The sequence below is a fragment of the Allobosea sp. LjRoot237 genome, from assembly GCF_964253285.1.
Taxonomy (GTDB): Bacteria; Pseudomonadota; Alphaproteobacteria; order Rhizobiales; family Beijerinckiaceae; genus Allobosea.
This window is the reverse complement of sequence record NZ_CAXUQP020000001.1, coordinates 4900001-4955341: the sequence shown is the minus strand read 5'-3', so window position 1 is coordinate 4955341 and position 55341 is coordinate 4900001. Positions and strand designations below refer to the sequence as shown.

At 67.5% G+C, this 55341-nt stretch carries 54 protein-coding genes (2 of these 54 only partly in view); 22 read left to right on the top strand and 32 right to left on the bottom strand.

The genetic code is table 11. The annotated features are described in order from the left end of the window. Together ACSQ24_RS24110 and ACSQ24_RS24105 are read right to left on the bottom strand one after the other, a co-directional pair. Window positions 1-394, bottom strand: the 5' portion of a protein-coding gene (locus ACSQ24_RS24110) for a hypothetical protein (protein WP_436097132.1). The gene continues 3146 nt to the left of window position 1, outside the view; only the first 394 of its 3540 coding nucleotides appear in the window; it begins with the start codon at window positions 392-394; the stop codon falls past the left edge of the window. Beyond that, window positions 391-2766 (bottom strand): hypothetical protein, encoded by a 2376-nt coding sequence (locus ACSQ24_RS24105; protein WP_436097131.1) that lies wholly within the window; start codon window positions 2764-2766, stop codon window positions 391-393. The genes ACSQ24_RS24110 and ACSQ24_RS24105 overlap by 4 nt, the downstream gene beginning before the upstream one ends. Window positions 2767-2969: 203 nt before the next feature. Here ACSQ24_RS24105 and ACSQ24_RS24100 point away from each other — a divergent pair, with 203 nt between their 5' ends. Beyond that, entirely contained in the window at window positions 2970-3545 is a 576-nt protein-coding gene (locus ACSQ24_RS24100) for a hypothetical protein (RefSeq protein WP_436097130.1), read from the top strand. Between the two features lie 16 nt (window positions 3546-3561). Here ACSQ24_RS24100 and ACSQ24_RS24095 read toward each other — a convergent pair whose 3' ends face one another. The 3 genes from ACSQ24_RS24095 to ACSQ24_RS24085 form a co-directional block, all read right to left on the bottom strand. Next, window positions 3562-5298 carry a hypothetical protein gene (locus ACSQ24_RS24095; protein ID WP_436097129.1) on the bottom strand — a complete coding sequence of 579 codons (1737 nt, stop codon included), beginning with the start codon at window positions 5296-5298 and terminating at the stop codon, window positions 3562-3564. A 163-nt stretch (window positions 5299-5461) separates the two neighbouring features. Further along, window positions 5462-5917 carry a glycine zipper domain-containing protein gene (locus ACSQ24_RS24090; protein WP_436097128.1) on the bottom strand — a complete coding sequence of 152 codons (456 nt, stop codon included), beginning with the start codon at window positions 5915-5917 and terminating at the stop codon, window positions 5462-5464. 368 nt (window positions 5918-6285) lie between these two features. Next, window positions 6286-7713: a cytochrome P450 gene (locus ACSQ24_RS24085; RefSeq protein WP_436097127.1), complete on the bottom strand. Its 1428-nt coding sequence runs from the start codon at window positions 7711-7713 to the stop codon at window positions 6286-6288. Window positions 7714-7921: 208 nt separating this feature from the next. Here ACSQ24_RS24085 and ACSQ24_RS24080 point away from each other — a divergent pair, with 208 nt between their 5' ends. Next, on the top strand, window positions 7922-8203 hold the full coding sequence (locus ACSQ24_RS24080; protein ID WP_091834565.1) for a hypothetical protein: 282 nt from the start codon (window positions 7922-7924) through the stop codon (window positions 8201-8203). A gap of 106 nt (window positions 8204-8309) precedes the next feature. Here the strand turns inward: ACSQ24_RS24080 and cueR are convergent, their stop codons facing one another. Next, window positions 8310-8702: a Cu(I)-responsive transcriptional regulator gene (gene cueR / locus ACSQ24_RS24075; protein ID WP_436097126.1), complete on the bottom strand. Its 393-nt coding sequence runs from the start codon at window positions 8700-8702 to the stop codon at window positions 8310-8312. Further along, on the bottom strand, window positions 8699-11242 hold the full coding sequence (locus ACSQ24_RS24070) for a heavy metal translocating P-type ATPase (protein WP_436097125.1): 2544 nt from the start codon (window positions 11240-11242) through the stop codon (window positions 8699-8701). Before ACSQ24_RS24070 ends, cueR begins: the two co-directional genes overlap by 4 nt. Window positions 11243-11427: 185 nt before the next feature. Here ACSQ24_RS24070 and ACSQ24_RS24065 point away from each other — a divergent pair, with 185 nt between their 5' ends. Next, window positions 11428-12168: a 2OG-Fe(II) oxygenase gene (locus ACSQ24_RS24065; protein WP_436097124.1), complete on the top strand. Its 741-nt coding sequence runs from the start codon at window positions 11428-11430 to the stop codon at window positions 12166-12168. Window positions 12169-12177: 9 nt separating this feature from the next. Here the strand turns inward: ACSQ24_RS24065 and ACSQ24_RS24060 are convergent, their stop codons facing one another. The 4 genes from ACSQ24_RS24060 to ACSQ24_RS24045 all read right to left on the bottom strand — a co-directional run bounded on the left by ACSQ24_RS24060 (window position 12178) and on the right by ACSQ24_RS24045 (window position 15097). Beyond that, complete coding sequence (locus ACSQ24_RS24060) at window positions 12178-12642, bottom strand: NUDIX hydrolase (protein WP_436097123.1); 465 nt, start codon at window positions 12640-12642, stop codon at window positions 12178-12180. Window positions 12643-12838: 196 nt separating this feature from the next. Then, window positions 12839-13240 (bottom strand): c-type cytochrome, encoded by a 402-nt coding sequence (locus ACSQ24_RS24055; protein ID WP_181430528.1) that lies wholly within the window; start codon window positions 13238-13240, stop codon window positions 12839-12841. Window positions 13241-13318: 78 nt separating this feature from the next. Continuing rightward, window positions 13319-14191, bottom strand: a complete 873-nt coding sequence (locus ACSQ24_RS24050; RefSeq protein ID WP_436097122.1) for an alpha/beta fold hydrolase — start codon at window positions 14189-14191, stop codon at window positions 13319-13321. A gap of 318 nt (window positions 14192-14509) precedes the next feature. Beyond that, on the bottom strand, window positions 14510-15097 hold the full coding sequence (locus tag ACSQ24_RS24045) for a helix-turn-helix domain-containing protein (protein WP_436097121.1): 588 nt from the start codon (window positions 15095-15097) through the stop codon (window positions 14510-14512). Window positions 15098-15232: 135 nt separating this feature from the next. Between ACSQ24_RS24045 and ACSQ24_RS24040 the strand changes: the two genes are divergently transcribed. From ACSQ24_RS24040 to ACSQ24_RS23985, 12 genes are all read left to right on the top strand, one after another. Then, window positions 15233-15988 carry a substrate-binding periplasmic protein gene (locus ACSQ24_RS24040; protein ID WP_436097120.1) on the top strand — a complete coding sequence of 252 codons (756 nt, stop codon included), beginning with the start codon at window positions 15233-15235 and terminating at the stop codon, window positions 15986-15988. Window positions 15989-16095: 107 nt separating this feature from the next. Continuing rightward, complete coding sequence (locus ACSQ24_RS24035; RefSeq protein ID WP_436097119.1) at window positions 16096-16758, top strand: amino acid ABC transporter permease; 663 nt, start codon at window positions 16096-16098, stop codon at window positions 16756-16758. Further along, entirely contained in the window at window positions 16755-17486 is a 732-nt protein-coding gene (locus ACSQ24_RS24030) for an amino acid ABC transporter ATP-binding protein (RefSeq protein ID WP_436097118.1), read from the top strand. Before ACSQ24_RS24035 ends, ACSQ24_RS24030 begins: the two co-directional genes overlap by 4 nt. A 17-nt stretch (window positions 17487-17503) precedes the next feature. Then, window positions 17504-18805 (top strand): NAD(P)/FAD-dependent oxidoreductase, encoded by a 1302-nt coding sequence (locus tag ACSQ24_RS24025; RefSeq protein WP_436097117.1) that lies wholly within the window; start codon window positions 17504-17506, stop codon window positions 18803-18805. Between the two features lie 31 nt (window positions 18806-18836). Next, the gene (locus ACSQ24_RS24020) at window positions 18837-20381 is read left to right on the top strand and encodes a xylulokinase (RefSeq protein WP_436097116.1); all 1545 of its coding nucleotides are present in this window, start codon (window positions 18837-18839) and stop codon (window positions 20379-20381) included. Window positions 20382-20502: 121 nt separating this feature from the next. After that, window positions 20503-21282, top strand: coding sequence for an SDR family NAD(P)-dependent oxidoreductase (locus ACSQ24_RS24015; protein WP_436097115.1), 780 nt, complete (start codon window positions 20503-20505; stop codon window positions 21280-21282). Window positions 21283-21284: 2 nt separating this feature from the next. Continuing rightward, a complete protein-coding gene (locus ACSQ24_RS24010) occupies window positions 21285-22226 on the top strand; it encodes an ABC transporter permease (RefSeq protein ID WP_436097114.1) in 942 nt (313 codons plus the stop codon). Between the two features lie 33 nt (window positions 22227-22259). Beyond that, a complete protein-coding gene (locus ACSQ24_RS24005; protein ID WP_436097113.1) occupies window positions 22260-23201 on the top strand; it encodes a sugar ABC transporter substrate-binding protein in 942 nt (313 codons plus the stop codon). Between the two features lie 184 nt (window positions 23202-23385). Next, complete coding sequence (locus ACSQ24_RS24000) at window positions 23386-24153, top strand: ATP-binding cassette domain-containing protein (RefSeq protein ID WP_436097112.1); 768 nt, start codon at window positions 23386-23388, stop codon at window positions 24151-24153. Beyond that, complete coding sequence (locus ACSQ24_RS23995; protein WP_436097111.1) at window positions 24137-25087, top strand: nucleoside hydrolase; 951 nt, start codon at window positions 24137-24139, stop codon at window positions 25085-25087. Before ACSQ24_RS24000 ends, ACSQ24_RS23995 begins: the two co-directional genes overlap by 17 nt. A 70-nt stretch (window positions 25088-25157) precedes the next feature. Continuing rightward, a complete protein-coding gene (locus ACSQ24_RS23990) occupies window positions 25158-25679 on the top strand; it encodes a hypothetical protein (RefSeq protein ID WP_436097110.1) in 522 nt (173 codons plus the stop codon). A 10-nt stretch (window positions 25680-25689) separates the two neighbouring features. After that, entirely contained in the window at window positions 25690-26538 is an 849-nt protein-coding gene (locus ACSQ24_RS23985) for a GNAT family N-acetyltransferase (protein WP_436097109.1), read from the top strand. Here the strand turns inward: ACSQ24_RS23985 and ACSQ24_RS23980 are convergent. Next, on the bottom strand, window positions 26519-27418 hold the full coding sequence (locus ACSQ24_RS23980) for a nickel/cobalt efflux transporter (protein ID WP_436097108.1): 900 nt from the start codon (window positions 27416-27418) through the stop codon (window positions 26519-26521). The two genes, ACSQ24_RS23985 and ACSQ24_RS23980, sit on opposite strands and share 20 nt — an antisense overlap. Window positions 27419-27632: 214 nt before the next feature. Here ACSQ24_RS23980 and ACSQ24_RS23975 point away from each other — a divergent pair, with 214 nt between their 5' ends. The 3 genes from ACSQ24_RS23975 (at window position 27633) to ACSQ24_RS23965 (ending at window position 30195) form a co-directional block, all read left to right on the top strand. Then, window positions 27633-27923, top strand: a complete 291-nt coding sequence (locus tag ACSQ24_RS23975) for a metal-sensing transcriptional repressor (protein WP_436097107.1) — start codon at window positions 27633-27635, stop codon at window positions 27921-27923. Between the two features lie 108 nt (window positions 27924-28031). Continuing rightward, complete coding sequence (locus tag ACSQ24_RS23970) at window positions 28032-28799, top strand: SDR family NAD(P)-dependent oxidoreductase (RefSeq protein WP_436097106.1); 768 nt, start codon at window positions 28032-28034, stop codon at window positions 28797-28799. A gap of 154 nt (window positions 28800-28953) precedes the next feature. Next, window positions 28954-30195 (top strand): alpha/beta hydrolase, encoded by a 1242-nt coding sequence (locus ACSQ24_RS23965; RefSeq protein ID WP_436097105.1) that lies wholly within the window; start codon window positions 28954-28956, stop codon window positions 30193-30195. 10 nt (window positions 30196-30205) lie between these two features. On the opposite strand, the gene ACSQ24_RS23960 is transcribed toward ACSQ24_RS23965, so the two are convergent. From ACSQ24_RS23960 to ACSQ24_RS23875, 18 genes are all read right to left on the bottom strand, one after another. After that, window positions 30206-31063 (bottom strand): energy transducer TonB, encoded by an 858-nt coding sequence (locus ACSQ24_RS23960; protein ID WP_436097104.1) that lies wholly within the window; start codon window positions 31061-31063, stop codon window positions 30206-30208. Beyond that, window positions 31060-31512 carry a TonB system transport protein ExbD gene (gene exbD, locus ACSQ24_RS23955; protein WP_436097103.1) on the bottom strand — a complete coding sequence of 151 codons (453 nt, stop codon included), beginning with the start codon at window positions 31510-31512 and terminating at the stop codon, window positions 31060-31062. The genes ACSQ24_RS23960 and exbD overlap by 4 nt, the downstream gene beginning before the upstream one ends. Window positions 31513-31515: 3 nt before the next feature. Next, the gene (gene exbB, locus ACSQ24_RS23950; protein ID WP_436097102.1) at window positions 31516-32562 is read right to left on the bottom strand and encodes a tonB-system energizer ExbB; all 1047 of its coding nucleotides are present in this window, start codon (window positions 32560-32562) and stop codon (window positions 31516-31518) included. Window positions 32563-32828: 266 nt separating this feature from the next. Then, a complete protein-coding gene (locus ACSQ24_RS23945) occupies window positions 32829-34262 on the bottom strand; it encodes an FAD-binding oxidoreductase (RefSeq protein WP_436097101.1) in 1434 nt (477 codons plus the stop codon). Continuing rightward, complete coding sequence (locus ACSQ24_RS23940; protein ID WP_436097100.1) at window positions 34246-35010, bottom strand: SDR family NAD(P)-dependent oxidoreductase; 765 nt, start codon at window positions 35008-35010, stop codon at window positions 34246-34248. Before ACSQ24_RS23940 ends, ACSQ24_RS23945 begins: the two co-directional genes overlap by 17 nt. Then, the gene (locus ACSQ24_RS23935) at window positions 35007-36746 is read right to left on the bottom strand and encodes an SMP-30/gluconolactonase/LRE family protein (RefSeq protein WP_436097099.1); all 1740 of its coding nucleotides are present in this window, start codon (window positions 36744-36746) and stop codon (window positions 35007-35009) included. Before ACSQ24_RS23935 ends, ACSQ24_RS23940 begins: the two co-directional genes overlap by 4 nt. Further along, on the bottom strand, window positions 36686-37669 hold the full coding sequence (locus ACSQ24_RS23930; protein WP_436097098.1) for an NAD-dependent epimerase/dehydratase family protein: 984 nt from the start codon (window positions 37667-37669) through the stop codon (window positions 36686-36688). Before ACSQ24_RS23930 ends, ACSQ24_RS23935 begins: the two co-directional genes overlap by 61 nt. Next, window positions 37666-38787, bottom strand: coding sequence for an ABC transporter ATP-binding protein (locus ACSQ24_RS23925; RefSeq protein ID WP_436097097.1), 1122 nt, complete (start codon window positions 38785-38787; stop codon window positions 37666-37668). The genes ACSQ24_RS23930 and ACSQ24_RS23925 overlap by 4 nt, the downstream gene beginning before the upstream one ends. A 10-nt stretch (window positions 38788-38797) precedes the next feature. Further along, on the bottom strand, window positions 38798-39628 hold the full coding sequence (locus ACSQ24_RS23920; protein WP_436097096.1) for a carbohydrate ABC transporter permease: 831 nt from the start codon (window positions 39626-39628) through the stop codon (window positions 38798-38800). A gap of 217 nt (window positions 39629-39845) precedes the next feature. After that, a complete protein-coding gene (locus ACSQ24_RS23915) occupies window positions 39846-40748 on the bottom strand; it encodes a carbohydrate ABC transporter permease (protein ID WP_436097095.1) in 903 nt (300 codons plus the stop codon). Between the two features lie 186 nt (window positions 40749-40934). Beyond that, window positions 40935-42206 (bottom strand): ABC transporter substrate-binding protein, encoded by a 1272-nt coding sequence (locus ACSQ24_RS23910; protein WP_436097094.1) that lies wholly within the window; start codon window positions 42204-42206, stop codon window positions 40935-40937. Between the two features lie 27 nt (window positions 42207-42233). Beyond that, entirely contained in the window at window positions 42234-43403 is a 1170-nt protein-coding gene (locus tag ACSQ24_RS23905; protein ID WP_436097093.1) for a mandelate racemase/muconate lactonizing enzyme family protein, read from the bottom strand. Continuing rightward, window positions 43403-44317, bottom strand: coding sequence for a dihydrodipicolinate synthase family protein (locus tag ACSQ24_RS23900; protein ID WP_436097958.1), 915 nt, complete (start codon window positions 44315-44317; stop codon window positions 43403-43405). Before ACSQ24_RS23900 ends, ACSQ24_RS23905 begins: the two co-directional genes overlap by 1 nt. 158 nt (window positions 44318-44475) lie before the next feature. Next, window positions 44476-44952: a copper chaperone PCu(A)C gene (locus ACSQ24_RS23895; RefSeq protein WP_436097092.1), complete on the bottom strand. Its 477-nt coding sequence runs from the start codon at window positions 44950-44952 to the stop codon at window positions 44476-44478. A 34-nt stretch (window positions 44953-44986) separates the two neighbouring features. Further along, window positions 44987-46573, bottom strand: a complete 1587-nt coding sequence (locus ACSQ24_RS23890; protein ID WP_436097091.1) for a copper resistance CopC/CopD family protein — start codon at window positions 46571-46573, stop codon at window positions 44987-44989. 41 nt (window positions 46574-46614) lie between these two features. Further along, window positions 46615-47133, bottom strand: coding sequence for a YcnI family copper-binding membrane protein (locus ACSQ24_RS23885; protein ID WP_436097090.1), 519 nt, complete (start codon window positions 47131-47133; stop codon window positions 46615-46617). Between the two features lie 181 nt (window positions 47134-47314). Next, window positions 47315-47683, bottom strand: coding sequence for a hypothetical protein (locus ACSQ24_RS23880; RefSeq protein WP_436097089.1), 369 nt, complete (start codon window positions 47681-47683; stop codon window positions 47315-47317). An 88-nt stretch (window positions 47684-47771) separates the two neighbouring features. Beyond that, window positions 47772-48191 carry a MerR family transcriptional regulator gene (locus ACSQ24_RS23875; protein WP_436097957.1) on the bottom strand — a complete coding sequence of 140 codons (420 nt, stop codon included), beginning with the start codon at window positions 48189-48191 and terminating at the stop codon, window positions 47772-47774. A 105-nt stretch (window positions 48192-48296) separates the two neighbouring features. On the opposite strand from ACSQ24_RS23875, the gene ACSQ24_RS23870 reads away from it, so the two are divergent. The 4 genes from ACSQ24_RS23870 to ACSQ24_RS23855 are packed head-to-tail and all read left to right on the top strand — an operon-like array spanning window position 48297 to window position 52953. Then, entirely contained in the window at window positions 48297-50591 is a 2295-nt protein-coding gene (locus tag ACSQ24_RS23870) for a heavy metal translocating P-type ATPase (RefSeq protein ID WP_436097088.1), read from the top strand. Window positions 50592-50603: 12 nt separating this feature from the next. Next, entirely contained in the window at window positions 50604-51230 is a 627-nt protein-coding gene (locus ACSQ24_RS23865) for a methyltransferase family protein (protein ID WP_436097087.1), read from the top strand. An 8-nt stretch (window positions 51231-51238) separates the two neighbouring features. Then, window positions 51239-52297, top strand: a complete 1059-nt coding sequence (locus ACSQ24_RS23860; RefSeq protein ID WP_436097086.1) for a L,D-transpeptidase family protein — start codon at window positions 51239-51241, stop codon at window positions 52295-52297. A 32-nt stretch (window positions 52298-52329) separates the two neighbouring features. Continuing rightward, entirely contained in the window at window positions 52330-52953 is a 624-nt protein-coding gene (locus ACSQ24_RS23855; RefSeq protein ID WP_436097085.1) for an SCO family protein, read from the top strand. 8 nt (window positions 52954-52961) lie between these two features. Here ACSQ24_RS23855 and ACSQ24_RS23850 read toward each other — a convergent pair whose 3' ends face one another. Then, complete coding sequence (locus ACSQ24_RS23850; protein ID WP_436097084.1) at window positions 52962-54344, bottom strand: aldehyde dehydrogenase family protein; 1383 nt, start codon at window positions 54342-54344, stop codon at window positions 52962-52964. Window positions 54345-54369: 25 nt separating this feature from the next. Further along, window positions 54370-55341, bottom strand: the 3' portion of a protein-coding gene (locus ACSQ24_RS23845) for an acetolactate synthase large subunit (protein ID WP_436097083.1). Its footprint extends 684 nt past the window's final position; the window shows 972 of its 1656 coding nt (coding positions 685-1656); the start codon falls outside the window, past its right edge — the gene reads right to left on this strand; the stop codon is at window positions 54370-54372.

Below are 55341 nucleotides of genomic sequence, written 5' to 3'. Positions count from 1 at the left end.
TGATGACGCGCCGCGGCGAGGCGCGGGTGCCGCTCGCCGTCTCGACAATGGTCGAGAAGGCGATCTCGATGCTGGCGTCGCTGTCGACATCGGCCTGGGCCCGGTGGTTCGCCACGGCGCGCATCACCGCCTCGCGACGCAGGCCCAGCACCAAGCGCTCGCCAGCCCGGATCGCGGCCTTGTCGAGCAGGGCATTGCCTTGCAGCCAACCGATATCGATGCCGCTCGCGAGGCCGGGCGCATGCGAGACCAGCGAGACCGTCACGGCCTTGACCATGTCTTCCGGCGCCTCGAAGGCGAGGAGGTCGATCAGATCGCCGCTGCGGTCGAGCGCGATCGTCGCCGCGAAGCTCCCGAGCCGTGTCTCGAGATTGTAGCAGGGCAGAGTGGTCATGCGTCCTGCCTCGAAGCGATATCCGCCGGGGCCCCGCCGGCGAGCGCGGTGCCCCAATGATGGTCGAGCCCGGTCAGGGCGGCGGCCGCGGCGAGATAGCGCGGCAGCATGTCGCCGGCGCCGGCCCTGAGCCGGCGATAGGCGGCGCCGAAGCCGGTATCCACGGGATCGGCGAGCGCGCGGCCGGCGAACGGCACTTCGGCGAAGGCGGCGTCGGCTTCGCGCAGCGCCATCTGTGCCAGCAGCAGCCGGCTATAGCTTTCGAGCGTCGTGCGCAGCGCCTGGCCACAGCTAGTCGCTTCGCTCGCGGGACCGAGCAATGCATCGATCTGTGCCGTCAGGCCTGCCAGGGCCGGGGCAAGGCTCTCGATCCGCGCGAGCGAGCCGGCGAAATGGCGGCTCGTTGCCGTAAGACACTGCGCGCCGCGCACGGGATCGCCGCTGCGATGGGCGCGTGCGGCGAGGTCCGGGTATCCGGCCGCCTGTTCCCAGCTCCGAATGAGATCGGCGGCCGCGAGCGTCTGTTCCACCTCGCGTCGCAAGCCGGCGAAATGGCTATGCAGCAGCACGATCTCGCCCGGGGTCAATTCGCCGAGCCGCCGCGCCAGTTCGTCGGCGATCGCCGCCGGCTGGCTCGCTTGCTGCGCGGCGTCGGCGAGTTCGCTGCGCATGCGTGCGACCGCTTCGAGGCCCGGCGCCGGCTGCCGTTGCGGCTGTCGTCGCAAGTCGAGCAGCAGGGCGTCGAGCGGTGACAGCCGGCGCTGGCCGCTCCGCGTGGCGGCGTCCACCACCGCCTGTTCGACTTCGGTTACGAGCCCGGCGTCGAGCCAGCTCTGATGAGCGCTCGCGGCGACATCGTGCAGCAGGCGCATCGCCCGCCGGTCGTGACCGGCCAGCGCCATCGCCTCGCGGGCGAGCAGTTGCGGGAGATTGGGATCCTCATACCAGGTGAGCAAACGCTCGAGCCGGATCTCGTCCTCAGGCGATCCGGGTAGAGGCAGAGCGAAGCGCACGGCACTGGCGCGCTTTGCCAGCTGCGGTTGCGTGATCCCGCGCAAAACCATGGCGATCTGCTCGTCGAGCGAGCGTTCGCCGAGCTCGTCCGTCCGTGCCGGGTCGATGCCCGCGGTCGCCGCCAGTGCGTCCAGCAGGCTTGCCGGCGCGGCGTCCTTGGCACGCGCATCAAGCCGCGCGAGCGGCCCGGCAGGCGTTTGCGTCGCGCGTGCGGATAGCTCGTCGAGTGCGGCAGCGAGGCGCGCCGGCCGGAGCGCGCTCGTAGCGCGCCATAGCCCCTCGGCCAGCCGGCCTGCGGCGAGCGCGAGATCATCATGCAACGGTGCGCTCGCGCCGGCGGTTGCAACGACCAGGGCGTTGCCGCCGCTTGCGCCGAGCGTCAGCCCGGTCGCGGTCGAGGCGGCATAGCCCTGGCGGTGCGAGGCGATGGCGAACGCCCCATCCTGCCAGCGCAATGTCATCGGCGCGCCACTGATCACCTCGCCCTCGCCGACCCAGACAAGCTGGCGGCGCGGCGCGGCGAAGACGATGATCTCGTCACCCTCCGCCCAGTCAGGCAGAGTGATACCGGCGCCGCCGTCAGGCCGGGCCTGCGGGCGAAGCAGGCGAAAACCGCGGCGCAGCGCGGCAAGGCGGCCAAGGCCGGTCGCGTCGACGTCGCGCTGGTCGGTGAGCGAGGCGGCGAGCAGGTCGAGTTCGGTCTCGATGGCGAGCCGAAGTTCCTGATCGATCTGGCCCAGCGCCTGCCTGGCTTCGCGCATCGCCGTGGGGAGATGCGCGACCAGAAGCCCTTCGGACGCGGTCTCGGCATCGTCACCACTGAAGGAAAGCGTCAGCCCTTCGGCTGTGCCGATCCGGTTTGCGGCCATCTTTGTCAGGGCGGCCCGCTCGTCCTCGGGATTGAGGAAGGGGCCGACCAGCAGGCGAAAGCCCTCGGCCTCCGAGCCGCTGGCCTGATTGAAGCCGGAGGCCAGCAGCGTGGCCTTTAGGTCCACGCGTTCGCTGGCCGGCTCGCTGTCTAGCGCGAGTGCGCCGGCAGCATCACGATGCACCTGCATCAACGATAGGCCGGGCGTGCGCTGGTCCGCTTCCGTGAGCGAGAGTCTTTCGTCGAGCTGGACGGGGATCGCGATCAACCGGCCATCCGCGTTCAACGTCACGGCATGGAGGGCTCGGCTTCCCGCCGGCAGCCTGCCGTGGAGCGGCGCAGTTCCTGCGTCGGCGGCGGCGATCAGGCTGATGCGTCCCCCGGCCTCTTCGGCCGCCAGAAAACGGATCGGAGCGCATTGTCGCCAGATCGCGGCGACATGGCGCGACCCGTCCCAGATGATGGCGACAGGCGCCACGGAGGAAGTCACGAAAACAGGCTCCGGGAAAGACGAATGAAGCAGGATGACGCGGGGCGACCTTGCGCGATGGTCCGGCGTCTTGCAAGAGATGCTCCAGGCCCAACTTGGGTTGTGCGGGCTTGGTCTTGCGGCCGGCTGGCCGCGACTTCCGAAACCTGCCGGACCGGTTTGCCGCAAGGGGCGGTGCGGATGCTGAAACGGAGCGAGATGCGATGACGGCAGAATCGGTTTGCTTTGCCGCCTTGCCGGCCGCTTTGCCGGTCACATTTGCCCAGGCCGGTGCCGGCGAGGATGTCGCAACCCGCACGCTGGCACTGTCGGATTCCTCGGGCGGCTCGCCCCGCACGGTTGCGGCGAGCTTCCTCGCGCCGCGCCTGCTGCCGCGCCTGTTCCGCGAGCCGGCTCAGGCCGCCTCGGCGGCGCAGGCGGCGCTGACGGATGCCGAGCGGCTGATCGTCCTGCTGCCCGCCGGTCGCTATGACGATGGCGTCTGGGCCCCGATCATCGAGCGCATCCTGGTCGGTCTCGATACTGCTTCGGCGCGTCCGCGCGAGATTGTTTTCGCCTGGAGCGGGCTTGAGCCCTTCCTGGCTCCCTTCGGGCGCCGTGCACAGGATGTCTGGAGCGATCCGCGTCTCGTCCCGGCGCTGCTCGGCGTGCTGGAACGCTCCGCTCGTTCGCTCACCACTGTGCTCGACGCGGCCAGCGATATTCGCCGCGGCCTGATCCGGTTCGACACTGCCCGCGAAGAAGCAGGGCCTGCGCAGGCGACGCTCGCGCTGGCCTGAACACATAGGCAGGCGACTACTTCCAGACCAGGGCGTTGGCGAGGTCGCGGCGGCCGCATTCCAGCGACATGGCGTTGACGGCGGCGCGATAGCCCTGCAGCGAGTAGACCACATGGGCCGGCTTGCCATCGGTCGCCGTGCCGCTGATCTCCAGCGTCGTGCCCCTGTTGTAGCCGGCGACGGCGTCCATATCGAGGATCGGCTGGCCGTTGGAGCCCTGCTTGGTCGGGCGGATGAAGTTGCCGGCCGCGGTCGGGACGGCGTTGAGACGGCGCGTCATGCCGCCGCCTTCCCTGATCACGGCTTCGAAAGGCGTGCCGGGCTTGTAATAGCGCTTGTCCTCGATCAGGTGCTGCAGCTCGCCATTCCCGGCGCTGCTCGCCTGCAGCAGGATGAATGGCGCCTGCTCGCGCCAGTAGCGCGGCCCGGCTTCCTGCGCCGCGGTATAGGCGTAGCAGGTACGCTGGCCGGTGCGCGGATCCTCGGAGACGCTGGCGTACCAGTCCTGGAAACGGCGCAGCAGCCTGCCCGGCGCCTCGGGCATCAGCATGTCCTTGGTGTCGACCGCGCGGGCCCGCAGCTGGAAATCCTGTGCGACGGGGCCGGCGCTTGCGACCTTGATCGTGTATTCGCCGGGGCCGAGCCTGTAGCGTCGCAGGTTGGGGCGGCTCGGATTGGCGATGTGGATGGTCTTCATGGGGGTGTTGTTGCGGCCGAGCACGTCGACAGGCACGGTCGGGTGCGGTCCGCGGACGCTGCCGGTCGGGATATCGATCTCGACATAGGATTCCTGGACGACCAGGAAGGGGTATTGCTGCAGCGCCCGGCCACCTTCGATACGGGCATTGATCCGCAAAGGCGTGGTCTGGTCGAGCCGCGGCGTCTGAGCCGTCGGGCCGAGCGCAGCCCATTGCTGCATGGTCGGCAACTCGTCGAGCGTGACGAGCCCGTCCTCGGAGACCGGCGTCGTGTTCCGGCGGTTGACACTGACCGAGATCCGGTAGCCGAGCGGGCGCGGGTCGACCGTGACCATGCCCTCCCAGCGCTTGTCCTCGGGACCGGCGGGGTCGTGCGCGATCACCAGCGAGACATGGCGTTCGGCTCGGATCTTGGTTTCTTTCTCCTCGGCGTTCTGCTTGCTCAGTGCGCGCCGCAGCTTGTCGGAGAAGAATTCCTGCCAGCCGGGGCTGACGGGCAAGCCGCTCAGCATCCTGACCGAGAGCGTGACGGGGTTGGAGGTGTCGACCGAGGCTGCCCAGACTCCGGCTGCGACTCGGGTGAAGAGTTCGTCGGTCGAGCTGTATTCCTCGCCGATGAAATCCTGCGAGACGGTGAAGGGGTCAAGGCTCGGCGAGCAGCTCTCATAGCCGTTCCAGCCATGCGCCGACAGGTTGAAGCGCGCGGCCGCGCCGACCTTCTGGCCCGACGCCCGGACCTCGATCTGGATCTTGCTGAGCTGTTCCTTGTTGTCGCCCGCCATCGGGCTGTCGAGTACGCCAGTGTCGACGATGCCCTTGATCGGGTCGATGTCGAGCCAGGGTGCCATCGAGACCCCGGGGATGTTCGAGAATGCAGCCCGGATCTGCTGCATGATGTTGTTGCCCTGATCGGTCGTGAAGGCGTCGCGGGTCGCGGGGCGCGAGGCGATGCCGATGGCGACCGGCAGCTTGAGCTGCGGGCATTGCTGCTGGATGCGCTGCCAGAGCAACTGGGCGGCGGAGCCGAACGGGTTGTACGGATCGAACCCGGCCATCATCTGCGTCTGCGCCGTAGCCTCTACCGGCGATGCCGCCGTGAGGCAGGCAACCGTCAGGCAAAGGATTCGTCTTGTCAGCGCTCGCGCAGTCATCTCGTTTCAGTACTCATGGGGTCCTCCCTCGCGGGCGAGGGAGGACCGGTTCTGATTCCGTCTCGGCTCAGATGCCGGACGCTTCGTTGGTCGCCAGATTGACCTCGACCTGGTCGGTGCCGGCAGCCTTGCCTTCGCGGGTTACGCTGCGCTCGACGACGCGGATGCGCTGGCCTTGGCTGTTGTTGTAGGTGCGGACGGTGCGGGCGCGGACGACCACAGCCTGGCCGCTCGAATTGCGGAAGCTCTGGGTGTTCGAGCCGCCCGAACGCGCGGCGATGTAAGCCGCCTCGCGAGCGCGCTCCTTCTCGATCGCGTCGGCGATGACCAGGCCGGCAACGCCGCCGATGAGAGCGCCGATCAGGGCACCGCGGCCGCCGCCGACTGCGCCGCCGATCAGGGCGCCGGCGCCAGCGCCCAACGCGCCGCCAGCCGCAACACGTTCCTGCGAACCGGTGCAGCCACCGAGCAGGAGGGCGCCTGCGACGAGGATGGTTCCGGCCTTCATGGTCTTGGCATGCATCACGTCACCCCAGTAAAAAAGGTTGTTTCCAAAATCTATGGCACCTGCAATCTGGCTGCTCTTGCATCCGGTAGAGCCAGTTTCGCAAAACCCGGGCAAGACCATACGGCGCCACACCCGGCATCTCTTCCATATTGGCCTTTTCTGGGCAAGGGCTGCCGCAGTTTGTCACGTTTCTGACAATCTTTAAAATGTTCGCAACGCGAAACCCACCGTGAAAGCCAAGAGAGGCAGGGGGTTGACGGGCTGCTGCGCCCACGCTGTTCCGTCGCATCGGCCTTGGGCGGCGCGATAACTTTAAAAACCGAAGGTTCATCTTTAATGCTTTTCCGGCAGCTGTGGTTAATTCGCCGCGGTGTGCTGTGTCCCTACCGCGATGAGCGACGTTCCGTCATGCGCATCGGCATCCCGTCGCGTGGGCGCAGCGTGATGCGCTGGGTCGGCATCGGCGCCTCCTCGCCCGCATAGTCGAAGCACAGATGCCGGAGCAGCATGGCGAGCACGATCACCGCTTCCACCATGGCGAATTGCAGGCCGATGCAGACCCGAGGGCCGGCGCCGAACGGCAGATAGGCATAGCGCGGTATGGTCTCACGGGCTCCGGGCAGGAAGCGCTCGGGCCGGAAGCGGTCGGGCGCCTGCCAGAGCGTTTCGTGCCGATGCAGAAGATAGGGCGAGACCACGACCAGAGCGCCCTTCGGAATGAAGCAGCCGCCGGCTGCGACATCGTCGGCCAGTGCCGTCCGCGACAGGGACGGGACGGGAGGATAGAGGCGCATCGCCTCCTCGATCACCGCGCGAGTGAGGGAAAGGTGCTCGCCCGACAGGGCCGCGGCGGCGAGATCCTCGCCGGCCGCATCGATCTCGGCTTCGAGCGCGGTGCGCACGTCCGGCGCGAGCGAAACGAGATAGAGCGACCAGGTCAGGGCGTTCGCTGTCGTTTCGTGGCCGGCGCCGATGAAGGTGACGATGTTGGCGCCGACCTCGGCCTCGCTGAGCCCTGTGCCTGTCTCGGGATCGCGCGCGTTGAGAAGTGCATCGAGCAGGTCGGGCTTTTCTGGCTGCCAGCCTCCGCCGGCATGCAATGCCTGCCGCTCTGCGATGATTGCCCTGACCTGCGCTTCGAAGAAGGAAATCGCCGGCCGTGCCATCCAGCGGCCGATCCGCGGCAACCAGGCCGGCGCACCGAGCACGTCGAGCGGATCGATCCGGCCTTGCGTCTCGAAATAGCGGGTCAAGGCTTTGCCGAAGGCGTCGGCGCCACCGGCTATCGCGTTCGAGAACATCGTCTCGGCCAGGATGTCGTAGGTCACGCGCGTCATGTCGGTCGAGATATCGACGATGCGGCCGCTGCGCCGGCGCAGCATGCGGGCGACGGTCCGCTCGGCCGGCGCGATCATGCGTTCGGCCAGTGCCGCAATGGAGCGCGGCGTGAACAACGGCGCCAGCGTCCGCCGCGCCCGTTTCCAGGCTTCGCCCTCGGCCGTCAGCAAGCCCTCGCCAAGTCCGGGCGCCAGGATAGTGCGCTGGAGATCGTCCTTGCGGTAGTTGGCAGCGTTCTCGACCAGTACATGTCGGACGACCTCGGGGTCGGAGACGACGACCCCGTAGCCGAACAGGCCCTCGCCGGCGACGATCGGCTCGCGGAAATGCCGTGTGCGCCAGATCGTCAGTGGGTTGCGGCGCAGGCGCAGCAGCAGTTCGAGTCGGCCGAACTCGCGCTCTTCCGGCACCGGGGCCGGCGGGCGCCTCCGTCGGGCCTGCGCGGCGGACATGGCGGCATCCGCTGTGATCATGGCTTTCTCCTCGCGGAGCCGAACCCGACGAGCGCTGCTCGAGCGGAAACGGTTCTGAGAGGGACAATCTCCTGCCGATTTCAGGCATTCCGAAGGCGCAAGCCGCGTGCCAGCCCGTTCTGCGATTGTTGCATTGCAGAGAATAATTCAACGCAATCTTGTGCAGTGCACAATAAGTGCTATTTTAGGTGTCCAAGGAGCCACCGAGATGCCTGAGTACAAGAATCCTCCCCCGCGCATTCTGCGCCCGCGCAAAGAACTGCCGACCCTCGAAGAGGCGGTGACGGCGGCGCAGTGCATGAGCGATTCGCCGGAGCAGCAGGCCGAACTCGCCGCACAGCTGATGGGCGTTACCGTCGCCGAGGTCGTGCCGCTGATCCGCAAGGCTGCGCACCGTACCACCGTGATGACGCCGAACCGCTCCGTCGTCGTGGTCCGCCGACCGACCCGAACCTTCTCGCCGCGCCTCGCCGAGGCGATGCGCCGCTGAGTAGCGCAGTCGCTGCTTTCCAATTTTCAAGAACGCCGGGAGCCAGGAATGGCTTCCGGCGTTTTGCTTTGCAGATCGAGAGATGATCCGGTCTGAGCCCGAGAGCTCAGTTCCGAGCGCCGATCTTGTCGAGGATCGGGCAGTCCGGCCGCTGGTCGCCATGGCAGTTGCTCGCGAGATGGCGCAGCGTCGCCGCCATCGCCTGCAGCGCCGCCGCCTTCTCCTCCAGCTCTCCGACATGCTTGAGCGCGAGTTGTTTTACATCGGCGCTCGCCCGCGAGCGGTCGCGCCAAAGCCCCAGCAGCACCCCGGTCTCGTCGACCGAGAAGCCGAGGCTGCGGGCGCGGCGCACGAAGCGCAGCGTATGGACGTTCGGCTCGGCATAGACCCGGTAGCCCGATTGCGAGCGCGCCGGCGGCTCGATCAGCCCGATCTGCTCGTAATAGCGGATCATCTTGGCGCTGACGCCCGAGGCTTCGGCAGCTTGTCCGATGTTCATCCCATCCTCCCAAAGGCGGTGGCGGGGGCGGCGCCCGGCGCTGCTGCGACGATGTCCTGCCGCGCCGCAAAGCGGCGCAGTCTGAGTGCGTTGGCCAGCACACTGACGCTGGAGAAGGCCATGGCGAAGCTGGCGAAGACCGGCGACATCAGCACGCCCCATAGCGGATAGAGCAGGCCGGCCGCGACCGGGATCAGCAATACATTGTAGCCGAAGGCCCAGCCGAGATTCTGGCGGATGTTCGCCATCGTCGCCTTGGACAGGCCGATCGCCTCCGGAACATGGGTGAGATCGCCGGAGATCAGCACGATGTCGGCGCTCTCTATCGCGATATCGGTGCCGGCGCCCATGGCGATGCCGATATCAGCCTGGGCCAGCGCCGGTGCGTCGTTGATGCCGTCGCCGACGAAGGCGACCTTGGCTCCATCTGCCTGCAGGCGCTTGACGATCGCGGCCTTGTCGGTCGGCAGCACCTCGGCCTCGACCGCGTCGATGCCGAGCCGGGCCGCGATCGCCTCGGCGGTGGCGCGGTTGTCGCCGGTCACCATGACGATGCGCAGGCCGAGCGCCTTGAGCGCGTGGATCGCGGCCGCCGTGCCTGGCTTGAGCTGGTCGGCGACGGCGATGAGGCCGGCGAGCTTGCCATCGACCGCGATATAGAGCGGGCTCTCGCCGTCGCGAGCCGAGGTTGCTGCCCGCTCCGCGAAGGCCGACGCAGCGATGCCGCGCTCGGCCATCAGCCTGGCTGAGCCGACCAGGATTTCGCGGCCTTCGACCTGGGCCGAGATGCCAAGGCCAGGTTCGGCCGCGAAATCGGCCGCCGGAGCGAGCGCAAGGCCGCGCCGCTTCGCTTCCGCGACGATCGCCTCGGCGGAGGGGTGTTCCGAGGCGCTCTCGGCTGAGGCGGCGAGACACAGCGCCTCCTCTTCGGTGAAACCCTCAGCGGCGATGAAGCGCGTCACCTCCGGCCGGCCCTTGGTCAGCGTGCCGGTCTTGTCGAAGGCGATGGTCGCAACCTCACTCAGCCCCTGCAGCGCGGCGCCCTGGCGGAAGAGGATGCCGAGCTCGGCGGCGCGGCCGGTGCCGACCATGATCGAGGTCGGTGTCGCAAGGCCCATGGCACAGGGGCAAGCGACGATCAGCACCGCGACGGCGTTGACCAGCGCATAGGTTAGCGCGGGCGATGGGCCAAAGAAGAGCCATGCCGCGAAGGTCATAAGCGCGACGGCGATCACCGCCGGCACGAACCAGTTGGTGACGCGGTCGACCAGCGCCTGGATCGGCAGCTTCGCGCCCTGCGCCTGCTCGACCATGCGCAGGATCTGGGCGAGCAGCGTATCGGCGCCGACCTTCTCGGCCCGGAAGCGCAGCGCTCCATTGCGGTTGATGGTGCCGCCGATCACGCTGGCGCCGACGCTCTTACGGGCGGGCGCCGGTTCGCCGGTCACCATCGCCTCGTCGACATAGGATGCGCCTTCGACGACTTCGCCGTCGATCGGGATCTTCTCGCCGGGCCGGACCAGCACGAGGTCGCCGACCCGGACCTGTTCGATCGCGATCTCGCTCTCGACGCCGTCGCGTAGCACGCGGGCCGAGCGCGCCTGGAGCTGGACCAGTCGCTTGATCGCGTCGCTGGTCCGGCCCTTGGCGCGGGCCTCGAACCAGCGTCCGAGCAGGATCAGGGTGACGATCACCGCGCCGGTCTCGAAATAGGTGTAGTCCGTGCCGGCAGGCAGCCAGTCGGGCGCGAAGGTCGCGACCACCGAATAGGCATAGGCCGCACCGGCGCCGAGCATGACCAGCGCGTTCATGTCGGGCGCAGCCCGCATCAGCGCCGGCCAGCCCTTCAGGAAGAAGCGCAGGCCCGGCCCGAACAGCACGATCGTGGTGAGGGCGAAGGCGATGAGCTTCAGCATGAAGGCATCGATGCGACCGTAAAGCCAATGGTGGAAGGCGTCGCTCAGATGCGGCCCCATTTCGATCACCAAGAGCGGCAAGGTCGCTAGCGCGGCGATGATGACAGAGCGCCCAAGTGCGGTCTGCTCCGCCTGTCGGCGTGCAGCGGCAGCATCGCCGTCGTCGCTGCGGCCCTCGTCGAGCGGCTTGGCCTCGTAGCCGGCGACGGTGACAGCTGCGACGAGTGCTGGCGTGATGCCGCCATCGGCAACCCGGACGGTCGCCCGCTCGGTCGCGAGATTGACCTCGGCCTTGAGCACACCCGGCACGGCGCGCAGCGCCTTCTCGACCCGGCCGACGCAGGAGGCGCAGGTCATGCCGGAGATCGCCAGGGTGATGTCCGTCGCGCCCGGCTCGTAGCCGGCGCCGCGGATCGCCTCGGCGACCGCTTCGGTATTGCCGCCGGCCAGCGTCACCCGCGCCTTGCCGGTCGCGAGGTTGACCTGGGCTTCGCTGACGCCCGGTACGGCCGAGATCGCCTTTTCCACCCGTCCGACGCAGGACGCACAGGTCATCCCGTCGACGGGGATATCGATCGTGCTGGACCCGGTTGCGGGCACTTCATGCTTTGCATGCATCGTCATGACGCATCACCTTCCTTCTCTCGTTGGAAGATGGCTACACCTTCCCATCATGGGAAGGTCAAGCGGCTATTTTTCTGGATAGCTGCGACGGTTTGGTCGGCTTCCTACCAGGCAGAAACCGGGTGTCGCGCGCCGCCGCCGACGCGTTTCATTGCCGCCGACGGGATCGGTGAAGGACGTAGAACATGGCGACGGCGGCACTCCGCAAGACGGATGGACAGGTAATGGATGAGGTCGCGACCGCTCTCGACTGGCGGCGGATCGAGTCCGAATTGGACGAGCATGGCGTCGGACTGACCGGGCCGCTGCTCGATGCCGGCCGCTGCGCCTCGCTGCGGGCGCTCTATGCCGAGCCCCAGCATTTCCGCAGCCGCATCGTCATGGCGCGCCATGGCTTCGGCCGCGGCGAATACCAGTACTTTACCCACCCGCTGCCTGATGTGATCTCGGCGCTGCGCCCGCTGATCTACGCGCGGCTCGCGCCGATCGCCAATCGCTGGAATGCGGCGCTCGGCATCAATCAGCGCTATCCTGAGACGCTCGACGACTTCCTGGCACTCTGCCATGCGCAAGGGCAGGATCGGCCGACGCCGCTGCTGCTGAAATACGGCGTCGGCGACTACAACTGCCTGCACCAGGACCTCTACGGCGACCTGTTCTTCCCGTTCCAGATGGTGATCCTGCTCTCCGAGCCCAATCGTGATTTCACCGGCGGCGAGTTCACCTTGGTCGAGCAGCGCCCGCGCATGCAGTCACGGCCGGAGGTGGTGCCGCTGCGGCAGGGCGAGGCTGCGATCTTCGCCGTGCAGCATCGGCCGGTACAGGGGACGCGCGGGACTTATCGCGTCAATCTGCGCCATGGCGTCAGCCGGGTGCGGTCGGGAGAGCGCTATACAACCGGGCTGATCTTCCACGATGCGCACTGACGAAAGCCGTCAGGGCGCCTTGAACTTCAGCCCGCGAAGGATCGCGCCCAGCGCCTGTTCGTCGACGAGGTCGGCTGCAGCGGCCTGGGTGAACCATTGGCAGCGGCGCTGTTCCTGCTCAGGCCAGGTTGGAAGCTGGTCCGTCACCGCGAGCAGATAGAGCCTGACCTTGCACAGCACGAAATCGCGCGTGCGCCGTTTCCAGTAGGTGTAGCGGCCGACGGGCTTCTTGCCGACCTCTCCGAGCAGGCCGGCTTCCTCCATGGCTTCGCGCGCCGCAGCCTCATGGCCCTTCAGCCCGCGGATAGGCCAGCCTTTCGGCACGATCCAGCGCTGCGTCTCGCGCGTCGTCACCAGCATGATCTCGACGGCACCGTCCGGCCGGTGCCGATACGGGATCGCGCCGATCTGCACCTTCGGCCCCGCCGCCCGCTTGCCGCTCGCCGCCTTCGCTGTCCTTGCAGACTTCCCCATGCGCCCTCCGGCGGCAGCATATGGTGATTCGGGGGGCGGCTCGCCAGTTGATTTTGTAGCCGGCAATGCTTTTTCGCGCGACATGCCGGCTCCCGGTCCGCTCGCAATCTCTGCGCGGGCCGGTGTTTCCTGTCCGTGGGCAACGATGAGCTGGAAGCCGCGGACTGCCGGCCCCTGTTCGGCCGACCGGCCGATTTCAGAGCTTCTTGCCGTCCTTGCCGAACTGCTTGAGGAAGGCGGTGAGGTCGGCGATCTCTTTTTCGTTCTTGATGCCGGCGAAGATCATCTTGGTGCCGGGGATCTTGGCCTTGGGATCCTTGATGTACTCGGCGAAGACCGCCTCGTCCCAGGTGATGCCCGCGCCCTTGTTGGCGGTCGAATAGCTGTAGCCCTCGACCTCGCCCGTGTGCCGGCCGAACAGGCCGTTGAGCTGCGGGCCGACCAGGTTCTTGGCGCCTTCGCCGATCTGGTGGCAGGCGCGGCACTTGTTCCAGGAGCGCTCGCCGGCGGAGACGTCCTGTGCCGAGGCTGGGGATGCGGCCAACGCGGCGAGGGTGAGCAGGGTGGCGCTGGCGATCAGTCTCACAGGCAGCCTCATCGGGTCGTCTCTCCTCAGCTTAGACTCCTTCTGAGATAGCGCAGCCTGCTGCGTTGAATACGGGGCAGTTCGTCGCGGCTACAGGGCACCGATCCATTCGGCCACGTTGGCGGTAAAGGCATCCGGGCGGGAGATCGGGAAGAAGTGTCCGCCTGAATCGAGCAGTGTCTTGCGTGCCCCGGGCATGGCGGCCGCGAGCTCCTCCTGCAGGAAGGCAGGTACGATCATGTCGTCGCGGGTGCCGAGGATCAGCGTCGGCACGTCGATCTCGCCGGCCCAGTTCGAGCCGTCGAAGGAACGCAGCGCGTCGATGCGCTCGCGCACGATCTGCTTCGCCTCCGGGGTTTCCGGTGCCGTCGCGACCGCCGTTTCGTAGACGCTCCAATGCGCTTCGAGCCAGGTCGGCGGATAGGTCATCAGCGCTGCGGTCGCCGCATAGGCGCGCGGATGCTGGTCGAGGATGGCGAGGCGGGTCTCGAACAGCGCGGTCATGTAGCGGTTCTGCTTCAACCAGCCGCCGCTGATGATCAGCCCGTCGAGCCGTTCCGGCGCCTGGCGCGCCAGAGACAGGCTGATGCAGCCGCCGGTCGAGTGGCCGAGGACGGTGGCGCGTTCGATGCCGGCGGCATCGAGCACGGCGAGGCAGTCGCGCGCCAGCTGGTCGATCGTGCAGGGCGCGCTGCCGCGGTCGCTGGCGCCGATGCCGCGCTGGTCGAAGCGCAGCACCTTGAAGGAGCGCGCGAGCGTCGCGGCATTGTCATCCCAGAAGGCGGCGCTGCCGGCGAGCCCGCTGACCAGCAGCAACGGTCGGCCCTGGCCCTGCGAAAATGCGCGCAGCATCGCGCCATCGGGCAGCTTCACCCGAAATTCGCCATCGATCTCGGCCGGTCGGGCCGCGCCGGTGGCGGTTCCGTCGGGAGCGTCGTGCTGATGCCGTCGCGCTTGTGTCATGGCTGCTTGTCCTCTGGCGCGGGAAGGCTGGCTGGCTGTCCGGGAGGGAGGGCGCGACCGTTCGACACCGGTGCCGCCGGCGCATTGATCTGGATCACACGGATGGTGTGCCGCTGCGGCCCGGATGCGGAGCCCAACGGGACGGTCTCGCTGGCGGCTTGCCCTGCCATGCCGACCTCCCTTGCGTTTCCCTGATCAACGATCATGCCGGGAGAAGCGCTGTGTCCAGCCGCCTTTCCTCATGGCGGCATTGGCTTAGACGCAGATCGGGCTGTCAGGAAAGAGGGTTGTCATGCGCTGGGTGCATGCTGGCGCGGGCTACAGGCAGTTGACCCAGAGCACGCGGGTGACGCCGTCATCCTGATTTGCGAAGCGATGCGGCCGCGAGGAGAGGAAGCGGAAGCTGTCGCCCTCGCGCAGGATCCAGCTTTCTTTCTCGACATTGAGCAGCATGGTGCCGCTGAGTACCAGGCCAGCCTCCTCGCCATTGTGGATGTAATGCTCGTCGCCGGTGCTGGCGCCGGGCTCCATCTCGACGATGAAGAGGTTGAGCTTGGCGCCCTCGGCCTGCGGGGTCAGCAATTGCTTGCGAATGCCGGAGCGCCAGAGCTGTAATTCGCCGCGATCCGACTGACGGACAATGGTCGCGGTGGAGTCGGCGGGCCGCGTGTCGGCGGGGAAAAGCTCGGAGATCGCGACGCCGAGTGCGTCGGCAACGGAGGCGAGCACCCTCAGCGTCGGCGAGGACAGGCCACGCTCGATCTGGCTGAGGAAGCCGATCGACAGCCCGGTGCGGCTCGCGAGCTCCTCCAGCGACAGCCGGCGGGCGCGCCGGAGCTGGCGCAGCCGCGCTCCGATCTCGCGGTCGACATGCAGATGCGGCAGATCAGCAGCAGGCAGGCTCATCGCGATTCCTTCATAGCCTATTTCATGTGCATGAAAATCGCTTGCCGGCAAGATCGTCCTATGCTCGTATCTTCATGCTCATGAAAATACGAGCCGGCGCCTTACGGGCGTACGGACAAATGAGGGGACATTGCTATGGAACGCCGGACCTTCCTGACCCTGCTGGCCGGAGGCGCTGCTGCCGCGACCATATCGCCGGTCGCCGCACAATCCGTCCTCAAGGTGGGCTCGACCCCGACCGGCATGCCGTTCACCTTCCTCGACACCAAGACCAATACGATCGAAGGCGTCATGGTCGACCTGGTCAAGGCGATCGCCGCGGCCTCGGACTTGAAGGTCGAGGTTGAGGGCATGCAGTTCTCGACGCTGGTCGCCTCGCTCACCGCGAGCAAGATCGATCTGATCTCGGCGGCGATGTACATCACTCCGGCCCGCAAGGAGGTGATCGACTTCTCCGACCCGATCTACACCTATGGCGAGGGCCTGCTGGTCCCGGCTTCGGACAAGAAGGATTATGTCGATCTCGCCGACATGAAGGGCTACACGGTCGGCGCCCAGATCGGCACCGCCTATGTCGATGCGCTGCAAAAGACCGGGTTGTTCCCCGAGGTGAAGCTCTACAAGACCTCGCCGGACATCCTCGCCGACGTCAATGCCGGCCGCGTCCAGGCGGCCTTCGCCGACGCGCCGATCATGGCCTACACGCTGAAGCAGGGGCAGTTCCCGAACGTCCGGCTGGTCAAGTCCTACAAGCCCATCATCACCGGCTCGGTCGGCATCGGCGTGCGCAAGAGCGACGGCGAACTGCTGAAGAAGGTCAATGCCGGCCTCGCCAAGGTCAAGGCCGACGGCACGCTCGACAAGATCCTCGCCAAATGGGGCCTGGAATAAGCGAGCTCGAGATCTGTCGGCCTACGCCACGGCCGGGTCCCGCGCGATCCGGCTGACGGGGTTGAGGCCGATCCATCGCCGTGACCATCCCGTGACGCCGAGCTCCGATGCAAGCTTTTCTGCGTGATGCTGCCCAATTCCTGCCTCTGCTGCTTCAGGGGCTGAAGTTCACGATCCTGGTGACGCTCGGCTCGCTGGCGTTGTCGACCGCGCTCGGCCTTGTCTGGGCGCTGATGCGCGTCTCCGGCATCGGCTGGCTCGCCCTTGTCGCTAAGACGATCGTCAACATACTGCGCGGCATCCCGATCCTGGTGCAGTTGTTCTACATCTACTTCGTCTTCCCCGAGTTCGGCTTGGCGCTCTCGGCACTGCAGGCCTCGATCATCGGGCTCGGCATCGCCTATTCGGCCTATCAGTCCGAGAATTTCCGCGCCGGCATCGAGGCGGTCGACCACGGCCAGATCGAGGCGGCCCAGTCGATCGGCATGGGCTGGGGCATGATGATGCGCCGGGTGATCCTGCCCCAGGCGGTCAAGATCGTGCTGCCGCCCTACGGCAACATCATGATCATGATGCTGAAGGATTCCTCGCAGGCCTCGACCATCACCGTGGCCGAGCTGACCCTGCAGGGCTCGCTGCTCGCCTCATCGACCTTCAAGAACATGACGGTCTACACGCTGGTGGCGCTGCTCTATCTCTCGATGAGCCTGCCGCTGATCGCCTTCGTCGGCTGGCTGGAACGCCGCTTCGGCAAGGGAGCGAAGCGATGATCGAGCTCTCCGGCGTCACCAAGAGCTTCGGCGCGCATCAGGTCCTGAAGGGGATTACGGCAAACGTCCAGCGTGGCGAGGTCGTCTGCCTGATCGGCCCGTCCGGCTCCGGCAAATCGACCATCCTGCGCTGCATCAACGGGCTCGAAGCCTATGATGGCGGATCGATCCTGATCGACGGCGCCAGGGTCGACCGTGCCGACCGCTCGATCGTCGGCATCCGCACCGCGATGGCGATGGTGTTCCAGCGCTTCAACCTGTTCCCGCACCGGACCGCGCTCGAGAACGTCGTCGAGGGGCCGATCCATGTGAAGAAGGAACCGGCCGCGCAGGCGCTTGAGCGCGGCCGCGACCTGCTCGCCCGCGTCGGCCTCGCCGACAAGTTCGGCGCCTATCCAGCACAGCTCTCCGGCGGCCAGATGCAGCGCGTCGCCATTGCCCGCGCGCTCGCCATGCAGCCCAAGGCGATCCTGTTCGACGAGCCGACCTCGGCGCTCGATCCGGAGCTGGTCGGCGAGGTCCTCGGCGTGATGAAGAGCCTGGCTGAGGACGGCATGACCATGCTCGTCGTCACCCACGAGATGGGCTTCGCGCGCGAGGTCGCCGATCGCGTCCTATTCCTCGACGGCGGCGTCATCGTCGAGGAAGGTGCCGCCCGCGAGGTGCTGAGCGCCCCGCGCAATCCGCGCACCCAGGACTTCCTGCGCCGCGTGCTGAAGCCAATCTGAGGATACCGGATACCGACATGGCCGAGCCCTTTCCGCTGCAGCCTTCGCTTTGGCATGCGACCGCCCCGGCAGCGCCCGAGACGCCGCCGCTCGCGGGTGATGTCCGGGCCGATGTCTGCATCGTCGGCGCCGGCTACGCCGGCCTCTCGACGGCGCTGCATCTCGCCGAAGCCGGCGTCTCGGTCGTCGTGCTGGAAGCGCGTGAGCCGGGTTGGGGCGCGTCGGGCCGCAATGGCGGGCAGGTCATCCCCGGCATCAAATACGATCCATCCGAGATCGTCGCCAAATACGGAGCCGAGGCGGGCGAGGCCTTGGTCTCGTTCGTCGGTTCCACCGCCGATATCGTCTTCGGGCTGATCGAGAAGCACGGCATGGACGTGCCGCATCGCCGTGCCGGCTGGATTCAGGGCGCGCATACGCCGGCCATGGTCGAGACGGTGAAGCGCCGCGCCGAGGAATGGGGGACGCGTGGCGTTGCCGCCCGCTTTCTCGATGCCGATGCTGTCGGGCGTCTGATCGGGACCGACCGCTATCTAGCCGGCTGGCTCGACCCGCGCGGTGGCGGCGTCCAGCCGCTCGCCTATGCTCGCGGCCTCGCCCGGGCAGCGCAGCAGGCCGGCGCCGCGATCCACGGTCAGAGTCCGGTGACCGGCTTGCGCCGCAACGGCGCCAACTGGGTCGCGCAGACCGCGCAGGGTGCAACGGTCACCGCGCCGCGCATGGTGATCGCGACCAACGGCTACACCGGCGACCTGATCCCGAAACTGCGCCAGACGGTGATCCGGCCGAACTCCTTCATCGTCGCGACCGAGCCGCTCTCCGACAATCTCGCCGGCACGATCCTGCCCGAGGGGCAGGTGACTTCGGACACCCGCCAGCTCCTGCTTTATTTCCGGAAGGATCACGAAAACCGCCTGCTGATGGGCGGTCGCGGCCCCTTCCGCGAACCGCGCGACGCTGCCGACTGGGCTCATCTCGAACGCGTGGTCGGCAAGATGTATCCGCAGGCCAAGGGCGTGCGCTTCGATTATCGCTGGTGCGGCCGCGTTGCGTTGACCCGTGATTTCCTGCCGCATCTGCACGAACCGGAGCCCGGCCTGCTCGTCGACATCGGCTGCATGGGTCGCGGCATCGGCCTGCAGACGGCGATGGGCAAGGCCATGGCCGAGTACCTGCACAGCGGTGACAGGATGCGCCTGCCTTTCCCGGTCGTGCCGATCGCGCCGCTGCCACTGCACGCGCTGAACGAGCTCTATGTTTCGGCGATCATCGCCTGGTACCGCCTGACCGATGGCGGCATGAAGGACCGCGCCGCTTGACCATGGCCCGTTCCTGACGCAGGGCGAGAGCATGAGCATCGTCCTCGCTTGCGACCTCGGCGGCACCTCGTTTCGCGCCGCCCTCGTCGATGAAATCGGCGCTATTTACGCCCAGCGCGCCATTGCCGGGCCGATGAGCCGCGATGATCGTTCGGGCAGCTCCGAAATCGATGCGGAAGCCTGGTGGGCCCTGCTGATCGAGGCCTGCTCCGGGCTGGCGGCGGACGAGCCGGCGCTGTTCGACGCGGTCGAGGCCATCGCGATCTGTGGCGTCACCCGTACGCAGATATTCCTCGATCGCGACGGGCGGCTCTTGTGTCCGGCCATGACCTGGAAAGACACCCGTTCCGACGCACTCGCGGCGCGTCTGCGCCAGAAGCTCGACCCGGCCCATCCGGAGAGCGCTGCGATCAACGCCTTCCATCCGCTCGCCCGCCTGGCCTGGCTGCGCGAGGAGGAGCCGGAGCTTTTCGACAAGCTCGCATGCCTGCTCGAGCCGAAGGACTATCTCAATCTGCGTCTGACCGGCCAGCGGGCCAGCGATCGCGTCTCGATGGCTCGATTGCTGGCTGCGGTTGCTCCACATGGCGGCCGCGACCTGCTGGCGGTGGCTGGCATTTCGGGGGCAATCCTCCCGGAGATGCTGGAACCCTGGGAGCAGGTTGGTCCGATCCAGCCCGGCCTGCCCGCACCGCTCGACCGCCTTGTCGGCAAGCCGGTCTTCTGCGCCTCGAACGACACCTGGGCGGCGGTGGTCGGCCTCGGCGCGATGCGCGAGGGCAATGCCTACAACATCTCCGGCACCACCGAAGTGCTCGGCGTCGTCGGCAACGAGCCGGCGCGGGCGGAAGGCCTGCTCACCGTCGACTGGCGCGGGCTGTTCCAGCTCGGCGGTCCGAGCCAAACCGGCGCCGACACCGTGTCCTGGCTGCTGGCGCTGCTCGGACGTGATGGCGCCGATGTCGGGCAGGAGATCGATGCGCTGCTCGCCGGCCCGCGTCATTCGCAGCCGCTGCTGTTCCTGCCCTATCTCCAGGGCGAGCGCGTGCCCTATTGGGACCCGTCTTTGCGCGGTGCTCTCATCGGGCTGAACCGCCAGCACGGCCCGACCGACCTCGCCTATGCCGTGCTGGAGGGCGTCGCCTGCCTGAACCGTGTGGTTTTGGATCGAGCCGAAGCTGCCATCGGCAGTGCAGCGACGGAAATCCGCTTCGGCGGCGGCGCGGCGGCCAACCCTGTCTGGAGCCAGATCAAGGCCGATCTCTGCGGTCGGCCGGTCGTGGTTGCAGCTTCGAAGGAGCCCGGCCTGCTCGGCGCGGCGATCGTCGCCTTCACCGGCCTCGGGCGTTTCGCCTCGCTTGCGCAGGCGCAGGAGGCGCTCGTCACGGTCGCGCGTCAGTTTGAGCCCGTTCCTGCGCGCAAACCGGCCTATGAGGCACTGTTCGCTCTGTTCCGCCGGGCCGAGGCGGCGCTCGCACCGATCTCGCGGGACCTCGCCGCCGCCGCGCAGGAAAGCGGACCGCTCGCCGGCCTCGCGCGTCATGCGTCTGCGCTCGCGACCTTGCACGCCGATTGATGTTGCGGCAGGGGAGCTTGCCCCTTACCCAAATGGAACCAATCCGCCGAGAGAGGTTCATGTCGCTCCTGCGCCGCGTCGTTGCGTTTCGCTTCTCCGCCTCTATCGGCAAGGTGGGCTGATGCCAAAGCCCGTCACTCTGATCACCGGGGCCTCCGGCGGGATCGGCGGCGCGCTGGCTATGACGCTGGCCCCCGGACACAGGCTCGTCCTCTCCGGGCTGGAAGCCAGTCCGCTGGTCGAACTCGCTGAACGGCTCCAGGGCGAAGGTGCCGAGGTCGCCGCCATGACCGGCGATGTCCGCGATCGCGATCTCAGCGGCGCCCTGGTCGAACTTGCGGTCGAGCGCTTCGGCCGGCTCGACAATCTCGTCACCGGCGCCGGCGCCTCGCGGCCGGTGCCGATGGTCGAGATGGAGGACGATGAGTGGGACAAGCTCGTCGACATCAACCTCTCCGCTGTCTTCCGTGTGTCCAAGGCCGCCGCCCGGTGGATGATCGCGCAGGGTGAGGGTGGCGCCATCGTCCACATCTCCTCGATCGCGCATAGCAATGGCGGCGCCAACCTCGCCTACGGCTCGGCCAAGGGCGGCGTCGCGACGCTGACCTATGGCATGGCCCAGCAGCTCGGCCGCCATGGCATCCGCGTCAACGCGGTCGCGCCGGGGATCATCGACACGCCGATGGTGCGCGGCGGCTTCGCCAGAGAGTTCAACGCCCTGGTCGAGGGCGCCTCGCAGCGTACCCCGCTCGGGCGGCTCGGCCGGCCGGAAGATGTGGCTGGAGTCATCGCCTTCCTGCTCTCGCCGGCAGCAGCCTTCGTCACTGGCGCGCTGATCCCGGTCACCGGCGGCATCGAGATCCTCTCGCCGATCTCGGCGATCGCGACAGGGAACGCCTGACGATGCGCGAGATCATCGGCCGCTACGGCACCGCGCTCGCCGGCCTCGCCCTGATCATCTTCTTCGTCGCCTTCGCGCCGAACTTCGCGACGACGATGAACGTCGTCAACGTGCTCAAGGATACCAGCTTCCTCGCCATCCTGGCGCTCGGCTTCGCGCTCGCCTTCACCGTCGCCGAGCTCGATCTCTCGATCGCCGAGATGGCGAGCCTGTCCGCCGTGGTCTGCGGCTGGCTCGTGCAGCTGCAATATCCGCCGCTGGTCGCGGTCGCGGCGGCGCTCGCGGTCGGCGCGCTGCTCGGCGGGCTCAACGGCTACGGCGTCACCGTGCTACGCATCCCCTCGCTGATCATGACGCTCGGTACTGCGGCGATCGCCAAGGGCTTTGCCTTCATGATCACCCAGGGCGTCGCCTTCGTCGGCCGCTGGCCGGTCGGCTTCACCGGGCTGGCGCGCGGCTACACCTTCGGCATCCCCAATCTCGTGCTTTGGCTGACGGGCGTCACCCTTTTTGCTTGGGGCCTGGTCAAATGGACCCGCACCGGCGCCCATATGGTCGCAACCGGCGAGGCGGACGAGGCGGCGCGGCTCTCCGGCATCGCCACGGCGAGGATGAAGCGCATCGGCCTGCTGCTCTCCGGCATCTTCGCCGCGATCACCGCCGTGCTGCTCGCCGCCAACCTGTCCTCGGCCGCCCCGAACATGGCGGGCGACTACCTGCTTTATGCCATCGCCGCCGTGCTGCTCGGCATGACCATGTTCGAGCCGGGCAAGCCGAACGTGCCGGGCACGGTCTTCGCCGCGCTGGTGCTGAAAGTGCTCGGCAACGGCTTGGTGCTGCTCGGCGCGCCCTATTACGTTCAGGACATCGTGCTCGGCGTTATCATCATCGGCTCGGTCGCCTTCTCGGCCAGCGTGATGAAGAAAGCGGCGTTCAAGGTCTGACAGGTCACAACGATAACAAGGGGAGAGGTTGTCATGGTCGGTTTGAAGAGAGTTGTGCTGGCGGCCGCTGCCGTCATCGGTCTCGGGCAGGGCGCGCAGGCCTTCGAGCTCGGTGTCATCGGCTTTCAGTTCTCGTCGGAGACGCATGCCCGCGTCGCCAATGCCGCCACGGCTGCCGCCAAGGCCAAGGGCTGGAACGTCACGCTGCTGAACTCGGAAGGCGCACTGCCCAGGCATGCCGAGCAGTTCGACGCGCTGATCGCCAGGAAGGTCGACGCGATCATCGTCGCCATGGGCAAGCCGGTCGAAGCCGATGCACAGTTCAAGGCGGCCAAGGACGCCAAGATCCCGGTGATCACCGTGCAGTCGGGTTCCAGCCCGCATGCGCTCTTCGACATCCAGACCAACGAGTACAAGGTCGGCGCCGAGGCCGCGCTCTATCTGCTTGGCCAGCTCGGCTATCAGGGCAACATCGTCACCGCCCGCTTCGACCTCAACGTCGCCTCGCGCATTCGCGGCAAGCTGCTCGACAATGTGCTCTCAGAGAACCAGGGCGTGAAGGAGCTCGGCAAGTTCTCGATGGCGCGCACCCAGAGCTGGCGCGACGATGTCCGTGCCGGCATGCAGGCGCTGCTGCTGCAGAACCAGGGCAAGATCAACGGCATCTGGGCCTCGTTCGACGGCCAGGCCTACATCATCGACGACCTCTTGCAGGCTCAGGGGATCAAGAAGGGCCAGATTCCGCTGGTCTCGGTCGATGGCGGCAAGGAGACCTATGCCCGCATCGCCGACCCGGCCTCGACCTTCATGGCCACTGTCTCGATCCCGTTCGAGGAGATGGGCAAGCAGGCGGTCGACGCGATCCAGGCGATCGTCGTCGAGAAGAAGCCGAAGGAGACCATCGCCGCCGGCCCCTATCTCTTCACCGACGCCGTGCTGGTCGACAAGACCAACGTCCAGCAGTTCCTGAAGTGAGTTCTGTGAGACGACCAGGCGCGCTTTCTTTCTCCCCTCGGGGGAGAAGGTGTCTGCGAAGCAGACGGATGAGGGCCGTTCGACTGGGTGTGTTGGTGGTCGGGTTGCGCCATCCTTCCCTCATCCGTCAGCGCTGCGCGCTGCCACCTTCTCCCCCGAGGGGAGAAGGAAGGGGAGCTTGCCTATGACCTCTCCCGCCACCCCCATCCTCTCCCTCCGCGGCATCGGCAAGAGCTACGGCCCGGTCGTGGCGGTGCGCGAGGTCGATCTCGACATCTTTGCCGGCGAGGTCGTCGCCATCTGCGGCGACAACGGCGCCGGCAAGTCGAGCCTGATCAAGGTCGTCTCCGGCGCCGAGGAGGCGACGTCGGGGACGCTTCACATGCGCGGCAAGGAGGTCGTCTTCGCCTCGCCGCATGATGCGCTGAGCCATGGCGTCGCGACGATCTACCAGGATCTCGCGCTGGCGCCGCGGCTCTCCATCGCCCAGAACGTCTTCATGGGCTCCGAGCTGACGAAGGCTGTGCTGCTGCCCTTCCTGCGCGTGCTCGACAAGCGCAAGATGGCCGACGAGGCGCGCGGTTTCCTCAAGCAGCTCTCGGTCACGGTCGAGGACATGGATCGCCCGGTCGAGCGGCTCTCCGGCGGCCAGCGCCAGGCGGTCGCGATCTCGCGCGCGCTGCGCTGGAAGGCCGAGATCATCATCATGGACGAGCCGACCGCGGCGCTCGGCGTCAAGGAAACCGCGCTCGTCCTCGACCTGATCCGCAAGCTCAAGGCCGATGGGCGCACCGTCTTGCTGATCAGCCACAACATGCGCGATGTCGTCGCCCTCGCCGACCGTGTCGTGATCATGGGCGCCGGCCGAAAATACGTCGATCGTCCGCTCGGCGATCTCACCGCCGACGATCTCAGCCATATGATCATGGCCGGCAATGCCAGGGCCGCGTGAGATGGTGCGCGAGACGATCGTCATCGATGCCGATCCGGGTCAGGACGACGCGGTTGCCCTGCTGCTCGCCTTCGCCAGCCCGGCCGAGCTCGATCTCAGGGCGATCACCACCGTCGCCGGCAATGTCCCGCTCGCGCTGACCACCGCCAATGCGCTGCGCATCCGCGAGCTCGCCGGTCGCGACGACGTCCCGGTTCATGCCGGCGCCGATAGGCCGCTGATCTTTCCGCTGTCGACCGCCGAATTCGTCTGCGGGCCGGATGGGCTCGCCGGCGCCGATCTGCCGCCGCCCGGCGGCACGGCTGATACCGGCCACGCCGTCGAGGCACTGATCGCCATACTGCGTGCCGCGCCGGATGACAGCGTGACGCTCTGTCCGCTCGGTCCGCTGACCAATCTCGCGCTGGCCTTCCGGCTGGCGCCGGACACGCTGCCCAAGGTGAGGCGCATCGTGCTGATGGGTGGGGCGCTGGCGCTCGGCAACATCACCCCGGCGGCCGAGTTCAACGTTCATGTCGACCCGCACGCCGCCGCGATCGTTTTCAGCTGTGGCCGGCCGATCGTGATGATGGGGCTCGGCGTCACCCATCAGGCGATCGCCTCGCATGAGCAGATCGCCCGCCTTCTGTCTTTCGGCAATGCGACGGGCAAGGCCGTCCACGGCATGCTGACGCGCCTGCGTCCCGGCGGGCTCGGCACGGCCGGCCATCCGATGCACGACCCCTGCGTGATCGCCTTCCTGCTTTGGCCGGAACTCTTTTCGGGGCGCGACTGTTTTGTCGAGGTCGAGACCGGTGACGGTCCCTTGCGGGGGCGCACCACCATCGACTGGAACGGCCGTCTCAAGCGGCAGGCCAATGCCCATGTCGTCGCGAGTGTCGAGGCGGAGACGCTGTTCCAGCGCCTGTTCGATCGGCTCGCGACGTTGCCTTGAGCGGGATGCGAAAAAGTGGGAACCGGTTTTTCGCGACAATCCCGCTCCAAACCATCTAGTGGAGATTCGCATGGCCCATTTTGTCGAGGAGCTGCAGCTCGAGGCCGAGCGTGCGATCATGGCGATGCAGACTGCGGCCCTCGCCGCCCGCCAGCTCCACGCCCGCGCCGAACTGATGCGCCATATGCTGACCACCGCCCGCAAGGTCGCCGGCAAGCCTAAGGCCGAGGCGGTCGAGACGGTGGTGCGGGAATGGATGGATGCCTGGAATCTCGGGCGACAGGACTGGCCCCACATCGCACGCGAGATGGAGGCCTTCACCGCCGCCTTCCATGATTACGCGAATGAGCCCGGCGATGGGAACGACGCCGCCTTGCGCAAGGCCTGCGACGCGCTCGACGCCGTGCTTGCCCGTGAGAACACCTCGATCAGTGACCAGATGGCCTTCCGCTCGCAATGCGCCCATCGCTGGTGGGAGCTGGTCGTGCCGGTGCCGGCGGATCTGCCGGACGCAAAGCCGCGTCCCTCGGTGCCGCCGCTGGATGACGAGGCACCGTTCTGGCAGTCTGGTTGCGCCGAGTTCTGTCGCTGAGGGCGCGCCGATGATGCCGTCACAGCTGACGCTTCGCCCCGCTAGCCTCTCCGACGCCGAGGCCTGCCAGAGGCTTTCGGCGGCGATCGGCTGGCCGCACCGCCGTGAGGATTGGGAGTTCGCGCTCGCGCTCGGTCAGGGTTTCGTCCTGTCGAGCGAAGACGAGATCGTTGGGGTCGGGCTCTGGTGGGGCTTCGGCACGACCCACGCCACGCTCGGGACGATCATCGTCGCGCCGGACCGGCAGGGGCAGGGCATCGGCAAGCTTTTGACCGAGCGGCTGATCGCGGTGACCGAGGGGCGGACGCTCGGGCTCGTCGCCACGGCGCAGGGCGAGCCGCTTTATGCCAGATACGGCTTTATCGCCATCGACGAAGTCCGCCAGCACCAAGGCGACTGGCCGGAGCTGGCGGGGCCCATCCTCGCTGCGAATGAGAGTATGCGTCCGGCCGTCGCTGCCGATTTGCTGCTGCTGGCCCAGCTCGACGGCGAGGCGACGGGACTACCGCGCGCGCCTGTCCTCGAAGCCTTGCTGGCGCGCGGCCATGCGATCCTGATCGAGCGCGGCGGCGCGCCGGCGGGCTTCGGCTTCCTGCGCCGGCATGGGCATGGCTGGCTGATCGGCCCGGTTGTGGCCCACGACGATGCCGCCGCCTGCAATCTGATTGCCGCACTGCTCGCCGCCCGTCGCGGCGATTTCGTCCGCATCGACGTGCCGGCCCGCACTGGCCTCGGCGCCTGGCTGGACGAATGCGGCCTCCCGCTCGTCGCCTCCAGTGTCGTGATGGCGCGCGGCGCCTCGCCGGCGGCACCCGGCCCGATGCATCGTTTCGCTTTGGTCAACCAGGCGATAGGCTGACCAGCATCGCCGCGGCGCGTAAAGCCTGTGCCTGCAGTCCGCTCCAGCCGTGCCAAGTGGTGTAGAGGCCGACCAGCACGATCAGCACGCAGGAAAAATAGGGCGCCCGCGCCGCGATGGTCGACAGCCAGGTGGAGCGCTTCTCGATGGCGCGCAGGCTGAGCGAGGCGGCGACGCCGACCGAAACCAGCGTGATCGCCAGCCCGATCGAGAAGCACAGCACCAGCGCGGCGCCGAGCGCGATCTCGCGCAGCTGCATGCAGATCAGCAGCACGGTGATCGCCGCCGGACAGGGGATCAGTCCACCGGTCAACCCGAACAGCACGATCTGCCAGGTCGTCACCGGCCGGTCGGAGAAGCGCCGGCGGATGTCCTGCGCATGAGCGTGCTGATGCGCGTCGATCGGCTCGTTATCTGCCTTGTGATCGTGGCTGTGCCCGTGCGAGTGGCCATGGGAATGTCTGTGGCTGTGCCCATGACCGTGGGAGTGGCCGTGACTATGCCCGTGGCCATGGCTGGCCGGGCGCAGGGCACGCTGCTCCGCCCATGTCCGCCAGAGCATCCAGAGCGCGATTGCGATGATCAGGAGGCCCGAGGCGAGCTGGAACCAGGGCTCGGTCGCCTCGGCATTGAAATCGCGTGTCAGGTAGAGGCCGCCGAGCACGACGCCCCAGACGACGAGCGTATGCGACAGCGTCGCGGCGAGGCCGAGCAGCATCGCCTGCAGCACAGAGCCGCGGATGGCAACGATGAAGGCTGCCATCATCGTCTTCGAATGGCCGGGCTCGAGCCCGTGCAGCGCACCCAGCAGGATCGCGCTCGGGATGAACAGCCAGGCATGGCCGGCGCCCTGCGCCAGCAACTCTGTGAAGGTCGGCACGAAAGAGTGCTCCGGATCCGGAACGGATCGCGCGCTGCCGTGCCGCCCGGTCTTGCCGGAACTGGTCGGGGGCGCCCGTCTCGTCCTCGCCCGCCCGATCGTCGGGATGCGCCCGGTCTCGCGCCGGCGCCTGCCTGATCGGGGCCCGCTTGTGCAGCGGATGCGCCGGGTTATAACCTCCCTGGGAGGATGTGATCAAGCTGCGGGACCCGGAATGCAAAACGAAGAGCACGCCAGGATTCACCATCACCGGCATCCGGAAATCATCACGCGGCTGAAGCGAGCCGAAGGGCATCTGCGCTCGACCATCGAGATGGTCGCCGATGTCCGCTCCTGCCTCGATATCGCGCAGCAATTGCAGGCAGTCGAGGGTGCGATCGCCAATGCCCGCAAGATCCTGATCCAGGAGCATATCGGCCATTGCCTGGAACAGGCCGCCGGCAGCCTGCCAGCCGAGTCGCGCGCGCTGCTCGCGGAGTTCAAGGCAGTCACCAAGTTCCTCTGAACGCCCTCCGCGAATGGCCGGGTTGCCGAAGCGGCGCTGGCGGTTCTGCGCCGGGTCGCGCAAGATCGTTCCTGAAACGATTTAAACTCGTATCCGACGGGAGGAATGATGCTCGAAGATCTGAAAGGGCTGCGCGCCCTGGTCACCGGTTCCAGCACCGGCATCGGCGCCGCCGTGGCCAAGGCCTATGCGGCGCACGGCATGCGCGTCGTGGTGCATTACAAGTCGAGCGAGGCCGAGGCGAACGCCGTCGCTGCCGAGATCAGGGCGGCCGGCGGCGAGGCGCATGTGCTGCAGGCCGATGTCGCGGACAGCGCGCAAGCGGTCGACCTCGTCAACAAGGCCGCCGACAAGCTCGGCGGGCTCGACGTCCTCGTCAACAATGCCGGCGCACTGGTGAAGCGCACGCCGATCGCCGAGATCGAGGACGAGTTCTTCGATAGCGTCGTCGATCTCAACGTTCGCTCGGTGGTGATGGCCTCGAAGGCGGCGCTGCCCTATCTCAAGACATCCGGCAGCAAGGCGAGCGTGATCAATCTGAGCTCGATCGCCGCGCGCAATGGCGGTGGCCCAGGCTCCTCGCTCTATGCCAGCTCGAAGGCCTTCGTGCTCAACCTGACCCGCGGCATGGCCAAGGAGTTCGTGCCCTTCGGCATCCGCGTCAACGGCGTCTCGCCCGGCGTGATCATGACGCCGTTCCACGAACGCTATTCGACGCCCGAGCAGATCGAGGCGATGCGCAAGACCGTTCCGATGGAGCGCGTCGGCACGCCGCAGGACAATGTCGGCGTCTTCCTCTTCCTCGCCAGCCCCGCGATGAGCGGCTACATCACCGGCCAGACCATCGAGGTCAACGGCGGCCAGTATATGGTCTGACCGCCACTGTGTCCTTGGCGTCCTTGACGGGGATAGCAGCCCACCAGCATGGTCTGGCTTCGATCCGGACCCTGGATAGCCCTTGATGCCGATCAGCCGCAAAGACCCGTCGCTTCGAGCCGCCCGGCTGGGTGGCGGGCGAGTTTTGGCGACCATGGCCTTGACCGTTTTCGTCGCCGGTTGTGCCGGCGACGTGAAGGGTGTGCTCACGCCCGTCACAGCCACGGCGCCAGGGACCAGCAAGGTCACCATGCTGGTCGCGACCACGCGCGCTGCCGATCCGGATGCCGGCGTGCTGTTCTCCGGCGAGCGCGGCAAGCCGGCCTTTGTCGAGATGACGATCTCGCTGCCGCCCGATGCGGGCCGCAAGGTCGGCGAGGTCCAGTGGCCGAGCCGGCTGCCCGGCAATCCCGAGACCGATTTCGTCACGCTCAAGGTCGACAAGCTCGATGCTCGCACGGGCTTGGCACGCTTGCATGAGCGGGTGTCGCGGGTGCCGAAGCGCCGCGTCATGGTCTTCGTCCACGGCTTCAACAACCGCTTCGAGGATGCGGTCTATCGCTTCGCCCAGATCGTCCACGATTCCGACGCGAATGTCGTGCCGGTGCTGTTCACATGGCCGTCGCGAGGCTCGCTCTTCGCTTATGGCTACGACCGTGAGAGCGCGACCTATTCTCGCAACGCGCTCGAGGAGCTGCTGCAGGCGCTGGCGCGCGATCCGGCCGTCGGCGAGGTCTCGCTGCTGGCCCATTCCATGGGCAACTGGGTTGCGCTGGAGTCACTGACCCAGATGGCGGTGCGCAATCGCGGCATCCCGCCCAAGATCGCCAATGTCATGCTGGCCTCGCCTGACGTCGACGCCGACGTCTTCCGCACGCAGATAGCGGAGATGACGGGACGGCGGCCGAAGTTCACCCTCTTCGTCTCCCAGGATGATCGGGCACTTGCGATTTCGCGCCGGGTCTGGGGCGGCAAGGACCGCCTCGGCGCCGTCGATCCCGATGTCGAGCCCTACAAGAGCGAGTTCGAGCAACTGAAGATCACGGTCCTGAACCTGACCAAGCTGCGCACCGGCGACAAGCTCAATCACGGCAAGTTCGCCGAGAGCCCGGAAGTGGTGAAGTTGATCGGTACGCGCCTCGTCGATGGCCAGCCGATCACCGATTCACGCGTCGGCCTCGGCGAGCGTCTGATCGAGGTCACCGGCAGTGCCGCGGCCGCGGTCGGCACCGCCGCCGGCATCGTCGTCACCGCCCCGATCGCGGTGGTCGACCCGCAAGTACGCCGCCATCTCGGCGACCGGGTCGAGCATCTCGGCAATAATATTCAGGACACCGGAGCCGCGGTCGGCGATACCGTGACCACGCCCTTCCAGAATCCCGGCGCCCCGCGCTGAGCAGAAGCCTTTATCGGCTGAAGCGGATCGGCACCGAGAGCGAGACCGCGCCGCCCCCGCCGACACCCGCCGGCGGCGCCGGAACCGGGCTGGCGCGGCGGATCATCGCCGCTGCCTCGGCATCGAGCGCCGAATCCCCGGAGGAGCCGACGACGCGCGAGGACAGCACATTGCCGCTGCGGTCGATCGCGAAAGCGACCTGGACCGTGCCGGGGCTGGCCCCGCCCGGGAAGCGCTTGTAGCGGTTGAGATGGGCGATCAGCGAACCGCGCCAGGAGGCGGTCGAAACCGTCGGCTGGCTGGCCGTGCCCTGCGCCGCGCTGGTCGGCGCCGAGGCGCGCTGCTCGGACGGTTTCGGCGCCACGGCCTCCGGAGCCCGCCGCTCGACCGGCTTGCGCTCGACGACCTTTGGCTTCGGCTTTTCCTTCTTCTTCTCGACGACCTTTGGTGGCGGCGTCTTCTCCACCGGCTTCAGCTCGGGCGGCGGTGGCAGCAGCACGGCGTCGAGCTTCGGGATCTGCGGCAACTCGGGCAGCTTGATCTTCGGCTGTTCGACCGGGGTCGGCTCCGGAACGGGCTCCGGTTCGGGCTCGGGTGGTGGCATTTCCTTGACCGGCTCGGGTGGCGGCGGCTCAGGCTCCGCCCGCTCCGGGGCGATCGGCAGCTCCTCCGGCGGCGCCTCGGGCGCGACCGACAAGGCGGCGAGTTCGATCATCACCGCCGGCTCCGGTGCGCCGGCAGCAGCTTCCGTCGGGCGCCATTGCACGCCGACCCAGGCGAGCCCGCCATGGGCGGCCGCGACGGCGACCGCGGCGACGCTCCAGCGCAGAGCGGTGAGCCAGCGGCGATGCGGCGCGGTCGTGATCACGGCTTGACCGCTCCCTGAGCCGCGCTCTGGCCAGTGTCCTCGAGCCCGACCAGCGCGATCTTGAGATAGCCGGCCTGGCGCAGCTTGTTCATGACCTCCATCAGCTCGCGATAGGCCACTGCCCCATCGGCTCGCAGGAAGACACGCTGCTCGCGGTCATGGCTGGTCTGCTGGTCGAGCACGGCCTGCAATTGCTCGCGCGGCACGGTGTCGTTGCCGAGGGCGAGCGAGAGATCCTGCTTCACGGTCAGGAAGACCGGCTTGTCGGGGCGCGGCTGCGGCTGCGCGTTCGAGACGGGCAGGTCTACGGCGACGTCGACGGTCGAGAGCGGCGCTGCGACCATGAAGATGATCAGCAGCACCAGGATCACGTCGATGAACGGCGTGACGTTGATCTCGCTGACTTCGCCGAGATCGCCGTCCTGCGGTTCCTTGAGCGAGACGGCCATCGCTCACTCCGCCGGAACGCGCGGCATGGCCGCCGGCTGGGCGGGGACCGCATGCAGATTGGCGCGGACTTGCTGAGCGGCCTGGCGACGGAGCCGTTCGAGATCGCGCGAGAGATGGCGCAGTACCTCGCCGGACGCATCGGACAGCGTCGCGCGGTAACCGGTGATGGCGCGGGCGAAGACATTGTAGATGATCACCGCCGGGATCGCGGCGACGAGGCCGATCGCGGTTGCAAGCAGCGCCTCGGCAATGCCCGGCGCGACGACGGCGAGGTTGGTCGTCTTCGACTGGCTGATGCCGATGAACGAGTTCATGATGCCCCAGACCGTGCCGAACAGGCCGACGAAGGGGGCAGTCGAGCCGATGGTGGCGAGCAGGCCGGTGCCGCGCGCCATCGAACGGCCGGCACGCGCCTCGATCCGCGACAGAGCGATCGCGGCGCGCTCCTTGATGCCGTCCTCGCCGAGATCGCTGGAGCGCTCGCGCTCGCTCTGGGCGGCGCCGACCAGTTCGGCCACGGTGCCGCGCGCCCGGCCCTTGCGCCCGGCGATCGCCTGCGCGGCTTCGTCGAGGTTCACCGCCTCCTCCAGTCGGCGCACGGCCCGCTGCGCCCGCGTCTTGGCGGCGGCGAGCTCGAGCGCCTTGGCGAGCCAGATCGTCCAGGTCACCAGCGAGGCGAAGGCGAGGCCGAGCATCACCGCCTTCACGACGATGTCGGCGGCCATGAACATGCCCCAGGGCGACAGGTCGTGCGGGAGGGTTGCCTGCGCAGTCGCGGGTGTAGGCGCCGGATTGGAAGCCGGGGCGGGAATGGCTGCCGGGGTACCGATAGGCGTCGGGGTGGCCGGGGCGAGCTGGCCTGCGGGGGCTGGGGCGGCAGGCGCGGCAGCGCTCGGCGCCGGTATTGCTCCGCCATGGGCGCCGGAAGGGCTCTGCTGGGGAGCGGGAGGGGTTTCGGTCGGCGCGGTCTGTGCAAGGCCGATCGAGCTGGTCATCGGGGCGGCGGCGAGGCTCGCCGCGAACAGGATTGTACCGATCAAACGCTGCATCGACTCTGGTCCACGGTCTTGCGACGCTCCTCACTGGCGGGAGCGCTTTCAGGGCGAGGCCGGCCTCAACGGAAGCGTCCTCGGGTGATCGCGGAGCGCCGACCCGGGAAGGGACAGCGTCTAAGGCGACCGTCCCCAGCAGTTAAACCAGACGGAATTGGTTAGCAAATACAATAGTTTACACGTATTCTAAAGTAACGCCTCCGCCGCCTTTGGTCCGGAACAGTTCAAGTATTCCGGGGACTTCCCTCGATCGCGCCGTCGCTTCACCTTCGCGCGAGCACCGCGCCGGGATTGAGGATGCCGAGCGGGTCGAAGGCCTGCTTGACCGCCCGCATCAGCTCCAGCGCCTCCGGCTGGGCATGCAGCGTCAGCGCGCCGGTGAGGCTACGTCCGATGCCGTGCTCGGCGGTGATGCTGCCGCCGAAAGCGCTGATGATCGCGAAGACTTGTTCGTTGACGGCAAGACCAAGGTCGACAGCGCGTTCCGGCGGCGTCTCCCGCGGAAAGAGCACGACGACATGGATGTTGCCGTCGCCGACATGGCCGACGAAGAGCGTTCTGGCCTCCGGGAAACGGTCGGCCGCCATCGCCTCGACCGCCACGATGAAGGCGGGCACGTCGGCGGTGGCAACGCTGGTGTCGTGCGAGATGATCAGCCCGGCGCGGCGGTTTGCTTCCGCGACGGCGAAGCGCAGATGCCAGATCGCCTTGGCCTGTGCCTCGCTCTGCGCGATGGCCGCGTCTTGCAGCATATTCTCGTCCAGCGCCGTTCCGAGCGTCTCGGTCAGCAGCTCGCCAACCCGTCCTGAGGGATCGCTGTCGGCGAGCTCGATGAAGACATACCAGCTGTGCCGCCGTTGCAGGGGAAAGGCGGTGCCGGGCACGAGGTCGAGCGTGAGACCCATTTCGGCGTCGCACATCAGTTCGAAGCTGGAGATGCGTTCGCCGGCCGATTGCTTCAGCACGGACAGCAGCTTCAGCGCGGCCGATGGGCTGTCGAGGCCGCATAGCGCCGTTGCGCTGACACGCGGCCTTGGAAACAGCCGGAAGGTCGCGGCAGTGACGACAGCCAGCGTGCCTTCCGAACCGATGACCAGCTCGCGCAGCGCATAGCCGGCATTGTCCTTGCGCAGGGGCTTCAGGCCCTCGATCACGGCACCGTCGGCCCGGACATATTCGAGACCGAGCACGAGATCGCGTGTGGTGCCGTAGCGGATGACGTTGATCCCGCCGGCGTTGGTCGAGACCACGCCGCCGATCTGGCAGGAGCCTTCGCTGCCCAGGCTGAGCGGAAAGAGCCGGTCTTTGGCTGCGGCAGCCTGTTGGACATCGGCGAGGATGCAGCCGGCCTCGGCGGTCAGCGTGTCGCCTTCGGTGTCGACAGTCCTGATGCGATTGAGGCGCGCGAGCGAGAGCACGACGGCCTCGCACGAAGCGTCCGGCGTCGCCCCGCCCGAGAGCCCGGTATTGCCGCCTTGCGGCACGACGGGCGTACGCGTCGCCGTTGCCCAGCGCAGGATCGCCGAGACTTCCTCGACGCTGCGCGGACGGAGCAGCGCGAGCGCTGCGCCCTGATGCTTGCCACGCCAGTCGGTGAGGTGCGGCGCCATCGCCTGCGGATCGGTGACGATGGCGGCCGGATCGAGCACGGCACCGAGCGCGTCGAGCGAACTCATCGCCTCAGACCGTGCCGGCATCGATGATGAAGTTCTGGCCGGCGCACATGCGCGAGACGTCGGAGCAGAGGAACAGCACCATCTGGGCCACGTCCTCCGGCAGGATCTCGCCCTTCAGCGCCTGTGCGGCCTGGTTGGCCGCGGCCTTCTCGGGCGTCCACCATTGCGTGCGCTGGCGCTCGGTCATCACCCAGCCGGGCGTGACGCAATTGACCCTGATGCCATCGGGCCCGAGCGCCCGCGCCAGCGAGCGGGTGAAGCCGATCACCGCCGACTTTGCTGTGGTGTAGGCGATCATGTGTGGCGAGCCCTTCATCCACGAGGTCGAGGACAGGTTGACCAGCGCGCCGCCACCGAGGCCGCGCATGTCCGGCGCCAAGGCCTGCGCCACGAACATCAGCGGCCGCAGGTTCACGGCGAGGCGATCGTCCCAGTACTCCGGCGTCACCGCATCGAAATCATGCCGCTCGTCATGGCCGGCATTGTTGACGCCGATCGCGAACGGGCCATGGCTGGCGCGCGCCGCGGCGATCGCGGCTTGCGTCGCGGAAATGTCGCGCAGGTCGACTTCATGGAATGAGACAGCGCCTCCGGTCCGCGCCAGCTCAGCGGCGAGGTTTTTCCCGCGCTCCGGGTCGCGGTCGAGGAAGGCGACCTTGGCACCTTGCCGCGCCAGCGCTTCGACGATAGCGCGGCCGATGCCGTTGGCACCGCCGGTGACCAGAGCCGCCTTGCCGGCGAGGTCAGGATAGGAGGCCTCGACCCTCACCCGCCGAACTCCGCCGCGGGCAGGCCGGGGACATCGACCGGCAAGGTGAAGAGCCCGCCCGAGAACGGCGCCTCGGCCAGCACGCGCGACGGCAGCCGGATGCGCGCCGTGGTGATGAACAGCGTCTTCAGGTCCGGTCCGCCGAAGGCGAGGCTGGTCGGGCGTGGCACCGGCAGCCAGACCTCGCGGTCCAGTTTGCCGTCCGGCGCATAGCGGTGCAGGCACCAACCATCCCAGATCGCGCACCAGACGAAGCCCTCGGCATCAACCACGAGCCCATCCGGCCGGCCGTTGATCTCGGCGAAGACGCGGCGATTGGCGAGCATGCCGGCGGCGGCGTCGAAATCATAGGCATAGATGCGGCCATGCGCGGAATCGACGAAGTAGAAACTCCGCCCGTCCGGGCTCCAGTCGAGCCCGTTGGCGACGGTCAGCCCGCTCTCGCGCCGCTGCCAGGAGAGATCGGGTGAAATCGCGTAGAGCGCGCCCGAGGCGCGGCTGGCGTCGAGCCGCATCGTCCCGGCCCAGAGCCGGCCCTGCCGGTCGCATTTGCCGTCGTTGAAGCGGTTGTCGGGGATGTCGGCTTCGGGGTCGGCGAGCGGCGTCAGGCGGCCGCTGGCGAAGTCGAAGGCCTCCAGCCCCTCCTGCGTCAGCGTCACCAGCCCGCCGCCACGGCGACCGAGCACGGCGCTGACCAGGCGCGGCAGCGTCACCTCCTCATTGTTGCCGGTAGCGGGATCGAAGCGGTTGACCGAGGGCGCGAGGATGTCGACCCAGTAGAGCCGCTGCTCCCCGGCCGACCAGTAGGGCCCCTCGGCAAGATGGGCGCCCCAGGGCAGCACGCATTGGACGTTGGGATCGACCGGCCGCGCCGAGCGTGGCGCCGGGGAAATGTTCATCTGCGTCGCGCCGACATTGCCGGAGATCTGCCTGGCAGCCGCCATCAGGTCGCGGCCGGTGGTGTGGAGCCGCTCCCGCGTCAGCCGCGAGGACGGGCCGAACACGCCGATCGCGGCGACGGCTCGGCCGGTATGGTCGAAGATCGGCGCTGCGACCGAGGCTACGCCGGCGACATGCTCCTCCTGCGAGACGGCGTAGCCACGCGCGCGGGTCAAGGCGAGGTCGGCAGCGAGCGCCTCCTCCTCGGTGATGGTCGTCTCGGTGAAGCGTTCGAGCTTCAGCCGGTCGACCAACGCGCGCTGCTCATGCGGCTGGACAAAGGCGAGCAAGGCCTTGCCGCCTGCCGTGCAATGGAGGGGCGCGCGCCGGCCGATCTCGATGCGGAAACCATAGGGGCCGCCGCGGCTGCGCTGGTCGATATAGAGCACCTCGCCATTGTCGATGGCGCAGAGGGCCGCGGTCTCGCGGGTCTCCTCGGCGAGCCGGTCGAGCGCCGGTGCGCCGGCGCCGCGCAGATCGAAGGATTCCCAGACGCGGTGGGCGAGCTCGAACAGGCGGTGGCCGAGCCTGTAGGTGTTGTCGCTCTCCTCGTGCCGGATCAGGCGGAAGGTCAGGAGTGTGTTGAGCATGCGCGCCAGCGTGCCCTTGGGCAGGCCGGTCGCGGCCTGCAGGTCGCGAAAGCGCGGCGGCGCGCTCGCCTCGCCGATCACGTCGAGCAGATAGAGGCCCTTGGCGAAAGCGGCCGCGCCGGTCGGGACGTCGCGCTCGCCCGGCGTCAGGACGCGCGCTTCACCCGCGCCTGCGCCGCCTCGCCGATCATGCGCTCGAAGGTCCATTGCGGCTCAAATCCCAGTTCGGTCCGGATCCTGGCGTTCGACGTCTCGTAGAAGACGCCGGAGCCCGGGAGGTCGATGGTCTTCAACGGCAGCCCCGTCAACTCCGCCATCATCGGCAGCGCCACGGCGAAGTCGACCGGCTCGGTCGCGCCGAGATTATAGGTGCGGCCGGCGGCGCGCTCGTCCGACAGCGCTAGCAGAATGCCGGCGACCATGTCGCGCGTATCGGTGATGTGCATGCGGAAGGGCCGGCCGGCCTCGTTGCGCGAGAGCACCAGGGTCTCACGCCCGTCATCGATGGCACGCAGGGCCGCGACGGCAGCCTGATTGCCGAAGCCTTCCTGCTGCCTGATCTTCGGCTGCAGGAAGAAGCGCGGGCCGGAAAAGAAGCTGTCGGGGTCGAGCAGTTCGCTCGCATCCTGCGTATGCGAGAAGCGTAGGATCGTCGCGGGCGTCCCGCTCGTCCGCTCGAAGAAGCGCACCAGCTCTTCGCCGAGCAGCTTGCTCAACCCATAGGGCGAGCGCGGCTTCAGCGGATGCTCTTCGTCGATCGGCTGATAGTCCGGCACGTTCTCGGGATAGACCTCGCCGGAGGAGGCGAATACGAGGCGCTTCGGTTTCACCGCGGCAGCCTCCTCCAGCAGCACGCGCGTGCCCTCGACATTGGCAGAAAACAGCCGGTCGCGATCGGCCGGCAGCCAGGACATGAAGGCGCCGAGATGCAGGATCGCCTCGGCGCCCTGCACGGCATTTTTTGCGGCGGTGCGATCGTCAAAAGCGCCGAGCACCTCGCGGTAGGTGGGATGATCGATCCCGCTCGCGCGCAGGTCGAAGCCGGTGACGCGGTGGCCCGCGTCAAGCAATTGGCGGGCGACGCGCGAGCCGACGCGTCCGGCGCTGCCGGTGACCAGGATCGTGCTCATCGGACCGCCTCGCCGCTGGCGGCATCGAAGACATGCAGGCGTGCCGGATCGAAGGACAGCGTCAGCGTCGCCTCGGGCGGCCGTGGCTCCGGGTTGATCAATCGCGCGATCAGCGAGGTCCGCCGCGCCTCATCCTCGCCGCCGGAACTCGCCTCGCGGCGGTGCTCCTCGGGCAGGTCGATATAGACATATTGCTCGCTGCCGAGGCTCTCGATCAGCCGCGGCGTCACGGTGAAGAAGACCTGCCCCGGTCCGACCGCGATATGCTCGGGTCGCAGGCCGACGACGATCTCCTTGCCGGCGAGCGTAGCGGCGTTCGCGACGGGCAGCGTCACATCGTGGCCGAAGAGCTTGGCTGTGACTTGGCCATCCGCGGCCTCGGCTTTCGCCTTGAGGAAGTTCATGCCGGGCGAGCCGATGAAGCCGGCGACGAAGAGGTTGGCCGGCTCGCGGAACATCACATCCGGCGAGGCGATCTGCTGGATCACGCCATCCTTCATGATCACGATGCGGTCCGCCATCGTCATCGCCTCGGTCTGGTCGTGGGTGACGTAGATCGTGGTGACGCGCAGCCGCTTGTGCAGGGCGCTGATCTCGGCGCGGGTATGGACGCGCAATTTTGCATCGAGGTTGGAAAGCGGCTCGTCCATCAGGAAGGCCTGCGGCTCGCGCACGATCGCCCGGCCGAGCGCGACGCGCTGGCGCTGGCCGCCGGATAGGGCGCGCGGCCGGCGCTCGAGCAGATGGTCGATGCCGAGGATCTTCGCGGCGTCATTGACGCGCCGCTCGATCTCGCCCGCATCGGTGCCGCGCATCTTCAGGCCGAAGCCCATGTTCCTGGCGACCGTCAGATGCGGATAAAGCGCATAATTCTGGAAAACCATGGCGATGTCGCGATCGCCGGGCGCAAGATCGGTGACATCGCGCTCGCCGATCGAGATCGTTCCCGAGGAAGCTTCCTCCAGCCCGGCGAGGATCTTCAGCATGGTCGACTTGCCGCAGCCGGAGGGGCCGACGAGGACGACGAACTCGCCATCGACGATGTCGAGCGAGAACGCCTTGAGGACGGTGAGCCCGCCATAGGATTTGGTGACGCTGTCGATACGGATTCCAGCCATGCGGGTTCTCTTACTTCTCGGCCCCGGCCGTCAGGCCGCCGACGAGATAGCGTTCGAGGAAGAGGTAGATCAGGAGGATCGGCAGGGCGACGAGGATGGAGGCGGCGGAGATATCGCTCCAGTTCGAGATGTACTCGCCCTTCATCGTGGTGATGCCGAGATTGGCGGTCCAGTTGCCCTGGGCGTTGGTCAGGAACGTCCGGGCATAGGCATAGTCCGACCAGGACAGCACGAAGCCGTAGAGCGCCGTCGCCGCCAGCCCGGGCGCCGAGACCGGCAGGATCACCCGGACCAGCGCGCCGAGCGGCGAGCAGCCATCGACCATCGCCGCCTGTTCGAGCTCGCGCGGGATGGTGTCGAAATAGCCCTTCAGCATCCAGGTGGTGAACGGGATGATCAGCGTCGCGTGCGCCAGGATGATCGACCACAGGCTGCCGATCAGCTCGAGATTGCGGAAGATGCCGAAGAGCGGGATCACCAGCAGCGTTGCCGGCAGCATCTTGGCGGTCAGGATGAACAGGCCGAGCGACTGGCCGCCACGCACCCGAAAGCGCGACAGGCTGTAGCCGGCGAGCACCGAGACCACCATCGAGATCGCGACCGCGCCGATGGCGGCGAGGGCCGAATTGCCGAGCCAGAGCAGGATCGGACGCTCCGCCATGATCTGGCCGAACACGCCCCAGCGCGGCTCAGCTGGCCAGAAGCTCGGCGGCAATTGCCGAAGCTGGCTCGGCTCGGAGAGCGCGGTGACGACGAGCCAGTAGATCGGGAAGACCAGGATGGCGCAGGTTGCGACGACGAGCGCGTAGAGGGCTGGGGTGCGGAGCGAGCGGCGCCTCATGGCCGGATCTCCTGCCGTTGCCGCGACCTGTCCTCTCCCCCCTTGTGGGGGAGAGCTAGAGAGGGGGGTATGCCATCCTCGACATGTGCCGAGTTTGGCGCGGAGCGGACTGCGGGTGCGATACCCCCCTCCCAACCCTCCCCCACAAGGGGGGAGGGCTTGCGCCCCATGCGGCCGGCCAAACCGACTTTAGAAGGGTGAACCATCTTCCGCCTCCTCAGATGTTGTCCGGCGCGCGGGCGATCATCAGTCGGCTCGCGATCACGCAGACGATCAGGGTGATGACGCCGATGGCCGAGGCGTAGCCCATCTTGAAGAAGCCGAAGGCCTGCTCGTAGGTCATGATCGAGAGGCTCTGCGTCGCCTTCAGCGGGCCGCCGCCGGTCAGCACGTAGATGATCGAGAAGTCACGGAAGACCCAGAGCATCACCAGGACGAGCGTGACGCCGATCACCGGCATCAGCGAGGGGATGGTGATGTGGAGGAGCCGCTGCCAGGCGCGGGCGCCGTCGACCTTGGCGGCGTTGTAGAAATCCTCGGGGATCGACTGCAAGCCGGCCAGCATCATGATCGAGACGAAGGGATAGCCCTTCCAGACCATCACCGTGCAGACCACGGCGAAGGCCGCATCGGGCGAGGAGAACCAGTTGATCGTCTGGTCGACCAGGCCGAGTTTGATGAAGAGCCAGTTCATCAGACCGAAGGAGGAATCGAACAGCCAGGCGAAGATCACCACCGCGATCACTTCCGGTATCGCCCAGGGCAGGGCGACGAGCAGACGCGCCAGCGCCTGGCCCTTGAAGCGGTTGTTGACCAGGAGCGCGGTGCCGAGGCCGAGCAGGAAGCAGAAGAACGAGACGATGGTGACGAGCTTGAAGGTCACCCAGCAGGCGTACCAGAACTCCTCGGAGGCGAAGAGCCGCTCGTAATTGGCGGTGGTGAACGGCCGGCGCGGCTGGTCGAGCCGGGCGATGTTGACGTTCTGGAAGGAGAGGTCGACCGAGACGAAGAGCGGGTAGACGATGATCAGCGCGATCAGCAGCACCGCCGGCGCGAGCAGGAGATAGCCGAGCCAATGCCGTCGGCTCGGGCGGGCGAGATCGAGGCTGAAGCCGGACATGGCAAGTCGTCTCCCTTCTCTCATTGCTGGAAAGGCGCGGGGAACCCTTCTCCCGTGTGGGAGAAGGGCAGGGATGAGGGCCTGCCCTATCCGTAGAAGGCGCAGCGGCGCCGTCCCGCTCCAATAATCAGCGGCGGTCCCTCACCCCTACCCCTCTCCCATCCGGGAGAGGGGATCCCGCACTAGCTACTGTTTCTGCAGCGCCTCGGCCTTGCTCTGCATGGTCGCCGCGACCGTCTTCGGGTCGAGGTCCTGGATGATCATGCGCTGCGATTCTTCCATGACCATCTTGGCGAACTCGTTGAACTGCAGCTCCAGCCCCTTCGGGATCCGGTCGACCTTGGCGTCGGCGGCGGCCTTGGTCGCCTTCACCAGGAGGTCGAAATGCGGCGTGTCCTTGCTTGCGGTCGAAGTATCGGCGCGCGGCGAGGGCGGCGGCGAGGCGCCCAGCGTCGCATAGCTCGACTGGAACTTGTCCGAGGTCGCGATCGCGATGAAATCCCAGACCAGCTTCTTGTTCTCCTTGGGCGCATCGGCGGCGATGCCGAGCACATTGGAGGAGCCACCGACCGGCGGATTGAACGGCACCATGCCGAGCTTGATCTGGTCTTTGGCCTTGCCCTTCTGGATGATCGGGTAGAGCCAGGGCCCGTCCATCTTCAGGGCGATCTTGCCGTCGGCGAACATCTGGCGGACCTCGCCGGCCGGCAGGTCGCGCGGCGTCAGGCTGGTCTTGACGATGGTCTTCCAGCGCGACAGGCCCTCGATCATCTGCGGCGTATTGATCGTCACCTTGCCGGCATCATTGGTCCAGCGCCCGCCGGCATCGAGCGTGTAGTTCATCATCTCGCTCATATACTGGCCGCCACCGCCCTTGGTCTCGTGGCCGGTGCCGAACTGGTCGACGATGCCGTCGCCGTTGATGTCCTTGGTCAGCTTCTGCGCTGCGGCGAGGAACTCGGCATAGGTCTTGGGGACCGCCAGACCTTCCTTCTTCAGCAGATCTTCGTTGTAAGCGAAGATGTAGCCGAAATAGAGCATCATCGTGCAGACGGTCTGCTTGTTCCAGCTGCAGGTGTCCTGCCCGGCCCAGCCCTTGAGGTCGAATTTCGCCTCCTTGATGTAAGCGTCGAGCGGCTCCAGCCAGCCATTATCGGCGAATTTCTGGAACTCGAACGAGGCGAGATGGACGATGTCCGGCGGCTTGCCGCCGGCGAACAGCGTCGTCATCGTGTCGGCATAGGCGCCGCGCTCGACCTTGGTCCATTCGATCTTGACGCCGGGATGCGTCGCCTCGAACTCCTTGACCACCGAGCCCCACCAGTCGCCGACGCCGCGCTCGTCCTTCTGCCAGGAGACGAACTTCAGCACCTTGCCCTGCGCCATTGTGGCGCCGGGGAGAAAGCCGGCGGCGAGCGTGAGCGCAGCCGCGGATAATGCAAGCCTCTTCCTCGTCATGGTCTCCTCCTCCCTTGGTTGTTGTCGCTACAGCCGCTTCAGCAGCTTGAGCGCTTCCTTTGATGGCTCGACCCCGAGACCGGGCCCGCTCGGCAAACGGTAGGAGCCGTCGCTGCAATCCATGTCGCCTTGGAGCAGCCGCCGGTTCGGCTCGAAGATCGAATGCTGGAATTCGTGGCACTCGACCGCGGCAAGCGCCGACGACGCGTGCAGGCTCGCCGCCAGGAACAGCCCTATGCCGATCGTGGCGTGCGGGATCACCTTGAGATGATGCGCCTGGGCATAGAGCCCGATGCGCATGAACTCGGTCACGCCCTTATGGCCCATCTCGGGCTGTACGATCGCGCAGGCCCGGCGCGCGACCCGCGGCACGAGATCGTAGACGGTGCGCCATTCCTCGCCGGCCGCGACCGGGGTCGAGACCTTCGAGGCGACATGCGCGAGGCCGTCGAGATCCTCCGGCTTCACCGGCGCCTCGGCGAACCAGAGCCCGTGCGGCTCCATCGCGCAGATCGCTGCGACGGCCTCCTCGCCGGTATGGACCCAGTGCATGTCGCAGGCGATGCGAGCCTTTGGACCGAGCTTTTCGCGCAAGGTCTCGATCTCGGCGACATTGCCGTCATCGGCGACGGGAGCGGCGAACTTGAAGCTGTCGAAGCCCTTCGCCTGCCATTCCGCTGCGAAATCGGCTCGCTCCGCCCGTGTCGGTTTCGGCAAACCGGAAATGTAAGCCGGCAAGCGTTCATGCTTCTGGCCGCCGAGCAGCTTGACCAGGGGCAGGCTGGAAAGCTTGCCGCACAGGTCCCAGAGCGCGATGTCGATCGCGGCGAGCGCGTCGAGATAGAAGCCGCCGGTATAACCTCGCACCCGCATCAGATCGTAGAGGTCGTCATGGATGACGCTGACGTCGCGCGGGTCGCGGCCGACGACGAAGGGGCCGAGCAGGTCGTCGATGATCGCCATCGCGGCGCCGGGCGCGACGATGCCATAGGTCTCGCCCCAGCCGACCGCGCCGCCCGCGGTCTCGATCCGGACCACCACGGTGCGGTCGACGGTTGGATAGACCGTGCGGTTGCCCTTGCGGACGATGTAGCCGTGATCGTTGATGCGCTCGCCCTCGCGCAGCGCGCCGAGATAGGGCGTCTCGCGCGGGATGGTGATCGAGAACACCTCGACGCGGGCGACACGCTCGGCCATCACACGCCTCCAGTGAGGGCAGGCTCGCGCGCCTCGACCGTCATCAGGTCGGCGCAGGCCTCCAGCCAGGCGTCGATCTCGGCGACATCCCGGGCGTCCATCGGCGGCACTTTCGCCCGCACGACCTGGTTCGTCATCACGCCGCGCCGGGTCAGCACATGCTTGGTGAAGGCCATGCGGAAATTGAACTGGATCACCAGCAGCGGCAGCGTTCGCATATAAAGATCGCGCGCGCGCCCGATGTCACCGGCACGATAGGCGCGGTCCATGGCGACATGGACATCGGCAAGCTCGACCGCCGGCATCGCGCCGCAGGCGCCGCGATTGTACTCGTCGATCAGGTAGCGCGCCCCGCCTCCGCCGATCACGCCTTTCAGATGGGCCGGCTTGCCGGCCGCGATCGCCGAGATGGCAAGGCCCGACGGCAGCGTCTCCTCCTTGACATAGGTAATCGCTGGGTTGTTGCGGACGATCGCTAGGATCGCCTCGGGCCTGAGGTCGGAGCCGCGCGGCGCCGGTGCGTTCTGCAGGACGATCTCGATGCCGGGCATGGCAGCGGCGATCTCGCGATAGAAGGCCGAGACGGCCTCCGTCGTCGTGCCGACGCTCTTCGGCGCCTGGATCATCACATGCGTGATGCCGTTGGCCAGGGCCTCGCGGCAATGCGAGATCGCTTCGAGGGCGGTCGGCGCACTTGCGCCGGCGACGATCGGCAGCCGCCCGCCGATGCCATTGACGACGACCTTGAGCAGCGCTGTCCGCTCTGCCGCCGAGAGCTCATCGACCTCGCTGGCGAAGCCCGGGAAGACCACGCCATCGACGCCGCAGGCGACGGCAAAATCGACGATCCCAACCATCGCGTCGGGATCGATCGCCCCTGCGTCGGTGAACGGTGTCGGCAACACTGGGAGCATGCCCTGCAGCACCGCGTTCCTCCTATCGATCCATATTATGGATCATTTGTTTTCTAATATGGACCGTACTTCTCGCGCCGCGGATCGTCAAGCGCGCATGAAAAAAGCCGCCGGGCTTTCACCCGACGGCTTCCGGATTCGGCAAGGGCTGGCTGCGGTTAGTGCTTGTGCGCTTCAGCCGGGGCGCGTGCGCCGACCGACTGCACGGAAAACTCGACCGGAACCGGACCAGCCTTTTCGAAGCTCAGCGTACCCTTGACCTTTTCGCCTTCCTTGAGCTGGCGCTTCAGGTCCATGAACATGATGTGGTAGCCGCCGGGCTTCAGCTCGGTCTTGGCGCCAGGCTTGAGCTCGACGCCCTCGGGCAGGCCGCGCATGGTCATCACGCCGTTGTTGACCGCCATCTCGTGGATCTCGACCTTGCCGGCGATGTCACTGCTGCCGCCGAGCAGGCGATCGGGCGTGGCTCCGGTATTGGTGACCGCGACATAGCCGCCGGCGACCTTCGCGCCGGCCGGGGTCGCACGCGTCCAGGGCTGTTCGATCTTGAGCGGGCCGGCGGTGTAGTCCTGCGCGAGGGCCGTGCCGCCGAGCGCCAGGGCGGCGATGGCTGCGGAAGCGAGGCGAGAGGTCATCGGAAACTCCTTCGGTTGTGAATGTCGATCGTGTTCATGGCCTGATCTCCACGGTCTCTTTGAGGCGAATCATCTCGAAATCCGAGACCAGAATCTCGAGCTCGACGGTCCAGCGGCCGGTGATGGGGAGCGTCAGGTCGCCGACCTGCCAGTCGCCATCTTCCTGCCTGATGGCTTGCCGTTCGATCGGCTCGATGCCGGCGGCGGGATTGGCGAGCGACAGGCGAAGTTCCCTGGCTTTGAGCGGGCCGAACTCGCCATTGAGCAGCGAGACGGTGATCGTCACGGGTCCGGCCCGGCCCGGCGTCACGCTGACATCCGCCATCGCCTTCTCGGTATGGATATGGATACTTGCCGGTTGCGCCGCGGCCGCGATGAGCGCGCGCGATGGCGGCGTGAAGCGCCAGAGCGCGGCCGTGCCGAGAATGGCGAGCACCACGACGATCTCGGCGGCAACGACCCGGCGCAACTGCTGCGATGCTGTGATCTGCCCGGATGCGACCTTCGCGGTCAGCCGGTAGCGGTTGAAGCTTGCGAGCCCGACCAAGATCACGACAAGGCCGAGCTTGGCGAGGAGGACATTGCCGTAGACGGTTTCGAGCAAGGCCTGCGGCCGCTCGACCTGCACGATGGCGAGGACCGTCCCGCTGAGCAGCAGCGCAATCAGCAGAAACGGAATCCGTGCCGAGAACCGCGTCAGCGCAACCGCTCCCGCAGGCTCGCGCAGTGCGAAGGCGAGGGGCAGCAGCGCACCGGCCCAGCCGGCGAAGGCGACTGCATGGAGAAAGACGGCCGGACGCATCAGCAATTGCGGTGCGGCTGCGCTGGCATGGCCGCTCGCGGCTAGGGCAGCCCCGATGCCGAGCCAGCTAGCGAGTGCTAGTACGCGGCCGATCGCGCCGGGCGCGACCAGTGCCGCGAGCGCTGCGAGCAGGGCGAGGGCGGCAACCAGGGCTGTGCGGCCAAAGCTGCTCGCGCCGGCTACTTGCCAGACGGCCGCTTGCAAGGCGCTGGAGGGCGGGAGCGCCAGCGCATCGAGCCCTTGCGCCGCAAGCGCGACCGGCAGGGACAGAAGCCCGAGCGCGAGGAAGCCTGCGATCGGAGCGCGCGCGGGGATAGGCAAAGGCGCGACCCAGACGATGAAGGCAGCGCCGCCAATGCCGAAAGCGAGGCCGAGATAGAGCCCGAGCTTGCCAAGCCAGAGCATGAAGCGGACGGCCGGCTTGCTTTGCGTCGTCACGGCCGGAGCCGCACTTGGCGCACCGATCGAGAACACCACCGAGCCGCCGACCGGATGGCCATCCTCGGAGATGATGCGCCAGCTCAGCACATGCGTGCCGTGGCCGAGATCGGCTGGCGCCGCGATCGAAAGCGTCCGGTCCGAGAGCGTGAAGCGTGCGAGTGGGCGGGCCGTTCCATCGGGGGCTATCAGCTTCAGTACCAGCGGCGAGACCGGCTCGCTGAAGCTCAGGCTGAATTCGGCCGGCGCGGCAGCGATCACCGCGCCGTCGGCCGGGACGGCCTTCGTCAGCGCGGCATGCGCCATCGCCTGCCCCGCCGTCGCGAGTGAGGCGATAGCGAAGCCGAGCAGGACGAGGAGAAGGTGAAGCTGCCGGGTCATGGCAGGATGGCGGCCGGGCGGGAGAGCCCGGCCACGCTCGCTCACTTCTTCGGCGTGAGCTTCACGCCGGGCGCCGGGAATTTGTAATCATCAGCCGACTTACCGGCCGCCGGGATCTCGATCCAGCGTTCGGCGGCGCCGCCCTCGCATTCCTGCACCACCGGCACGTAGAGCGTTGTCTCCGGCTTGAGGTCGGCGGTGAGATAGCCGCGCAGCACGAACTCGTCATAGTGCTCGTCGAGCAGCTTGCCACCGCTCCAGGAGACTTCGGTGACGCCCTCGGCCGTTGGCGTGCCGTAATAGTCGTAAGGCTTCTCGTACTTGCCCTTGGTCGTTTCCAGCGTCCAGCCCGGCTTGGGCATCGGCTTGACCGCGATCACCCCTTCCGGGATGCGGACGCGGACCTTGGTCGTGGCTGCGCCCTTGCAGCCATGCGGCACGCGCAGCACCGCTTTGTAGGTCGAGCCGACCGGAGCCTGCTGGGTTTCGAGGGTGACGTGGGCGAAGGCCGGACCGGCAGCGAAAGCCGCGACCAGGGCGGCGAGCGAAAGAGACTTCATCGTCAGGATTTCCTGCGGAATGAGCGCCGGCACGGCCGGCGCAGCCGCGCTAGGCGGCGTGGATTTGGAAGGAGCGCGCGAGCCGGCTGGGCTGCCGTCGCGAACGAATGGACTGGGAAGGCCGTTACCGGCCGTCAGGATGATGCTGGTCGCGGCACAGCGGCGCGCGGAAGCACCCAGCTCAGAGGCTGGTGGGCGGCGCGCGTGGATTGGCCGGGGAGCGGCCGGCGATGAAGCCGGATGGCAGGTCGAGCCGCTGCTGGAAGGCGACGAGATCGACAGCGCGATGCACGACCAGCAGGAACGAGGCCGGAGCGGCGGGCGCGCCCGCGCCTGAAAAGGCGCAGCCGAGCATGCAGCAGCTCATGAGTTCGTGCGCCGCCGCAGTACCATCGCTCTGCCCGATCGGCATGTCGCCGCCGGCGCAGAGTGTCATCGCCAGCGAGCGGTCGAGGCTGAAACTCGCCGCATTGGCGCCGGAGGTGAGGCCCGCGAAGATCGCCTGCAGCACGACGAGATAGGCCGCGGCCAGCGCGACCCAGCGTCTCATCCCTGCTTTGCGGCGCCCTGCGGACAAAACTGGTCCTCCTGCCGCTTCGATAGCATGGCTGCGAGCAGGGTCAATTTGCGTTGATGCCTCAGTGGTTGTGGTGCTCGCACTGGGCGTGATCGGCCAGCGCCTCGATGATCGCACAATCGCAGGCCGCGACGCCGCCCGAGCAAACCGTCGCGATCCGGGCAAGTTCCGCTTCGAGCGAGCGCAGCCGCGCGATCTTGTCGCGCACCTCCTTGAGATGGCCGGCCGAGATCGCATGCGCCTCGTCGCAAGCCATGCCGGGTGTGTCCGAAAGCCGCAGCAGGGTGCGGATGCTGTCGACGGCGAAGCCGAGATCGCGCGCATGCTTGATGAAGGCGAGCCGCTCGACATGGGCGCGGCCATAGCGGCGCTGATTGCCCTCGGAGCGCTCGGGCTCCGGCAGCAGTCCGACCTGCTCGTAATAGCGGATGGTCTCGACTTTGACCCCGGTCCGCTCCGCCAGCGTCCCGATCGGCACCACGCGCTCAAGGGTTTTCGCCGGCTGCATGATTTTTCCTCTTGAAGCTGTAGTGGCTAGAGGTTGTAGGTAGGTGGTCCCGCAACGCTGTCAAGCGGAGACGAGAGCATGGCCACGGCCGCCAAGACCGAAACGGAAACGCTGTCCTGGAAGGTCGGCGGCATGGATTGCGCCAGTTGCGCGGCGAAGATTCGCGGCGCGGTCGAGCGCCTGCCCGGCGTCTCCGAGGTGCGCCTCTCGGTGATGTCGGAGACGCTGACGCTCGCTCTCGACGAGAGCCGGACCCGACGCGACGCGATCGAGAAGCGGGTCGCCAGCCTCGGCTATAAGACGACGCGGGCGAGCGCGCCACGCGCGGCGGCTCCCGAGCCTGAGGCGAGCTGTGGCTGTGGCCATGACCACGGGCCGGCGGATAAGGCGCATGGCGAAGCGCATGAGCATGACCGTGATCACGGTCATGGCAAGGCGAAGGTCGGCGCCGACGATGGTCACGGCCTGCCCGGCCACGTCCATGAGCGGACCCCGGACGGCGTCTCCTGGTACCAGACCGCCAAGGGCAGGCTCGTCCTGTCGACCGGTGTGCTGCTCGCCGGTGCCTGGCTGACCAAGCTCGCCCTGTCGGAGACGGCCGCCTACTGGGCCTTCGTCGCTGCCTGCGTGATCGGTGTCGTGCCGGTGGCGCGGCGCGCCTTCGCGGCGGCCGCCGTCGGACAGCCCTTCACCATCGAGATGCTGATGACGATCGCCGCGACCGGCGCGCTCGTCATCGGCGCGGCCGAGGAAGCGGCGCTGGTCGTCTTCCTCTTTGCCGTCGGCGAGGTGCTCGAAGGCGTCGCCGCCGATCGCGCCCGCGCCTCGATCCGGGCGTTGGGCGAGCTCGTGCCAAAGACGGCAATCGTCGAGGAGAGCGGCGAGACCCGTCAGGTCGACGCGGCCGCGCTTGCGGTTGGCCAGATCGTGCTGGTGCGCCCCGGCGACCGCATTCCGGCCGATGGCGCGATCAGCGACGGCGTCTCCGGCATCGACGAGAGCCCGGTCACCGGCGAATCCGTGCCGAAGACCAAGGGCGTCGGCGATCAGGTCTATGCCGGCTCGGTCAATCGCGAGGCGGCTTTGCGCGTGCGCGTCGAGAAGGCGGCAGAGGACAACACCATCGCCCGCATCATCCGCCTGGTCGAGGAGGCGCAGGAGGCGAGGGCGCCGACCGAGCGCTTCATCGACCGGTTCTCGCGCATCTATATGCCGGCGATCGTCGGCCTCGCCATCCTGGTCGCGCTGGTGCCGCCGCTAGCTTTCGGCGGCGACTGGTCGGTCTGGATCTATCGGGCGCTGGCGCTCCTCCTGATCGGCTGCCCCTGCGCATTGGTCATCTCGGTGCCGGCCTCGATCGCGGCCGCGCTCTCGACCGGCGCACGCCAGGGCCTGCTGCTGAAGGGCGGTGTCGTCATCGAGGCTGCGGCGCGCACCGGTATCGTCGCCTTCGACAAGACCGGCACGCTGACTGCGGGCGAGCCGCGCGTCACCGAGGTCGTCAGCCTCGGCCGTGACGAGCGCAAGGTCGTCGAGCTCGCCGCCGCCGTCGAGACTGGCTCCAGTCATCCGCTGGCGCTCGCCATCATCGCCCGCGCCAAGGCGCATGCGATCCCGGTGCGTGCCGCCTCCAATGCCGCGGCGCTTGCCGGCAAGGGCGTGATGGGCATGCTCGACAGCGTGGACATCTTCGTTGGCGCGCCGCGCCATGCCAGGGAGCGCGCCAGCTTCGACGCCGCCGCGCTGGAGGCGGTCGAGCGGCTCGAAACCGCCGGCAAGACCGTCGCCGCCGTCATCGCCGATGGCGCGCTCGCCGGCCTGATTGCGCTGCGCGACGAGCCGCGCGAGGATGCCGCTGCCGCCATTGCCGAACTCAAGGCGCTCGGTGTCCGTTCGGTGATGCTGACCGGCGACAATGCCCGCACCGGCGCCGCCATCGCCGGCTCGCTCGGCCTGGAGCACAAGGCCGAATTGATGCCGGACGACAAGGTCACCGCCATCAAGGAACTCGCGCGCGAGGCCCCGGTGATGATGGTCGGCGACGGCATCAACGATGCCCCGGCGCTGGCCGCCGCCACTATCGGCGTCGCCATGGGCTCGGGGACGGACGTCGCGCTCGAGACCGCCGACGGCGCGGTGCTGAAGAGCCGAGTGCGCGACATCGCGGCGATGATCCGGCTGGCGCGGGCGGCAATGGGCAACATCCGCGCCAATATCGTGATCGCGCTCGGCCTGAAGGCGGTGTTCCTGGTCACCAGCGTGCTCGGCTACACCGGGCTCTGGGTCGCGATCCTCGCCGATACCGGCGCGACCGTGCTGGTCACCGCGAACGCGCTGCGCTTGCTGCGCTTCAACGCCGGCAAGGCCGGCTGAGGAGGCGGGCCAATGTCCGGCATGGAGATCGCGAGCTATCTGATGGCCGTCGTTTACGTCATCAGCTTCCTCGCCATGTCGGCGATCCTGGCGAAGGAGGCCGGCCGCCCGATCTGGCTGTTCGGCAAGGGCAAGGAGAAGCAGGCGCTGTCGGCGCTGCTCTTCCGTCTCGCCTTCGCCGGGGCCGTGCTCTGGCCGCTCTGGCTCGCCGCCTTCGGCAATCCGGTCCGGAACGATCCGCTGACGGCGGCGCTCGACGGGCCCTGGTTCGACGTATTCGGCCATCTGCTGGTCGTCGTCGGCGCCTGCGTCGCGCTACTGTCACAGCGCCATATGGGCACCTCCTGGCGCATTGGCGCGGCCGAAGGCGAGCAGGGCGCGATCGTCGATAGCGGCCCGTTCGCGATCTCGCGCAATCCCGTCTTCGTCGGCCTCACCACTGTCCTGCTGAGTCTCGTTCAGGCGGCGCTGACACTGGCGCTGCTGATCGCGATCCTGCTGCAGGTCGCGATCGAGGAGCGCATGCTCGCGGCCTCGCTCGGTCAGCCCTACCTTGCCTACAAGGCCCGTGTCCGGCGCTGGCTCGGGGTGACCGGCAGACCGTCCCGTTCACCAAGCGTTAGCGCCGAGCCGGGATAGTCGCTTGCATGTCGGTCCACTCCCTTTTCCAGAATGTCCGGCGCTTCGCGCTGCTCGGTGTCGCCGCCATCGCGCTTTCGTCCTGTGTCGGGATGGAGGGTGATGGCCGCGGCAACCAGCCTTTGCCGGCCGCGCTCGTCTCGCAGATGTCGGCGAAAGGCATGAGTCAGGCCGATCCGATCGTCGTGCGGATCTACAAGAAGGAGAGCGAGCTCGAGGTCTGGAAGCGCGACCATTCGGGTCGTTACGCCCTGCTCAAGACCTATCCGATGTGCCGCTGGTCGGGTCAGCTCGGCCCGAAGAAGCGCGAGGGCGACCGGCAGGCGCCCGAGGGCTTCTACACGGTGACGGCGGATCTGATGAACCCGAAGTCGCAGTTCTATCTCTCGTTCAATCTCGGCTATCCGAATGTGCTCGAGAAGGCGCAGGGCTATACCGGTTCGGCCCTGATGGTGCATGGCGCCTGCACCTCGGCCGGCTGCTACGCCATGACCGATGACGGCGTCACCGAGATCTACGGGATGGCGCGCGAGGCCTTCGCCGGCGGGCAGCGCAGCTTCCAGGTCCAGGCCTTCCCCTTCCGGATGACGCCGGAGAACATGGCGCGCCATCGCAGCAATCCGAACATCGCCTTCTGGCGCAATCTCAAGGAAGGCTCGGATCATTTCGAGGCGACGCGGCAGCCGCCCCGGCTCGCGACCTGCGGCGGCCGCTATGTCTTCAATCCGGCGGGCGAGGCCTCCGCTTTCGTGCCTGGTGCGCCGTGCCCGGCTTATCAGACCGATCCCGAGGTCGAGCCGCAGGTCTCGGCCCGCAGTGCCCGCGACGAGGCGCGCCTCGCCGAGCTCACCGGCAGCCTGCCGGCGATGAGCTATGCGCTGATGGATGGCGGCATGCACCAGAGCTTCCGCAAGCTCCTGCGCAATGTCGGGCCGGAGCGGATGCAGACCATGGTCGCCGGCAAGGTCGAGATCAGCGCGCCGCAGGCGGCGCTGGCCGATCCTTATGGCGGTGGCGACGATGAGCCGCAGCAGGCGACGGCGACCGGGTCGATTACGCCGCGTTGACCTCTGCGAGGCCGGCGGCCAGACAGAGCGCCATGTCGATCCTCAAAATCATCCGTTACGGCGCCTGGACTGCAGTCGCCCTCGTCGCCTTTGCCGCTGGCGCGATCCTGCTCGGCTGGTGGCGTGTCGACGGGCCGGGCCGGCCGGGCTCTAGCGCAGCCGTGTCGACCCCGCTGGCCGATGTCGGCGGACCGTTCACATCGACCGACCATACCGGCCGAAAGGTCACGCAGGCCGACTATCAGGGCAAGCCGACACTGGTCTTCTTCGGCTTCACCCATTGTCCGGAGGTCTGCCCGACCACGCTGTTCGAGCTCACCACTCTGCTCGGCAAGCTTGGCGCCGACGCCGACAAGCTCAATGTGCTCTTCGTCACCGTCGATCCCGAGCGCGACACGCCGGCGCAGCTGGCGCTCTATCTGCAGTCCTTCGATCCGCGCATCGTCGGGCTCTCCGGCACTCAGGCCGAGGTCGATGCGGCGCTGAAGGCCTACAAGGCCTACGCCAAGCGGCTCCCGACCGCGGATGGCTACACCATGGACCACACCGCCTCGGTCTATCTGATGGACGCGGAAGGCCGCTTCCGCAGCCTGATCGACTATCACGAGGAGCAGGACTCGGCGCTCGCCAAGGTCAGGCTCCTGCTCAAGCGCTGAGGATCGCCTCAGCGCCGGTTCAGCAGGATCATCTTCTCCTGCGTCATGTCGCGCATGGTGTAGGGGATGCCGCCGGTGCCGTAGCCGGACTCCTTGCGGCCGGCAAAGGGCATCCAGTCGGTGCGGAAGGCGGTCGGGTCGTTGACCATCACCGCCGAAGCGTCGAGCCGCTCGGCGGCATGCAGGGCGACATCGATGTCCTGCGCGAAGACGCTGCCCTGGAAGGCGACGGGCAGCGAGTTGGCCTGTGCGATGGCGTCATCGAGCTTGCTGTAGCGGTAGACGCAGACCAGCGGGCCGAAGACCTCGAGCTGCGAGACCTTGGCGTCGGCGGCGGGGTCGAGCAGCACCGCCGGCTCCAGCGTCGTCTCGGAGAGGCGCTTGCCGCCGAGCGCGAGCTTGGCGCCGCCCTTCACCGCCTCATCGATCCAACTCGCGACCCGGTCGGCCTCCTTGGGCAGGATCAGCGGCCCGACCTCGGTCTCCTTCAGGGTGGGATCGCCGGTGCGCAGCTTGGCGACGCGCGCCACCAGCCGCTCGGTGAAGGCATCGGCGATCTCCTGATGTACGAAGATGCGCTGCGTCGACACGCAGACCTGGCCGGCATGGTAGTAGCCGCCCTTGACCAGCGGCTCGATGATCCGGTCGAGATCGGCGCTGCGGTCGACGATGGCCGGCGCCGCTCCGCCATGCTCCAGCGCCGAGCGCGCGCCATGCGCCAGCTTGGAATGCAGGTACCAGCCGACCTTGGCCGAGCCGATGAAGCTCAGGAAGGCGACGCGCCGGTCGGTGGCGAGCGCTTCGGCGAGCTCGTTCGTCTCCGGCAGGAACATCTGGCACCAGGCTTCCGGCAGGCCGGCCTCGTGCACCAGCGCGATGAAGTCGCGGCAGCAGAGCGGCGTCGTGCTCGCCGGCTTGATGATGACCGGGCAGCCCACGGCGATCGCCGGTGCGACCTGGTGGACGATCAGGTTAAGCGGGTGGTTGAAGGCCGAGATCGCCGCGACAACGCCGATCGGCTCCTTGGTGGTGAAGGCCCAGCGACCCGCAGCCGCGGGTGTCAGCCCCATCGGGATCTCGCGCCCGGCGAAGTTCCTGAGTTCGTCGGCGGCGTTGTGAATGCCGTCGATGGCGCGCGTCGTCTCGATGATCGCATCGGCCAGCGGCTTGCCGCCCTCGCGCGCGATCTGGCGGGCGAAATGGTCGCGCTTGCCGGCCAGCAATTCGCCGAGCTTGCGCAGGATCGCGATCCGCTCATGCGGCTTCAGCCAGCTGTCGCGATCGCGGAAGACCTTGTCGGCGGCCTGAAGCTTGGCCTCGAGCGCCGCCGCATCGTCGGTGGCGATCTCCTCGATCGGCGCACGATCGAACGCCTGCACGACCTGCAGCATGGTGGCCTCCTTCGCTTGGTCCGTATCAGGCCAACTCGATATCCGGCGTCTTGTTGCGCAACTCCTCGACGAGCACGCGGGTATTCTCCGAATAATCGATCGGCACCTCGACGAGATGGACGCCGCCACCAGCAAAGGCGGCTTCCAGCGTCGGCACCAGCTCGGCGGCCGAGCCGATGCGCGAACCCTTGGCGCCATAGGCCTTCGCATAGGCGACGAAATCGGGATTGCCGAAGCTCATCCCGTAATCGGCAAAGCCGTCGACCGCCTGCTTCCAGCGGATCATGCCATAGGCGTTGTCGTTGAGGACGACGACGACGAGGTTGAGGCCGAGGCGGACGGCGGTCTCCATCTCCTGGCTGTTCATCATGAAGCCGCCATCGCCGCAGACCGCCATCACCCGGCGCTCGGGATAGAGCATCGCCGCCATCATCGCCGATGGCAGGCCGGCCCCCATCGTCGCCAGCGCATTGTCGAGCAGCAGCGTGTTGGCGACATGGGTGCGGTAATTCCGCCCGAACCAGATCTTGTACATGCCGTTGTCGAGGCAGACGACGCCGTCCTCCGGCATCACCGCGCGGATATCGTGGACGATGCGCTGCGGCGTGACCGGGAAGCGATCCTCCTCGGCACGGTCGTTGAGATGGGCGAGGATCTTCTGGCGCAACTCCAGCATGACCGGATCGGCTTCCAGCCGGCCGCCGAGCCGGTCGGCCAGCGCCGCGACGGTCGCGCCGATATCGCCGATCACCTCGGCATCGGGATGATAGACCTGCTCGACCGTCGCCGACTGGTAGCCGACATGGATGACCTTCGGCCCGCCGGCGTTCCGCATCAGGAAGGGCGGCTTCTCGATCGTGTCGTGGCCGATCGCGATGATCAGGTCGGCCCGGTCGATCGCCTGGTGGACATAGTCGCCTTCGGACAAAGCGGCGGTGCCCATATAGAGGTTCGAGCCGCCTGTGACGGCGCCCTTGCCCATCTGGGTGTTGAAGAA

Bases quoted from the DNA above. Each gene is read 5' to 3' on its own strand.
- ACSQ24_RS24100 (WP_436097130.1), top strand. From the start codon at position 2,970: ATGACGGCAGAATCGGTTTGCTTTGCCGCCTTGCCGGCCGCTTTGCCG.
- ACSQ24_RS24095 (WP_436097129.1), bottom strand. From the start codon at position 5,298: ATGGCCGGGTTCGATCCGTACAACCCGTTCGGCTCCGCCGCCCAGTTG.
- ACSQ24_RS24090 (WP_436097128.1), bottom strand. From the start codon at position 5,917: ATGCATGCCAAGACCATGAAGGCCGGAACCATCCTCGTCGCAGGCGCC.
- ACSQ24_RS24085 (WP_436097127.1), bottom strand. From the start codon at position 7,713: ATGATCACAGCGGATGCCGCCATGTCCGCCGCGCAGGCCCGACGGAGG.
- ACSQ24_RS24080 (WP_091834565.1), top strand. From the start codon at position 7,922: ATGCCTGAGTACAAGAATCCTCCCCCGCGCATTCTGCGCCCGCGCAAA.
- cueR (WP_436097126.1), bottom strand. From the start codon at position 8,702: ATGAACATCGGACAAGCTGCCGAAGCCTCGGGCGTCAGCGCCAAGATG.
- ACSQ24_RS24070 (WP_436097125.1), bottom strand. From the start codon at position 11,242: ATGACGATGCATGCAAAGCATGAAGTGCCCGCAACCGGGTCCAGCACG.
- ACSQ24_RS24065 (WP_436097124.1), top strand. From the start codon at position 11,428: ATGGCGACGGCGGCACTCCGCAAGACGGATGGACAGGTAATGGATGAG.
- ACSQ24_RS24060 (WP_436097123.1), bottom strand. From the start codon at position 12,642: ATGGGGAAGTCTGCAAGGACAGCGAAGGCGGCGAGCGGCAAGCGGGCG.
- ACSQ24_RS24055 (WP_181430528.1), bottom strand. From the start codon at position 13,240: ATGAGGCTGCCTGTGAGACTGATCGCCAGCGCCACCCTGCTCACCCTC.
- ACSQ24_RS24050 (WP_436097122.1), bottom strand. From the start codon at position 14,191: ATGACACAAGCGCGACGGCATCAGCACGACGCTCCCGACGGAACCGCC.
- ACSQ24_RS24045 (WP_436097121.1), bottom strand. From the start codon at position 15,097: ATGAGCCTGCCTGCTGCTGATCTGCCGCATCTGCATGTCGACCGCGAG.
- ACSQ24_RS24040 (WP_436097120.1), top strand. From the start codon at position 15,233: ATGGAACGCCGGACCTTCCTGACCCTGCTGGCCGGAGGCGCTGCTGCC.
- ACSQ24_RS24035 (WP_436097119.1), top strand. From the start codon at position 16,096: ATGCAAGCTTTTCTGCGTGATGCTGCCCAATTCCTGCCTCTGCTGCTT.
- ACSQ24_RS24030 (WP_436097118.1), top strand. From the start codon at position 16,755: ATGATCGAGCTCTCCGGCGTCACCAAGAGCTTCGGCGCGCATCAGGTC.
- ACSQ24_RS24025 (WP_436097117.1), top strand. From the start codon at position 17,504: ATGGCCGAGCCCTTTCCGCTGCAGCCTTCGCTTTGGCATGCGACCGCC.
- ACSQ24_RS24020 (WP_436097116.1), top strand. From the start codon at position 18,837: ATGAGCATCGTCCTCGCTTGCGACCTCGGCGGCACCTCGTTTCGCGCC.
- ACSQ24_RS24015 (WP_436097115.1), top strand. From the start codon at position 20,503: ATGCCAAAGCCCGTCACTCTGATCACCGGGGCCTCCGGCGGGATCGGC.
- ACSQ24_RS24010 (WP_436097114.1), top strand. From the start codon at position 21,285: ATGCGCGAGATCATCGGCCGCTACGGCACCGCGCTCGCCGGCCTCGCC.
- ACSQ24_RS24005 (WP_436097113.1), top strand. From the start codon at position 22,260: ATGGTCGGTTTGAAGAGAGTTGTGCTGGCGGCCGCTGCCGTCATCGGT.
- ACSQ24_RS24000 (WP_436097112.1), top strand. From the start codon at position 23,386: ATGACCTCTCCCGCCACCCCCATCCTCTCCCTCCGCGGCATCGGCAAG.
- ACSQ24_RS23995 (WP_436097111.1), top strand. From the start codon at position 24,137: ATGCCAGGGCCGCGTGAGATGGTGCGCGAGACGATCGTCATCGATGCC.
- ACSQ24_RS23990 (WP_436097110.1), top strand. From the start codon at position 25,158: ATGGCCCATTTTGTCGAGGAGCTGCAGCTCGAGGCCGAGCGTGCGATC.
- ACSQ24_RS23985 (WP_436097109.1), top strand. From the start codon at position 25,690: ATGATGCCGTCACAGCTGACGCTTCGCCCCGCTAGCCTCTCCGACGCC.
- ACSQ24_RS23975 (WP_436097107.1), top strand. From the start codon at position 27,633: ATGCAAAACGAAGAGCACGCCAGGATTCACCATCACCGGCATCCGGAA.
- ACSQ24_RS23970 (WP_436097106.1), top strand. From the start codon at position 28,032: ATGCTCGAAGATCTGAAAGGGCTGCGCGCCCTGGTCACCGGTTCCAGC.
- ACSQ24_RS23965 (WP_436097105.1), top strand. From the start codon at position 28,954: ATGGCCTTGACCGTTTTCGTCGCCGGTTGTGCCGGCGACGTGAAGGGT.
- exbD (WP_436097103.1), bottom strand. From the start codon at position 31,512: ATGGCCGTCTCGCTCAAGGAACCGCAGGACGGCGATCTCGGCGAAGTC.
- exbB (WP_436097102.1), bottom strand. From the start codon at position 32,562: ATGCAGCGTTTGATCGGTACAATCCTGTTCGCGGCGAGCCTCGCCGCC.
- ACSQ24_RS23945 (WP_436097101.1), bottom strand. From the start codon at position 34,262: ATGCCGGCACGGTCTGAGGCGATGAGTTCGCTCGACGCGCTCGGTGCC.
- ACSQ24_RS23935 (WP_436097099.1), bottom strand. From the start codon at position 36,746: ATGGACCTTCGAGCGCATGATCGGCGAGGCGGCGCAGGCGCGGGTGAA.
- ACSQ24_RS23930 (WP_436097098.1), bottom strand. From the start codon at position 37,669: ATGAGCACGATCCTGGTCACCGGCAGCGCCGGACGCGTCGGCTCGCGC.
- ACSQ24_RS23925 (WP_436097097.1), bottom strand. From the start codon at position 38,787: ATGGCTGGAATCCGTATCGACAGCGTCACCAAATCCTATGGCGGGCTC.
- ACSQ24_RS23920 (WP_436097096.1), bottom strand. From the start codon at position 39,628: ATGAGGCGCCGCTCGCTCCGCACCCCAGCCCTCTACGCGCTCGTCGTC.
- ACSQ24_RS23915 (WP_436097095.1), bottom strand. From the start codon at position 40,748: ATGTCCGGCTTCAGCCTCGATCTCGCCCGCCCGAGCCGACGGCATTGG.
- ACSQ24_RS23910 (WP_436097094.1), bottom strand. From the start codon at position 42,206: ATGACGAGGAAGAGGCTTGCATTATCCGCGGCTGCGCTCACGCTCGCC.
- ACSQ24_RS23905 (WP_436097093.1), bottom strand. From the start codon at position 43,403: ATGGCCGAGCGTGTCGCCCGCGTCGAGGTGTTCTCGATCACCATCCCG.
- ACSQ24_RS23900 (WP_436097958.1), bottom strand. From the start codon at position 44,317: ATGCTCCCAGTGTTGCCGACACCGTTCACCGACGCAGGGGCGATCGAT.
- ACSQ24_RS23895 (WP_436097092.1), bottom strand. From the start codon at position 44,952: ATGACCTCTCGCCTCGCTTCCGCAGCCATCGCCGCCCTGGCGCTCGGC.
- ACSQ24_RS23890 (WP_436097091.1), bottom strand. From the start codon at position 46,573: ATGACCCGGCAGCTTCACCTTCTCCTCGTCCTGCTCGGCTTCGCTATC.
- ACSQ24_RS23885 (WP_436097090.1), bottom strand. From the start codon at position 47,133: ATGAAGTCTCTTTCGCTCGCCGCCCTGGTCGCGGCTTTCGCTGCCGGT.
- ACSQ24_RS23880 (WP_436097089.1), bottom strand. From the start codon at position 47,683: ATGAGACGCTGGGTCGCGCTGGCCGCGGCCTATCTCGTCGTGCTGCAG.
- ACSQ24_RS23870 (WP_436097088.1), top strand. From the start codon at position 48,297: ATGGCCACGGCCGCCAAGACCGAAACGGAAACGCTGTCCTGGAAGGTC.
- ACSQ24_RS23865 (WP_436097087.1), top strand. From the start codon at position 50,604: ATGTCCGGCATGGAGATCGCGAGCTATCTGATGGCCGTCGTTTACGTC.
- ACSQ24_RS23860 (WP_436097086.1), top strand. From the start codon at position 51,239: ATGTCGGTCCACTCCCTTTTCCAGAATGTCCGGCGCTTCGCGCTGCTC.
- ACSQ24_RS23855 (WP_436097085.1), top strand. From the start codon at position 52,330: ATGTCGATCCTCAAAATCATCCGTTACGGCGCCTGGACTGCAGTCGCC.
- ACSQ24_RS23850 (WP_436097084.1), bottom strand. From the start codon at position 54,344: ATGCTGCAGGTCGTGCAGGCGTTCGATCGTGCGCCGATCGAGGAGATC.